Origin of the sequence: Desulfatiglans sp., assembly GCA_012513605.1 — a bacterium.
Lineage (GTDB): Bacteria > Desulfobacterota > DSM-4660 > Desulfatiglandales > HGW-15 > JAAZBV01.
This window is the reverse complement of the sequence record JAAZBV010000115.1, coordinates 1-57,671: the sequence shown is the minus strand read 5'-3', so window position 1 is coordinate 57,671 and position 57,671 is coordinate 1. Positions and strand designations below refer to the sequence as shown.

General features: G+C 44.3%; 45 protein-coding genes and 1 tRNA gene. 35 read left to right on the top strand and 11 right to left on the bottom strand.

All coding sequences use genetic code 11. The features are described from left to right. The first annotated feature begins 31 nt into the window (after window positions 1-31). The 8 genes from GX654_15370 (at window position 32) to GX654_15335 (ending at window position 8,513) form a co-directional block, all read left to right on the top strand. Window positions 32-625, top strand: a complete 594-nt coding sequence (locus tag GX654_15370) for a hypothetical protein (protein ID NLD38241.1) — start codon at window positions 32-34, stop codon at window positions 623-625. A 2-nt stretch (window positions 626-627) separates the two neighbouring features. Continuing rightward, a complete protein-coding gene (locus tag GX654_15365) occupies window positions 628-1,128 on the top strand; it encodes a DUF2764 family protein (GenBank protein NLD38240.1) in 501 nt (166 codons plus the stop codon). Beyond that, a complete protein-coding gene (locus tag GX654_15360) occupies window positions 1,125-2,867 on the top strand; it encodes a V-type ATP synthase subunit A (GenBank protein ID NLD38239.1) in 1,743 nt (580 codons plus the stop codon). The genes GX654_15365 and GX654_15360 overlap by 4 nt, the downstream gene beginning before the upstream one ends. After that, a complete protein-coding gene (locus tag GX654_15355; GenBank protein NLD38238.1) occupies window positions 2,851-4,152 on the top strand; it encodes a V-type ATP synthase subunit B in 1,302 nt (433 codons plus the stop codon). Before GX654_15360 ends, GX654_15355 begins: the two co-directional genes overlap by 17 nt. 18 nt (window positions 4,153-4,170) lie before the next feature. Beyond that, entirely contained in the window at window positions 4,171-4,785 is a 615-nt protein-coding gene (locus GX654_15350) for a V-type ATP synthase subunit D (protein NLD38237.1), read from the top strand. Then, window positions 4,782-6,548 (top strand): hypothetical protein, encoded by a 1,767-nt coding sequence (locus GX654_15345; protein ID NLD38236.1) that lies wholly within the window; start codon window positions 4,782-4,784, stop codon window positions 6,546-6,548. Before GX654_15350 ends, GX654_15345 begins: the two co-directional genes overlap by 4 nt. Window positions 6,549-6,611: 63 nt before the next feature. After that, on the top strand, window positions 6,612-7,052 hold the full coding sequence (locus tag GX654_15340) for a V-type ATP synthase subunit K (GenBank protein NLD38235.1): 441 nt from the start codon (window positions 6,612-6,614) through the stop codon (window positions 7,050-7,052). Between the two features lie 651 nt (window positions 7,053-7,703). Beyond that, complete coding sequence (locus GX654_15335; GenBank protein ID NLD38234.1) at window positions 7,704-8,513, top strand: hypothetical protein; 810 nt, start codon at window positions 7,704-7,706, stop codon at window positions 8,511-8,513. A gap of 132 nt (window positions 8,514-8,645) precedes the next feature. On the opposite strand, the gene GX654_15330 is transcribed toward GX654_15335, so the two are convergent. Beyond that, entirely contained in the window at window positions 8,646-9,713 is a 1,068-nt protein-coding gene (locus GX654_15330; protein NLD38233.1) for a hypothetical protein, read from the bottom strand. A gap of 308 nt (window positions 9,714-10,021) precedes the next feature. Here GX654_15330 and GX654_15325 point away from each other — a divergent pair, with 308 nt between their 5' ends. Together GX654_15325 and lysM are read left to right on the top strand one after the other, a co-directional pair. Further along, window positions 10,022-10,579 (top strand): DUF937 domain-containing protein, encoded by a 558-nt coding sequence (locus tag GX654_15325; protein ID NLD38232.1) that lies wholly within the window; start codon window positions 10,022-10,024, stop codon window positions 10,577-10,579. Between the two features lie 77 nt (window positions 10,580-10,656). Continuing rightward, the gene (lysM, locus tag GX654_15320; protein ID NLD38231.1) at window positions 10,657-11,148 is read left to right on the top strand and encodes a peptidoglycan-binding protein LysM; all 492 of its coding nucleotides are present in this window, start codon (window positions 10,657-10,659) and stop codon (window positions 11,146-11,148) included. A gap of 14 nt (window positions 11,149-11,162) precedes the next feature. On the opposite strand, the gene GX654_15315 is transcribed toward lysM, so the two are convergent. Then, window positions 11,163-11,260: transfer RNA gene (locus GX654_15315), tRNA-Sec, on the bottom strand. 562 nt (window positions 11,261-11,822) lie between these two features. Between GX654_15315 and GX654_15310 the strand changes: the two genes are divergently transcribed. Together GX654_15310 and GX654_15305 are read left to right on the top strand one after the other, a co-directional pair. Further along, window positions 11,823-13,913: a ribonucleoside triphosphate reductase gene (locus GX654_15310; protein NLD38230.1), complete on the top strand. Its 2,091-nt coding sequence runs from the start codon at window positions 11,823-11,825 to the stop codon at window positions 13,911-13,913. A 10-nt stretch (window positions 13,914-13,923) separates the two neighbouring features. Beyond that, window positions 13,924-14,622, top strand: a complete 699-nt coding sequence (locus GX654_15305; protein NLD38229.1) for an anaerobic ribonucleoside-triphosphate reductase activating protein — start codon at window positions 13,924-13,926, stop codon at window positions 14,620-14,622. A gap of 77 nt (window positions 14,623-14,699) precedes the next feature. On the opposite strand, the gene typA is transcribed toward GX654_15305, so the two are convergent. Both typA and GX654_15295 read right to left on the bottom strand, forming a co-directional pair. Next, window positions 14,700-16,547, bottom strand: coding sequence for a translational GTPase TypA (gene typA, locus GX654_15300; GenBank protein ID NLD38228.1), 1,848 nt, complete (start codon window positions 16,545-16,547; stop codon window positions 14,700-14,702). Window positions 16,548-16,667: 120 nt separating this feature from the next. Continuing rightward, window positions 16,668-17,126 (bottom strand): YaiI/YqxD family protein, encoded by a 459-nt coding sequence (locus tag GX654_15295; GenBank protein NLD38227.1) that lies wholly within the window; start codon window positions 17,124-17,126, stop codon window positions 16,668-16,670. 741 nt (window positions 17,127-17,867) lie between these two features. On the opposite strand from GX654_15295, the gene GX654_15290 reads away from it, so the two are divergent. The 5 genes from GX654_15290 to GX654_15270 all read left to right on the top strand — a co-directional run bounded on the left by GX654_15290 (window position 17,868) and on the right by GX654_15270 (window position 25,409). After that, complete coding sequence (locus GX654_15290) at window positions 17,868-20,696, top strand: molybdopterin-dependent oxidoreductase (protein ID NLD38226.1); 2,829 nt, start codon at window positions 17,868-17,870, stop codon at window positions 20,694-20,696. 122 nt (window positions 20,697-20,818) lie between these two features. Beyond that, entirely contained in the window at window positions 20,819-23,062 is a 2,244-nt protein-coding gene (locus GX654_15285) for an FAD-dependent oxidoreductase (GenBank protein NLD38225.1), read from the top strand. Window positions 23,063-23,066: 4 nt separating this feature from the next. After that, window positions 23,067-23,261 (top strand): DNA-binding protein, encoded by a 195-nt coding sequence (locus GX654_15280; protein NLD38224.1) that lies wholly within the window; start codon window positions 23,067-23,069, stop codon window positions 23,259-23,261. A gap of 128 nt (window positions 23,262-23,389) precedes the next feature. Next, window positions 23,390-24,094, top strand: coding sequence for a methyltransferase domain-containing protein (locus GX654_15275; GenBank protein ID NLD38223.1), 705 nt, complete (start codon window positions 23,390-23,392; stop codon window positions 24,092-24,094). 10 nt (window positions 24,095-24,104) lie between these two features. Then, the gene (locus GX654_15270) at window positions 24,105-25,409 is read left to right on the top strand and encodes a phenylacetate--CoA ligase family protein (protein ID NLD38222.1); all 1,305 of its coding nucleotides are present in this window, start codon (window positions 24,105-24,107) and stop codon (window positions 25,407-25,409) included. Here GX654_15270 and GX654_15265 read toward each other — a convergent pair. The 3 genes from GX654_15265 to GX654_15255 form a co-directional block, all read right to left on the bottom strand. Next, a complete protein-coding gene (locus GX654_15265; protein ID NLD38221.1) occupies window positions 25,378-26,196 on the bottom strand; it encodes a hypothetical protein in 819 nt (272 codons plus the stop codon). The two genes, GX654_15270 and GX654_15265, sit on opposite strands and share 32 nt — an antisense overlap. A gap of 4 nt (window positions 26,197-26,200) precedes the next feature. Beyond that, complete coding sequence (locus tag GX654_15260) at window positions 26,201-27,403, bottom strand: radical SAM protein (GenBank protein NLD38220.1); 1,203 nt, start codon at window positions 27,401-27,403, stop codon at window positions 26,201-26,203. A 120-nt stretch (window positions 27,404-27,523) separates the two neighbouring features. Next, a complete protein-coding gene (locus GX654_15255) occupies window positions 27,524-27,868 on the bottom strand; it encodes an HNH nuclease family protein (GenBank protein ID NLD38219.1) in 345 nt (114 codons plus the stop codon). A 234-nt stretch (window positions 27,869-28,102) separates the two neighbouring features. Between GX654_15255 and GX654_15250 the strand changes: the two genes are divergently transcribed. From GX654_15250 to GX654_15235, 4 genes are all read left to right on the top strand, one after another. Continuing rightward, window positions 28,103-28,366, top strand: coding sequence for a hypothetical protein (locus tag GX654_15250; protein ID NLD38218.1), 264 nt, complete (start codon window positions 28,103-28,105; stop codon window positions 28,364-28,366). Window positions 28,367-28,457: 91 nt separating this feature from the next. Then, the gene (locus GX654_15245) at window positions 28,458-31,112 is read left to right on the top strand and encodes a molybdopterin-dependent oxidoreductase (protein NLD38217.1); all 2,655 of its coding nucleotides are present in this window, start codon (window positions 28,458-28,460) and stop codon (window positions 31,110-31,112) included. 5 nt (window positions 31,113-31,117) lie between these two features. Then, the gene (locus GX654_15240; protein NLD38216.1) at window positions 31,118-31,486 is read left to right on the top strand and encodes a TusE/DsrC/DsvC family sulfur relay protein; all 369 of its coding nucleotides are present in this window, start codon (window positions 31,118-31,120) and stop codon (window positions 31,484-31,486) included. A 1-nt stretch (window position 31,487) separates the two neighbouring features. Beyond that, on the top strand, window positions 31,488-32,651 hold the full coding sequence (locus GX654_15235) for an aminotransferase class V-fold PLP-dependent enzyme (protein ID NLD38215.1): 1,164 nt from the start codon (window positions 31,488-31,490) through the stop codon (window positions 32,649-32,651). A gap of 91 nt (window positions 32,652-32,742) precedes the next feature. Here the strand turns inward: GX654_15235 and GX654_15230 are convergent, their stop codons facing one another. Together GX654_15230 and GX654_15225 are read right to left on the bottom strand one after the other, a co-directional pair. Beyond that, window positions 32,743-33,084, bottom strand: a complete 342-nt coding sequence (locus tag GX654_15230) for an oxidoreductase (protein NLD38214.1) — start codon at window positions 33,082-33,084, stop codon at window positions 32,743-32,745. A 3-nt stretch (window positions 33,085-33,087) separates the two neighbouring features. Further along, entirely contained in the window at window positions 33,088-35,526 is a 2,439-nt protein-coding gene (locus GX654_15225; GenBank protein ID NLD38213.1) for a molybdopterin-dependent oxidoreductase, read from the bottom strand. Between the two features lie 228 nt (window positions 35,527-35,754). Between GX654_15225 and GX654_15220 the strand changes: the two genes are divergently transcribed. Continuing rightward, the gene (locus tag GX654_15220; GenBank protein NLD38212.1) at window positions 35,755-37,266 is read left to right on the top strand and encodes an aldehyde dehydrogenase; all 1,512 of its coding nucleotides are present in this window, start codon (window positions 35,755-35,757) and stop codon (window positions 37,264-37,266) included. A gap of 303 nt (window positions 37,267-37,569) precedes the next feature. Here GX654_15220 and GX654_15215 read toward each other — a convergent pair whose 3' ends face one another. Continuing rightward, window positions 37,570-39,036, bottom strand: coding sequence for an aldehyde dehydrogenase (locus tag GX654_15215; GenBank protein ID NLD38211.1), 1,467 nt, complete (start codon window positions 39,034-39,036; stop codon window positions 37,570-37,572). 288 nt (window positions 39,037-39,324) lie between these two features. Between GX654_15215 and GX654_15210 the strand changes: the two genes are divergently transcribed. The 7 genes from GX654_15210 (at window position 39,325) to GX654_15180 (ending at window position 49,509) form a co-directional block, all read left to right on the top strand. Then, window positions 39,325-40,413 (top strand): hypothetical protein, encoded by a 1,089-nt coding sequence (locus GX654_15210; GenBank protein NLD38210.1) that lies wholly within the window; start codon window positions 39,325-39,327, stop codon window positions 40,411-40,413. A gap of 391 nt (window positions 40,414-40,804) precedes the next feature. Beyond that, window positions 40,805-41,527, top strand: a complete 723-nt coding sequence (locus GX654_15205; GenBank protein NLD38209.1) for a 4Fe-4S dicluster domain-containing protein — start codon at window positions 40,805-40,807, stop codon at window positions 41,525-41,527. A gap of 15 nt (window positions 41,528-41,542) precedes the next feature. Beyond that, window positions 41,543-43,570: a hypothetical protein gene (locus GX654_15200; GenBank protein ID NLD38208.1), complete on the top strand. Its 2,028-nt coding sequence runs from the start codon at window positions 41,543-41,545 to the stop codon at window positions 43,568-43,570. Window positions 43,571-43,764: 194 nt separating this feature from the next. Beyond that, entirely contained in the window at window positions 43,765-44,376 is a 612-nt protein-coding gene (locus GX654_15195; protein NLD38207.1) for a 4Fe-4S dicluster domain-containing protein, read from the top strand. 85 nt (window positions 44,377-44,461) lie between these two features. Continuing rightward, on the top strand, window positions 44,462-46,597 hold the full coding sequence (locus tag GX654_15190; protein NLD38206.1) for a hypothetical protein: 2,136 nt from the start codon (window positions 44,462-44,464) through the stop codon (window positions 46,595-46,597). 125 nt (window positions 46,598-46,722) lie between these two features. Beyond that, window positions 46,723-47,517: a TIM barrel protein gene (locus tag GX654_15185; protein ID NLD38205.1), complete on the top strand. Its 795-nt coding sequence runs from the start codon at window positions 46,723-46,725 to the stop codon at window positions 47,515-47,517. A gap of 84 nt (window positions 47,518-47,601) precedes the next feature. Continuing rightward, entirely contained in the window at window positions 47,602-49,509 is a 1,908-nt protein-coding gene (locus GX654_15180; GenBank protein NLD38204.1) for a hypothetical protein, read from the top strand. Between the two features lie 28 nt (window positions 49,510-49,537). Here GX654_15180 and GX654_15175 read toward each other — a convergent pair whose 3' ends face one another. Then, window positions 49,538-50,758, bottom strand: coding sequence for a molybdopterin molybdotransferase MoeA (locus GX654_15175; protein ID NLD38203.1), 1,221 nt, complete (start codon window positions 50,756-50,758; stop codon window positions 49,538-49,540). 120 nt (window positions 50,759-50,878) lie between these two features. On the opposite strand from GX654_15175, the gene GX654_15170 reads away from it, so the two are divergent. The 6 genes from GX654_15170 to GX654_15145 all read left to right on the top strand — a co-directional run bounded on the left by GX654_15170 (window position 50,879) and on the right by GX654_15145 (window position 57,441). Next, window positions 50,879-51,433 (top strand): radical SAM protein, encoded by a 555-nt coding sequence (locus GX654_15170; GenBank protein ID NLD38202.1) that lies wholly within the window; start codon window positions 50,879-50,881, stop codon window positions 51,431-51,433. Window positions 51,434-51,470: 37 nt separating this feature from the next. Continuing rightward, entirely contained in the window at window positions 51,471-53,351 is a 1,881-nt protein-coding gene (locus GX654_15165) for a formylglycine-generating enzyme family protein (protein NLD38201.1), read from the top strand. Between the two features lie 74 nt (window positions 53,352-53,425). After that, window positions 53,426-53,812 carry a DUF1257 domain-containing protein gene (locus tag GX654_15160; GenBank protein ID NLD38200.1) on the top strand — a complete coding sequence of 129 codons (387 nt, stop codon included), beginning with the start codon at window positions 53,426-53,428 and terminating at the stop codon, window positions 53,810-53,812. A 71-nt stretch (window positions 53,813-53,883) separates the two neighbouring features. Further along, window positions 53,884-55,458 (top strand): AAA family ATPase, encoded by a 1,575-nt coding sequence (locus tag GX654_15155; GenBank protein ID NLD38199.1) that lies wholly within the window; start codon window positions 53,884-53,886, stop codon window positions 55,456-55,458. Window position 55,459: 1 nt separating this feature from the next. Next, entirely contained in the window at window positions 55,460-55,675 is a 216-nt protein-coding gene (locus GX654_15150) for a DUF2997 domain-containing protein (protein ID NLD38198.1), read from the top strand. A gap of 179 nt (window positions 55,676-55,854) precedes the next feature. After that, window positions 55,855-57,441, top strand: a complete 1,587-nt coding sequence (locus GX654_15145) for an Hsp70 family protein (protein NLD38197.1) — start codon at window positions 55,855-55,857, stop codon at window positions 57,439-57,441. Window positions 57,442-57,671: the final 230 nt, after the last annotated feature.

The following is a 57,671-nucleotide window of genomic DNA, read 5'->3' as shown; positions in this document are numbered from 1 at the left end:
TTCCACACCGGGTTAAATGGGAGGATTTCTGATGGATGTCAAGTTGGATAGCCTTATTGAGAAGATCAGGAAAGAGGGGATAGAAGAGGCGGAAAACAGGGCCGAGCAGATTGTAAAAGAGGCAAATCAGAAGGCAGCAGGGATTATTGAGGATGCCGGCAAGGAGGCCCTGAAGGTAATTAATGAAGGACAGAGCAAGGTTGATCAATTCCGTGCAACCGCTGAGGCCGATTTAAAACAGTCTGTCCGTAATGCAGAATTACTGCTCAAGGAAAGATTCAACAGGTTGTTTGATGCGGTTTTCAAACGTGAGGTTGGTGAAAAACTCACACCAGACCTGATGAAAGAGATGATCCTTAAAATTGTTGAGACCTGGGCTAAAGACAGTGAAAAAGAGGTAATTCTGGGCGATGCTGATAAAAAGCAACTTGAAGCCCTTCTCTTTAATGGCATAAAAACCGATCTTAAAAAAGGGATCACACTCAAGGTTGGAGCCGATATTACCAGTGGTTTCCGTATAGGTTTAAAGGGGACGGATGTCTATTATGATTTTTCCGACGGGGCGATTTCCGATCTGCTGAAGTCACTCGTAAACCCTAATCTGAAATCTATACTGGATAAATAAGGATGGATAAATACTACTATTTTATAGCCCAACTGCCAACGCTGTTTTTCAGGAAAGAGCCTGAAATTACCATTGACCGCTTTATGAATGAAGCTGAAAAATGGCTTGATCCTGCTGATTTTGAAATGCTCTGTTCACTTGATCTGCAATCAGTAGCCATTAACAGGGGCGAACCGGCTGACGTGAAAAGATACAAAAACTTTGAAAATGATCTTCGCACAGACATTGCGGCATTTCGCGAGGCCCAGCATAAAGACATCGAATACAAGCCTTCCAGTTTTCCCCTGTCAGCCATCAAGGAGGGCAATCCCCTTGATGTTGAATTGCGATTCATGGATTTGCGCTGGCAGTTTCTGGATGAAATGGAGCGGGAGCATCATTTCGATTTTACAACCATAGTTATATATCTCCTGAAATTACTTCTGTTGCAAAGATATTTTACTTTTGAAAAAGAAAAAGGACTACTAAGATTCCAAATGTTATATCACGAGGTAAGATCATGAAACCCACTACCGGAAAAATTATTGGTGTCAGCGGCAATATGGTAACTGTCTCTGTTGATGGAAATATCATGCAGAATGAGGTTGCCTACATAATAAAAGGCAATGAACGATTGAAGTCAGAGATTGTTCGCATCGGTGATGGTGTTGCCTTTTTACAGGTGTTTGAAAGTACAAAGGGCCTTATCATTGGTGATGATGTAGAGTTCAGTGGTCAGCTGCTGTCGGTTCAGCTCGGGCCTGGACTGTTAAAACAGATATATGATGGCCTGCAGAACCCGCTGCCCGAGTTGGCTGAGGAGTACGGGTTTTTTCTTCCACGCGGTGTGGAATTCAAACCCCTTGATGAGGCAAAGAAATGGCAGTTTACACCTGCGGTAAAGGCAGGTGATATTGTCATTGCCGGAGACGCATTAGGCTCTGTGCCTGAAGGTATTTTTGATCATAAGATTATGGTTCCCTTCACACTCCATGGAGAGTTTATTGTTGAAGAAATAGCAAAGGCCGGTGATTACACAATAGTCGATAATATTGCCCGGATAAAGGATGAAAAGGGAAAATCTCATGAGATAACCATGAGCTTCAGGTGGCCGGTTAAAATAGCCATTGAATCCTATAAAGAAAAGATTGTTCCTGTTGATCCCCTTGTCACCCAGGCTCGTATAATAGATACCTTTTTCCCTGTTGCCAAGGGTGGCACCTTTTGTGTTCCCGGTCCATTTGGCGCAGGTAAAACAGTTCTTCAGCATGTTTTAAGCAGATACTCCCAGGTGGATATAGTTATTGTGGCAGCATGCGGAGAGCGTGCCGGTGAAGTTGTCGAGCTGCTGCGTGAATTCCCTGAACTGGAAGATCCACGTACAGGTAAAACATTGATGGATAGAACAATCATTATCTGTAATACCAGTTCGATGCCTGTTGCTGCCCGTGAGGCATCTGTTTATACAGCGGTAACTTTAGGTGAATACTATCGTCAGATGGGTCTGGATGTACTCTTGATGGCCGACTCAACATCCCGCTGGGCCCAGGCAATGAGAGAATTATCCGGCAGACTCGAGGAGATACCGGGTGAGGAGGCCTTTCCGGCCTATCTTGAATCCAGGATCGCTGAGTTCTATGAGCGTTCGGGGCTGGTGGAACTTAACAATGGTAAATCAGGAAGTCTTACAATAGGCGGTACAGTAAGCCCTGCCGGTGGAAATTTTGAAGAGCCTGTGACACAGGCAACCCTCAAGGTTGTAGGTGCATTTCTAGGTCTATCGCGTGACAGGGCAAATGCACGCCGCTTTCCATCAATCCATCCCCTTGAGAGCTGGTCAAAATACCGAAGCTTTGTTGATCCTGGTGAGATTATTGCAGCACGTGATATGTTACAGCGCGGAAATGATGTTGGCCAGATGATGATGGTTGTTGGCGAAGAGGGAACTTCAAATGATGACTTTCAGCTTTACCTGAAAGGTGAATTTCTTGACAGTGTTTACCTCCAGCAGAATTCTTTTGATAAGGTTGATGCCGGCACAAGCAAAGAGAGGCAGCAACATGTGTTTAATAAGGTAAACCGGGTTTTGAAAACAGAATTTCAATTGGATGACAAGGAAAAAGCGCGTGGTTTCTTCAACCGCCTGCGGCAGCTGTTCATCGATTGGAACTACATTGCAATGGATTCGTCCGAATTTAAGGCACAGGAAACAGCAATCGACACATTAATAAAGGAGAATTCCGGAAATGAGAAAGGTCTATAACAAGATTCTAAGCATTAGCGGTAACGTTATAACCGTTAAGGCTTCAAATGTAGGCTATGAGGAACTCGCTGAAATCACTACCCAGCGTGGCAAATCACTCGCACAGGTAATCAAACTTGATGGTGATCTTGTCTCATTGCAGGTCTTTGCCGGAAGCCGCGGGGTTTCTGTAAGTGATGAAATACGTTTTCTTGGACACCCAATGCAGGTGACATTTTCGGACAATATGCTGGGTCGTATTTTTGATGGCGCAGGTAACCCGCGTGATAAAGGGCCACAGCTTGCAGACAACATGATCGAGGTGGCAGGCCCAAGTGTTAATCCTGCCAAACGTATTATCCCAAAACGCATGATACGCACAAATATACCGATGATAGATATCTTTAACTCCCTGGTAGTCTCCCAGAAGCTGCCGATCTTTTCAGTATCAGGCGAACCATACAACGAACTGCTTGCAAGAATAGCACTGCAGGCAGAGGTTGATATGATCATCCTTGGCGGAATTGGTCTCAAATATGATGAATATATGAAATTTAAAAGTACCCTTGAGGAGGGAGGAGCGCTGTCACGCTCAATCTTCTTTATGAACACAGCATCTGATCCTATAGTTGAGAGTCTTATGGTTCCGGATCTGTCGCTCGCTGTAGCTGAAAAATTTGCACTTAAAGGTAAGGATGTGCTTGTATTGCTCTCTGACATGACGAACTTTGCTGATGCAATGAAAGAGATTGCTATAACCATGGAACAGGTGCCTTCAAACCGTGGTTATCCGGGTGACCTTTACAGCCAGCTTGCTGCCCGTTATGAAAAAGCGGTTGACTTTGAGGGTGCTGGTTCCATTACGGTTCTTGCTGTTACAACAATGCCGGGCGATGATGTTACTCACCCTGTTCCTGATAACACGGGTTATATTACTGAGGGTCAGTTCTATCTGCACCATGGCTCTATTGACCCCTTTGGATCATTGAGCCGCCTGAAACAGCAGGTTAATGACCCGAAAAGCAGCCGCAAGGATCATCGCGCAATCATGGATGGTATGATTCAGCTTTATGCACAGTATATAGAGACAGAAGAAAAGCGTTCAATGGGTTTTCGCATGAGTAACTGGGATCAGAAGCTGCTTAAATACGGTGAACAGTTCAAGGCCCAGATGATGAATCTTACAGTAAATATACCCCTTGAAAAGGCACTTGACCGAGGCTGGGAAATTTTGGCTGACTGCTTTACCTCGGATGAGACAAGGATGAGAACTGAGTTGATAACTGAGTTCTGGCCTAAAAATTAAAGGCGGGTAATCTGTCAGATGGCAAAAATAAAATATACAAAAAATGAGCTGAAGCTCCAGAAAGATAATCTCAAGCGATTTACCAGGTATCTGCCTACTCTTGAATTGAAAAAACAGCAGCTTCTTGTGGAGATTCGCACCATTCAGGGTGCAGTTGAGAAGCTGGAGGCAGAGGCAAAAGAGCTTGAGCAGGAGGTATCGAACTGGGCAGATGTGTTTGCCGAAGATATTGATCTTCACAGCATGTTCTCTGTAAAACAGGTGCTTACAGATACAGGTAACATAGCAGGCATTGATATTCCTCTGTTTAAGGATGTAATCTTTGAAGACTATGAATATGACTTTTTTACCACCCCGATCTGGGTGGATAAAGCCCTTGAGGTAACAAAGTCTCAGATCAGGCGTATAGCCGAGCTGGATATCCTGCACAGGCAGCAGGAAATAATCCGTGAAGAGTTACGTATCACAGTGCAGCGGATCAAGCTGTTTGAAGAGGTGAAGATCCCTGAGTCAAAGGAGAATATCCGGGTGATCAGGATATTCCTGGGTGATCAGATGACAGCTGCTGTTGTTCGTGGAAAAATCGCCAAGACCAAACTCGAGAGCAAGAAAAAACAGGAGGCTCACCAATGATCGTTCCCATGAAAAAGGTTACCCTGTTTTTCAGCGCCAAACATCATGATGAAGCCCTGCTTCGCCTGAGACAGCTGGGTGTTTTGCACATACAGGATGTTGAACACAGGGCGAGTGATGATATTCAACAGATTGAAACCACCCTGGAAAATATAGAGCGTATACTGAAGCTGCCTGAACTGCAACAGGATACCGGTCAGATATCGGAATATGACCCGGGAGAGATCATTCAAAAGATCCTCGGTTTGCTTCAGCAGAAAGATTCTATCCAGAGAGAATTGCACGAATTCCAGGAGCTATCAGACTGGTTTGAACGATGGGGAGATATATCCTATTCATCTGTTCAGGCATTAAAAGAGTCTGGTGTTTTTATCAGACTATACCTTACTGATAAAAGCGGTTTAACCCGTATCCCTGATGAGATGCAGGTGATGGTGGCAGGCACCTCAAATAATGTAGTACACCTTGCATTGATCTCACAATCAGAGGATGTGCATCTTGATTTTCGTCAGGATACCATCCCACAGACAGAACCGGGTGAAGTACGATTAAAGATTAATCAATTAAAACAGCTTAGTGATGAGATAAACGGGCAGCTTGGTTCAATGGTAGCTTATCGTGATATGCTTACAGATTATCGTACAAAACTTGAAAAGAATCTTGTTGTCAGCAGGGTTAAAGCAGGTATGGGTGATGTGGGTGATATATCCTATTTACAGGGTTTTTGCCCTGATGAAGCTGTTCAATCTGTACAGCGCGAGGCAGATAGCCATGGGTGGGGTTATTTTGTCGAAGAGCCCGATGACCCGGGCCAGGTGCCCACATTAACTAAAAATTCCCGATTTATTAACATGATAAACCCCCTGTTTAAGTTCATGAGTACACTCCCCGGTTATGATGAAATGGATGTCAGCATGATCTTTCTTGGCTTTTTCAGTGTATTTTTTGCCATCATAATCGGCGACGGCGGGTACGGATTGATCTTTATGCTGCTTACCATCTGGATGAGGATCAAGTTCAAGAAGGCAAACCGTGAATTTGTAAACCTGATGTTTCTTTTGAGCGGAACAACCCTGGTATGGGGTCTGCTCACAGGCACATGGTTCGGATCACAGACACTCGCCGGATTGCCATTTCTGCGCCCCTTTGTCGTTGATAAACTTGACAGTTTCAGTGAAGAATCAGAGTCATTTGTAATGCTGCTTTCTTTTATTATAGGTGCTATTCATCTCAGTGTTGCACATTTAATGGCAGCGGCCAGGAAGCATAATATTACATCACTGGGAGAGATAGGCTGGGTTTGTGAATTATGGTTTATCTTTTTTCTGGCAAAAAACCTGGTTCTCGGGATCGATATGCCAGGCTATGCAATGACACTGCTCTGGGTAGGGCTTGCAATTATAATTATTTTTAGCAATTTTCAGAGAAATATTTTTAAGGGTATCCTTGTTACATTGTCAAATCTGCCCCTGAGCGTAATAGGTTCTTTTTCTGACATTGTATCCTATATCCGCCTTTTTGCTGTCGGGTTTGCCGGGTTTATTGTATCAAGCAGTTTTAATACCATGGCAGTTGGGGCAGGGATAGATAGTGTTGTAAGCGGTATTGTAGCCGCTTTGATTATGTTTGTCGGTCATGCGCTCAATATAGCGCTCTGCACCATGTCGGTGCTGGTACATGGTGTCAGGCTTAATATGCTTGAATTTTCAGGGCATGTCGGTGTTCAGTGGACGGGTAAGCCCTATGAACCGTTCAGAGAATAACGAAATTATATGAAATAGAGATAGGATTTATTTTTCAGTACTTATTTTGAAAGGAGATTCAATATGATCGCAGGCTTAGGAGATATGAGCATTTCATTGGCAATTTCAGCTGTTGGTTCTGCTCTTGGCATTGGTATCGCAGGTATGGCAGCGGTAGGTGCGTGGAAGAGGGCATATATGAATAACAAGGCAGCCCCGTTTATCCTTATAGCGTTTGTTGGCGCCCCATTATCCCAGACTATATACGGCATGATATTGCGCAATGCTATTAAAGGAGCAAATCTTCCCCCTGAAAGTTATATTTATCAGATGCTGCTGGGTCTGTTTGCCGGTCTTGCCATTGCCATGTCAGCCTTTTTTCAGGGAAAGGTGGGAGCAAAGGCGGCTGACGCACTGGCAGAAACCGGTAAGGGGTTTGGTAACTATATCATGACAATTGGCGTTGTTGAAACGGTTGCCTTATTTGTAATGGTTTTTACCATGACAGCCTTGCCAAAGGTATAACAAAACCCGGTTAAGACAGGAGGGGGTAGCACTGTTTTTATCTCCTTTGACCCAATCAAGAGATGGGTTGATCATTGATTCATGTTAATGAGTAGGTTAAAGAGGGATAATAAAAGCTGCTTCATAATTCCTAATCGACAGGCCTGATTTTATATTGGGCCTGCCATCTTACTTTTATAACCTGTATTCCGGAGACATAAAAAACATATGAACAATTGCTTGATTAAAAAGCGAAAGGCCGGGATGAGGTGGTATCCCGGCCTTTCAATTTAAGGTTATTGGTTAAGCTTTGGTACTCACAAATTTAAACAAGAAGTCTGATTGTGTCAACTGCTCTTTGGTGAAAAAATGTAAAAAAAATGTAAAAAAATTGTAAAATCAATCTTAATGGAGACCATAAAACGCTGATTAATGAAAATAACGAACTATTTAAGCTTTTAAATGGAAATAATGAACATAAAAAGCGAAAAATGTAAGAGGTATTCATAAATATAATTCGTGCTTTAAATTATATAAAAATCAAGTGATATAAGAGGTTTTTTTACACAGGTAAGTTGTTTTTTAATCTGGAAAAGTATATGTTGTCTCTGCAATTCAGGGTATGAAATTTACAGTTTTTTATTTATATCCATACGGTTTTAAAATATCCGTATGGAATTGGCTCTTATTAATAGGGTTCTAATAAAAGGGATAATTATGACAGTCATTAGAAAAAAAACAACGTATTTTATGGTGGTTGCAGCTGTTCTTCTGATATCATTTTACTATTTAACAGGAATCGCCTTCGCACAGGCAGGAAGCGGGATAACAATAGATGAAAATCTTAAGCCCGGTATGGCCTTGAAAGATGCTATCGAACTGCTGGGTCCTCCCGAAAAGGTAAAGATCAGTGATATTGGTACGGTAATCATGTCTTATGACAACATCGGGCTTTCCCTGGAGGTATTAAGTGACAGTACTATAGTAGAGGCGATTCATCTTCAGAAAGGTTTTAAAGGTAGATTAGCATCAGACACTACAAAGAGCGAAAAAAGATTTGAAGAAAAGGTAACTGGGAATAGTGAGGCAAATGTTGCTAAAAGCATTACAGAAAAGGTAGCTGAGCAGTCTGTTGAGAAGAAAGATGATGATTATTACGATGAAGAAGAGGTGGAGGAACCAAAAGAGCCGGAGATCGATGTTTTTGTGATGTATGGTTTTAAGGTAAAACAGGAGTACAGCAGGGTTGTTGTATCAGAGGTTACACCGGGCTCTTTCGCAGAGGAAGCAGGTCTGAAGGTTGGGGAGCCGATCAGGAAAGTGTTTTATGAAAAATCCAGTGAGCGTAATATTTATGCTATATCCGGGCTCAAATCCATACTTAAAAGAGCGGTCGAAAAACGAAGGAAGTTCGTTAATATTCTTCAGAGTAAAAACTTTTACATTAAGATGAAGGTGCCGAGAGTATACACAAAGAGATGAACATAATTTCAACATGAAGAAATAATGTTATATACAGATAGGCGGGTATTTGACAGGTTGTATGGATAACGGCATGTTTGCCGTTATCCGGGGGTTCAATAGATGGTGCCAAGAGTGGGTTGCCTTAAGAGGCTACTTGGTATCAATTGTAAGATCACTCTCCTTATAACCAAATAGTTTAAGGATCTCATTACACAGGGTTATAGAAATAGCCTCCGATAAATCGGTATTGATGTATATACCAGTGCCGTCTATTTCTTTATTCATAATAAACTGATAGGGGTTGTTTGAAAAATAGTCTCTTCCTTTTATACTTATATATAATACATTTTCAAAAGATTCCCTGTGTTTTTTTACGATGGAATTGCACAGTTCCCAAGGTAATTCCTGCCATGACTTGACATTATATTCAATAGTTTCAAAATTGAATGATTTAATGGCCTTACCCTTATACCCTGCTTTTGATTTATCAGATTTTTCACCTGCGATTTTTGTGAGGTCAGTTAGTTCATAATGCTCGGATTTTTTATATCTGGTTTTACCTTCGGCCCTTACAAACTCTACAATCTTTTCCCGTTTGGGTTTATATCCGCAAAGTTCCATTGTCACCTCTGATATGATATCAACCAGATATTTTTCCGGTTCAGAAATGACCTTTTCCCATGCCTTTGGAAGATATGTATTAATCAGTACTGCTTCTTTTCTTTTATTGCAGATCTCTTCAGCAAGTTTTACTGCATTGTCTTTGATAAAACTCTCCTTTGAAAGAAAATCAAAAAATTTCCCGGCAACCAGATCCGGTTTTTCATTTCCTGTATCAATAGACCAGAACCTTTTATCATCAATATTCCCTTCGATTGTGGGCAGAAAGAACCACCATGAAAAACCATTTGTGAATATTGCAATTTTTACATCAGACTTTTCAGCGGACTCCAGTAATAATTCAATATCGGCCTTAAGATTCTCAAGACCCTTTCTGACAATTAGAAATGCTTTGACTGAATCATTTTGTTTGATTGCATAGTCAATTTTTTGCATTTTTGTTATGTGTTCTGGCTGGATTTCATTTACGTCAAAAGGGTCCCATCCCAGAAGTAACAGGGTTTTTAAAATTATTGCCTGTTTAATAGATGCTTCCTCTAAGTCTTTATATTTAGTATCTGTTTGAAGTTCCTTTAAAAATTGGGTTAATTTGTCCACAATTTTCTCCTGTTGGGTATTGAAATTTATTATGCCTCTATCTGTTTTGACTTTTAAGCTGTTAAAACTGCATATATAAATGCAAATCACATGCCACAATGCTGGTGTGAATAAACCGGTGGGATGCATAAAGATTAAAGGTGTGAATTGTGGATATCTTCATACACTTGAAGGTATACCATATCCTACCCTATTCTACCCTGTTGATATTGTTCATTGACACTTTATATTACGATAAGATATCCTTTCAACAAGTAAAGTTAACATCTCATGCTTCCTAATCCAAAACATCTTAACAAGGAGGGGCTATGGATCTATTAAACATGCTTTTAAATGCAGGTAATGGAGGGGCTGTAAAACAAATGGCCAGGAATTTTGGGCTGGATGAGAATCAGGCTGCATCAGCTATATCCAATCTTCTGCCAGCGATTGGTCAGGGACTGGCGCATAATGCCTCAAAACCAAACGGTATTGACAGTATTATGAAGGCCCTCTCATCAGGTAAACACACTCAGTATATAGATAATCTTGATACCCTGAGTGACGAGAACACAGTAACAGATGGTAACGGTATCCTGGGCCATATTCTGGGCAGCAAGGATGTCAGCAGGCAGGTTGCTGGGGCAGCTTCGGCTAAAACAGGGATAGGACAGGATGTCCTGAAAAAAATGTTGCCGGTCGTTGCGGCTATGGCAATGGGGGCATTGGGTAAACAGAGTTCCGGTTCTGCCATAAATTCACTCGGTTCAGACGGTCAATCACAGGGCGGATTGATGGGCATGCTGGGGGAGTTTCTTGACAGAGATAATGACGGTTCAATGCTTGATGATGTCCTGGGCATGGCATCAAAACTGTTTAAAAAATAACAGTGGGTGTCATACGATCTGATAAACGGCTGTGAAATGCCGGATTACGCAAAAAAAATTTTAAAAGGAGATTAGCTATGGGATTAATTGATTTTGTAAAAAACGCGGGTGCCAAGGTTATGGGTGTTGAAACCAAAGCAGTATTACAGGAGCGGGAAAAAATTGCAGAAAATGCTCTGGCAAAGGCACTGGAAAGGCATGTTCAAAAGACCGGAGTAGCTATTGAAAATCTCAAAATTGAATTTGATGATGAGGTCGCTACTGTCTACGGGACAACAAAAAGCCAGCCGGACAGGGAGAAGATTGCACTTGCTGTCGGCAATGTAAACGGGGTTTCAAAGGTGGATGATCGAATTCAGGTTGATACAAGCAAAGCAGCACCTGAACAAAAGCCAGAGCCTGAAACCAAATACTACACAGTTGCCAAGGGTGATACTCTGTCAAAAATTGCAAAGGAATTTTATGGAAATCCGATGAAATATACAGTGATTTTTGAGGCTAATAAACCAATGCTGACGAATCCTGACCTGATCTATCCTGGTCAGGTCCTTCGTATCCCTATTGAATAAGCGGTAATTATCAGTGGCGGAAGTGCATGGGAATCGAACCCACCTACCGAGGTTTTAGCCCGGTACACCGGATTTGAAGTCCGGGAGCCCCACCAGTGAGCTTTCCACTTCCGTGAATTAAGGCTTTCAGCGTTTCAAGCAGAAAGCTGAAAATACTCTGTGAGACAAGGTTTTGTAATCAATACCATAAGGTTTTTGGATTGGCAAGCGTTCTAAGGAAATTTAAAATCTGGGTTCCCGATCGGAGCGGGGTAATGACGCTTGGTTAGGTTCGCCATCCACAGTAGAGACAGGTTTCAAACCTGTCTCTTCACTGGGAGAATAGGACTTCTAGTACCACATGGTCCATGACCCACCAAAAAAATAAAGAGATGCAGCCTCTCATTTCAATCTTATTGACTATGCGGATAAAAAGGTAAATAATACCTGCATTAAACCGGTAAATAACAATATATTGGTTTTTCTGCTTGACATGCCACAATATATTGTTTATTTTCCTAGGTACTCACAAATAGTAATGATCAATCTTTCTACGGAATTTATAAATTTTTCTGGTTGTATTTTTTTTTATTGGGGAGGGCCAGATGAAGTTGCACAAACCCGGTTTTCCGGAATATTTATTTGAAAATTATTAGGACTCTGTAGAGGTATTTTGTTTTCTGGGGGTATTTTTCATGCTTGAAAAGATTAAAAAAAGGGATGGAAGGGTTGTAGAATTTGACTCATCAAAGATTACATCAGCAATTGCCAAGGCAGGAAAGGCAACGAGTGAATTTGGCGATAAAGAGGCAAAAAAACTCACTCTCCATGTGCTGACCCTTGCACATCAGATGAGGCTGGGTGAAGAAGTTGATGTTGAGGAGGTGCAGGATATAGTTGAAAGGGTGCTCCTTGACACCCCCTTTTATAAAAGCGCAAAGGCATACATACTCTACAGGGAGCAGCATGCCCAGATAAGGGCTATCACCACCAAGAGTAACATTGACCTGGTTGATCATTACATCCAGAAGCTGGACTGGAAGATAAAAGAGAACAGCAACATGTCATTCTCTCTTCAGGGGCTTAACAACTATATATCATCAGATGTAACATCTGAATACTGGCTCAACAGCATATACCCCCGTGAGATCAGGGATGCACACAAGGATGGTGATATGCATATACATGACCTGAGCCTGCTTTCAGTATACTGTGTGGGGTGGGATCTTAAAGACCTTCTTGTTAACGGCTTTAAGGGTGTAGAGGGAAAGGTAGAGAGCGGTCCGCCCAAACATTTGAGATCGGCCCTTGGTCAGATTGTGAACTTTTTCTATACGCTTCAGGGTGAGGCAGCTGGCGCGCAGGCCCTGTCCAATTTTGATACCCTGCTTGCACCCTTTATAAGGTATGACAACCTTGGCTACAAAGAGGTAAAACAGGCCATCCAGGAGTTTGTTTTTAACATAAATATCCCAACACGTGTAGGTTTCCAGACCCCATTTACCAACATTACAATGGATCTCTCTGTTCCATCCATGCTTAAGGAGAACTACGTTATTGTCGGTGGTGTAGAATGCGAACAGAAATATTCTGAGTTTCAGGCTGAAATGGATATGCTTAACAGGGCCTTTGCAGAGGTGATGATGGCCGGGGATGCAAAGGGTAGGGTATTTACGTTTCCTATCCCCACCTATAATATAACGGCTGACTTTGACTGGGATAACCCCAACATTACAAGCATATGGCAGATGACAGGGAAATACGGCATTCCCTATTTTTCAAATTTCGTAAACTCCGACATGTCCCCGGAGGATGCTAGGTCCATGTGCTGTCGGCTCAGGCTTGATAACCGTGAGCTTATGAAAAGGGGTGGAGGGCTGTTCGGGGCAAACCCTTTAACAGGCTCCATTGGTGTTGTAACTATTAACCTGCCGCGAATAGGCTATCTGGCAAAGGATGAGGCAGACTTTTTTGAAAGGCTTGAGAAACTGGTAAGTCTTGCCTCAAAAAGCCTCGATATAAAGAGAAAAATCCTTGAGAGGTTTACAGAGAACAACCTTTACCCTTACTCCCGCTTCTATTTGCGTGAAATAAAGGAAGGCTCAGGCAGATACTGGAAAAATCACTTTTCCACCATTGGTATTATAGGCATGAATGAGGCATGCCTCAACTTTATGGGCCATGACATAGCAAGTGAAGAGGGCAGGAGATTTTCGCTTAAGGTAATGGATTTTTTGCGCCACACCCTTGCTGCCATTCAGGAGAAGACCGGTGACATATACAACCTTGAGGCGACACCAGCCGAGGGTACCACATACAGGCTTGCAAAAAAGGACAAGGCAAAATATCCCGAGATTATTTGCGCCAACGAGGATTCATTCAAACATGGGGGCGAGCCCTTCTATACTAACTCTACACAGCTCCCTGTAAACTATTCTGATGACATATATGAAACGCTCACGCTTCAGGATGAGCTTCAGACCAAATATACCGGCGGAACGGTCATGCATATATTTCTTGGCGAAAACATAAGTGAGATTGAGTCTGTTAAGAGTCTTGTTAAAAAGGTGGTTACGGGTTTCAGACTCCCCTACCTCACCCTTTCACCCACATTCAGTATATGCCCGTCTCACGGCTACCTTGCAGGGAACCAGGAAAAATGCAGTGTGTGCGGTTGTGAGACTGAGGTCTATTCAAGGGTTGTAGGCTACTTAAGGCCTGTGAAACAATGGAATGATGGCAAGCAGCAGGAGTTCAGCATGCGAAAGATGTTTAAGGCAGCATAGGAATGGCAGGATGAATATAGGGGGCATACAGAAAAATTCTTTAATAGATTACCCTGGCAAGTTGAGCTGTGTAATATTTATGTCAGGGTGTAATTTTGACTGCCCATACTGCCATAATCCATCCCTTGTAAGGTGTAGTGAGGAATGTCCCGCCTCTTTTAAGGGTGATGGCCTTTATGAATTTCTTAAAAGCAGAAGAGGATTTCTCGATGGAGTTGTAATTTCCGGAGGTGAACCGACGCTGTCCAAAAAACTTGTCAAGCTCTGCGAGGCAGTAAAAGGGTTGGGTTACTCCATAAAGCTAGATACAAACGGGAGCAGGCCAAAAGATATTGATGTTCTGATTGAGCGAGGGCTTGTGGATTACATTGCAATGGATATCAAGACTGACCCCACAAGATATAATCCGCTTATTGCAAAGGGATGTAACCCTGAAGATATACTTACCAGCATAGAGACCATAATGGAGAAAGCCCCTGACTATGAGTTCCGCACCACCTGCGTGAGGGGCATTGTGGATAAGGGTGTTATCAGTAATATAGTCAAGGTAATTAAAGATGCAAAACTCTATGCCCTGCAGAATTTCCACAGGGCAGAGATACTGCACCCGGAGTATTTCAAGGATATATCACCAGAATTTTCAGATTCCGAACTGACAGAGTTTAAATCTATAGCAGCACCGTGGGTTAAAGAGTGCGTTGTGCGCTAAAAAGACGCATAGCGCATGGAGCATGGCGCATAGCGTAAAAAAACGAGCCGGTAATATTTTTCGCTTTGCTCTATGCGTTAAAGTCCCTCTCTTTCCTTGAACTTCTTTGACTGGGCCATGTGCCGTTTCTGGGATGAGAGTTCTTCTTTCCTTAAGCGAATTGATTTTGGGGTAATCTCCACCATCTCATCATCCCTGATAAATACAATAGCGCTTTCAAGGGTAAGTGGCCTAGCGGGTGAAAGGAGTATATTGTCATCCTTTCCTGCGGCGCGCATGTTGGAGAGCTTTTTTTCCTTGCAGGGGTTAACATTTATATCATTATCCCTGTTGTGCTCACCTATTACCATGCCCTCATACACCTGTTCACCTGGTACAATAAAGAGCCTCCCTCTTGGCTCCAGGTTAAAGAGTGCATAAGCAACCGACTCACCCTGACGGTCGGAAATTATTGAGCCGCTGAACCTTGATGGGAAGTCTCCCCTGTAGTCATCAAACCCTTCAAGGTATGAATTCATAATACCCGTTCCCCTGGTGGCAGTAAGAAATTCATCCCTGAACCCTATAAGCCCGCGCGACGGTACTGTAAATTCCATTCTTACCCTGCCTGTGCCACTGTTTGTCAGGTTTAACATCTTGGCTTTTCTCTGGGAGAGTTTTTCTGTAATGATTCCCATGAAGGCCTCATCAGCATCAATGTAGAGATGTTCAATCGGCTCCTGTTTTCTGCCATCCTTTTCCTTAAGGATGACCTCTGGTCTACCCACGCAGAATTCGTATCCCTCTCTGCGCATGGTTTCGATCAGTATAGCAAGCTGGAATTCACCACGCCCCTTTACATTAAAACTGTCTCTCTCTTCGGATTCATCCACCTTAATAGCAACGTTCCTCAGGGTCTCTTTAAAAAGCCTCTCCTTGATCTTGCTTGACTGCACATATTTACCCTCCTTTCCTGCAAGGGGGGAGGTGTTAATGGTAAAGCGCATGGATACAGTAGGCTCCTCTATGGTTATCCTTTTTAATGCCTTTGGGAACTCTTTGTTGCATATGGTATCACCGATCTTGACATCCTCTATACCGGAGAGCACTACAATATCGCCTGGGCCTGCCTGCTTTACCTCTTTGAGTGTTACACCTTCATACACCTGGATCTTGGTCACCTTGAGAGGTGTCTCAGCATCATCCTCTCCCAAGCACACAAGGCTGTCATTGAAATTAACATTGCCGTTTATCACCCTGCCTATGGCAAGCCTTCCCATATAGGCTGAATAGCCAAGGTCAGCAACCAGCATCTGGAAAGGCTCTTTAGGGTCATATGATGGAGGCGGGGTGTGTTTTATAATCGTCTCAAAGAGTACCTCAAGGTTGTTTGACCTGTCAGTGAGTTTTTTCTTTGCCATACCATCTCTGCCTATTGCATAAAGCAGGGGAAACTCTATCTGCTCATCATTGGCGCCAAGCTCAATAAATAGATCATATATCTCATTAAGCACCTCCTGGGGCCTGGTATCCTGCCTGTCTATCTTGTTTATAACAACAATAACCTTTAGCCCTGCCTCAAAGGTTTTTTTCAAGACAAACCTGGTCTGGGGAAGTGGGCCTTCAGATGAATCAACCAGGAGCAGGGCACCATCAGCCATTGCAAGCGCCCTCTCAACCTCGCCCCCAAAATCGGCATGGCCGGGTGTGTCTATTATGTTTATCTTTGTACCCTTCCAAACTACAGAGCAGTTCTTTGCAGCTATTGTAATGCCTCGCTCCTTTTCAAGCTCCATATTGTCCATGAGGCGTGTTTCCACCTCCTGACCCTCCCTGAAAAGGCCGCTCTGCCTGAACATGGCATCCACAAGGGTGGTTTTACCATGGTCAACATGGGCGATTATTGCTATGTTGCGTATATCTTTGTTCTGTTCTTTTTTAGTCATACCTTTTTTCCCTCTAATTAAACAGCGGCGGTAAATAATTATTCGCCCCTGTATTTTTTTATAAAGTTTTAAAAATCAGCGAAGCTGTATAGCACACTATTGTCAGGAATAGAAAGATAATTATCGTCCTGGAAACCTGCGAAGAATTGAATGTATCAGTTCATCAAGCTGCTGCAAAAAATTGGATCTATCTTTTTTTTTAAAGGGCGCAGGCCCCCCGGTAATCTCTCCAAGGTCCCTTAGATCAGCCATGAGGTTTCTGGTGGCAAGAATCTGCCCGATATTATCTTCTGTAAACAGTCTGCCGGACGGGCTTATTACGCTTGCCCCTTTTTTGAGGCTTCGACCTGCCAGGGGAATATCTGCGGTTATCACTATGTCACCCTCTCCCGCCTTTTCCGCTATCCAGTTGTCAGCCTCATCAGGCCCGCTCTCAACAATAACAAGTTTTATGCGGGGGTTTTCCGGGATCCGCATATGCATGTTTGACACGAGGGTAACACCGAGTTTAAACCTCTCTGCTACACGAAAAACCTCCTGCTTTACAGGGCAGGCATCAGCATCAATAAATATATTCAGCAAGATAAAAACCTTTATGGGAGATAATTATGATTATTTGTATTTTTGATATAATTCATTATTCAGGGTTATAAAGAATTACGCCAGGAATCTTTTCAAAATGGCAGTCAGTGGTAAAAATTTAATATTTTTTTCTATCTGCAATTACGCCTGTTATTATGTCTGAGAGAGGAATTGTTACCCTTTTTTTCTTATTAAAGCAGAGGTTTCACCAGCAAGCGGCCACATATCTTTTTGCATCTCAATAAATGATCCGTATTATATGCATATTGATGTCATATGTAAAGAATATTTCCATCTGCGTTTATTTTCTCCTAATAAAGTGAGTCATGTTATTTTTAAATAATATATAACCAAATGCATAGCAATGATCGCAGACAAAAAATAGTCTATTAACCGTAAGGGCTATTTCAATCAATCACTCCAAATGAATGAGTTCCCTTATTTAATTTAAATATAAGCAAATATTTTTTGATTTGATATGACGAACCTGATATATAGAAATATCAAAATCGATATATGCATTTTATCTAATGGATGAAAAACAGGGTAAAAAAGGAAGGGTATAAAAATAGGGGTATAAATCCATTATAGTCCCTTCATTAAAATGGGTATTCTTTTGAAAAGGTTATTTATTAACACATTTAAATACATATGATTGCACAATGAAAGGGAGAATGAATGGCCCATAACCCGAGTCGCTTTTCAGTGAGATCATATGGGATTGAAAGGATCTGATTTATGGTGACATGTATACACTTAAATATCAATGGTGTTCCCAGGTCTGTTATATGCGACCCGAATAAAGACAATCTGGCTGTTGTCCTGAGGAGAATGGGGCTGACAGGGGTAAAAATCGGATGTGGCACCGGCGTGTGTGGCGCCTGTTCCATTTTATTCAACGGTGATGTCATCCGTTCCTGCACAAAAAAGATGAAAAACGTCCCTGACTACAGCGAGATCACAACAATAGAGGGCATAGGCACCCCTCAGAACCTGCACCCGCTTCAGCAGGCGTGGATTACTTATGGCGGTGTCCAGTGCGGTTTCTGTACGCCCGGTTTTATTGTTTCATCCTATGGGCTCCTTAAAGAAAACCCGAATCCTACCCGGGAAGAGGTCCGTGAATGGTTCAGGGTACACAAGAATGTCTGCCGCTGCACAGGGTACAAACCTCTTGTTGATTCAGTTATGGCTGCTGCCAAAGTTATGCGCGGCGAGGCCACAATGAATGATATCACCTATGACTTTGATGGCGAAAAGGAGATATACGGTTCATATCGCCCGCGACCAACAGCGCTTGCCAAGGTGTGCGGACTAACCAATTACGGCGATGACATAAAACATAAAATGCCTGAAGGTACTGCGCATCTGGCCGTTGTTATCTCTCAGGTTGCACATGCCAAGATTATCAATATCGATACGGAAGAGGCTGAAAAGATGCCCGGTGTCATCAGGATTTTTACAGCCAAGGATGTCCTGGGCTCAAACAACCTTGATGCCCCTCCGCTTCTTCCGCGCGTCCTGGGCCGCGGGATTGCCCCCTTCCCGGTAATTGCCGATAAAAAGATAAATAAACGCGGCGACTGTGTGGCCCTCGTTGCCGCTGACACAGAAGAGCATGCACGTGAGGCTGCAAAGAAGGTTAAACAGAACCTTGAAGTGCTGCCCGCATATATGACATTCCCGGAGGCGGTTATGCCCAATGCCATTCAGTTGCATGAGGGCCTGCCCAATTTTTATCTGGAACAGCCGGTTTTTAAAGGCAGAGATACTGTCGAGGTCTTTGAGGAGGCAGAATTTGTTGCGGAAGGAAGCTTCCACTCACAGCACGAGCCCCATCTGCCCATAGAGCCGGATGTTGTTCAGGGGTACATCGGATTGGACGGTATGTTGACACTCCAGTGTAAATCACAGGGGATCGGTGAGGACCGTGAAAGTATATCACACGCATGTGGTATTCCTATAGAAGAGCTCCGGATCATTATGAATCCGGTTGGCGGTTCCTTTGGATATTCTGTAAGCGCTAACACCTTTGCCATCGTAGCAACCGCTGTCCAGCACCTCCGTATACCCTGCACACTTACATTGAGCTATGAGGAATTCAACCATATGACCGGTAAGCGATCCGCCACATTCAGTAACGCACGGATAGCCTGTGACAAGGATGGCAGGATCACAGCCGCAGAGTATGATATAGGTCTGGATCACGGGGCTTACGGAACCATGGGCAATAAGATATTCAACAACCTTGTTTCTGTCGGTTTCCACGGATACAATATTCCAAATTTCAAGGCCCTTGCACGAGGAGCATCTACAAACCACGCCTTCTGTGCGGCATACCGCGGTTTTGGCGCCCCGCAGGTATATACTACTACAGAGGCCCTTATTGACATGATCGCTGAAAAGATCGGAATGGACCCCTGGGAGTTCCGCTATAAAAACGCGGCCAGACCAGGTGACCTGACCATCAACAGCAGGCCATACCATGATTACCTCTATCCTGAACTGCTTAATAAGGCAAAACCCTATTATGATAAATACAAGGCCGAGGCTGAAGCAGCCAAAAAAGAGGGAAGACATGTTGGGGTCGGTATCAGTATGGGCGGTTTCATATACACTATCGGCGCTTTTGATCAGGCCGAGGTAGCTATTGAGATGAATGCTGACGGAACCTTCACCCACTTTAACACCTGGGAGGATGTTGGTCAGGGTGCAGATATTGGGGCTCTTACACACGCTGTCAAGGCCCTTGCACCGCTCGGGGTTAAACCTGATCAGATTAAACTTGTTATGAATGACAGCAAGATCTGCCCGGATACTGGCGTGGCAGCTGCCAGCCGTTCTCACTATATGGCAGGTAATGCCACCCTTGATGCTGCTGCCAGGCTCATGGACGCCATGCGTAAGGCTGATGGCACCTACAGAACATATGATGAGATGGTTGCTGAAAAAATACCAACAAAATATATCGGGCACTATGATCAATTTAACATAGGACTGCCACCCGGTCTTGATCCAAATACCGGAGAGGGTGAGAAAAACCCGGGATATATGTACTGTGTAAATGTTGCGCTGGTAGAGGTTGATATTAAAACCGGAAAATCAAAGGTGCTAAGGTACACATGTGTTTCCGATATCGGCGTAATAGGTAACAGGCTCTCTGTTGAAGGGCAGGCCTATGGCGGGTTGTCTCACAGCATCGGTTTTGCATTAAGTGAGGATTACAACGCAGAAAACAGGCATGGCAATATGGCCGGCTGTGGTATCCCCACAATCGATGTGATTCCTGATGATATCACCCTGATCTTCCAGGAGACTCCCCGTAAGGCTGGACCACACGGTTCAGGCGGTTGCTCTGAGTGCTACCAGTCTTCCGGTCATATGGCGGTCATCAACGGTATCAACAACGCCTGCGGGGTTCGCATTTATTCACTGCCTGCAACGCCTGACAAAGTCAAAGCCGGATTAGAGGCAAAACATCGCGGTGAGGATCTCACACCACCAAAGTATTACCTTGGCACTGACTTTGAGGAAGAGCTTGAAAATATCAAGGCCAATCCCATCTAAGCACCGGGGTTTAACCTTTATAAACCAACCGTTTCGTAATCCCTGCGGGGATTACGAAACATTATCTGCGCTGGAGTATCTGAAGCAGCACCTTGCTTAACCCTTTAGGATGATTAGTACACATGAAGCTTGAAGAATCAAGAGTATTTGTCAATGATTGTTTTAGCGGTGAGCCAGCCTCCTGCTCATACGCCTGCCCGTTCGGCCTTGACATCCGTTTTTTTATGGAAAGGGTGAAAAAGGGGAGGTGGATTCCGGCATATAAAACGTTCCGGGACACAGTTCTTTTTCCTGTGATCGTAAGCAGGCTATGCCCTCAGCCATGCAGGAATAACTGCCAGCGACCATCCATCGGAGACGAACCTCTGGCAGTGCGAGACCTTGAATACGCCTGTACACGGTATGCCTTAACCCGAAGGCCGGAAAATTTTGTAATACCACCAAAAAAACAGCATATAGCCATTATAGGTGGGGGGCCTGCGGGCCTGTCGTGTGCACTGAATCTCGCACAGAAAAAATTTCATGTTACAATCTTTGAAAAAGAGACAGGCTGGGGTGGCGCTTTGCGGTCCCACCCTGATTTTAAGTTGTTCGATGATGACATTACCCTGCAGTTCTCAGCTACTGATGCTCTCTTTGAATTCAACCGGGAGATCGGCTCTTTAGATACTCTTACAGGCTTTGATGCCATATATGTTGCCACTGGTAAAAACGGGGCAACATTCGGTCTTATGGATAGCCATGATTCTGATCTTATGACTACCTCCCGCACAGGGGTATTTATGGGCGGCGCTCTCTGCGGGGTTCCTCTCATGGAATCCATCGCACAGGGCTCGCTCCTTGCCAGGATCATGGAGGGATATTTTGAAACAGGTAAGGCGGCCCTACCCGATTCAGATCGGGTTACAAAAAACCGCGTACACTTTCTGAACCATAGTGGGGAAGAAAATAAGGCGCTTGTTACGATGACCTCTCCTGAGGGATATACCGAGGGTGAGGCCAAGGCAGAGGCCTCCAGATGCTTTCTATGCGACTGCAGGATATGCTGGGAAAACTGCGAGATGATCAAGTGGTTCAGGAAGATGCCTCCCAAACTTGGCGTTGAGGTATATACTGACTCTCAATCTGGCTCATCGCTTTCCAAGCGCTCTCTTACCCGTGAGACCTATTCCTGCAACATCTGTGGTAAATGTAAAAGCGTATGTCCGGTTGGTGTGGATGTTGGCGCATTGATGCAATTTTCCAGGGAAGACCGGTTACGTACCAATAAAAATATACCGGCTTTTCATGATTTCTGGATAGGCCAGTTTGATTTTCACACCTCGGAAGCCTTTTTTGTTTCGCCTTCTAAAAAGGAGGAGAGCTGTGAATATCTCTTTTTTCCGGGGTGTCAGCTTGGAGCGGCAGAACCTGACCATGTCCTCAAGCCCTACAACTATCTGCAGGAAAAGTTCAATGCCGGGATTATGGTCGGCTGTTGCGGGGCACCGGCTTACTGGGCTGGAGATAAAAAACGTCTTGCGGACAACATTGAACGCATCCGCTCTATCTGGAACAGCATGGAGAGACCCACATTAATATTTGCCTGCGCCTACTGTGAGAATATTTTCAGACTGCTCATGCCGGAAATAAAACAGGAAAGTCTCTATACACTGATGGCAAAGGATGATTCTATTGTCCCGGCCAGGCTTTTTGAGTCAGCGGCCATGTTTGACCCATGTACAGCCCGCGACGATAAGACCATGCAGGAAGGCGTACGTATCCTGGCCGGACGGGCCGGTGTAGCGATTGAAGAGCTTGATAATCCGAACAGATGCTGCGGCTATGGCGGTCATATGCGCCTTGCCAATCCCGGTCTGTATGAGGAGATCACAAAACACCGCAACGATGCCAGCGATAAACCCTATATTGTATACTGCGCCAATTGCAGGGAGGTGTTCCGGCAGAAAGGCAAGGAGTGTGCCCATATACTTGACATGGTATATGACATTGATCTGAAAAAATGTTTGCCCACCCTTAAGTCACAAAAGGAAAATGCCCTGGAGGTAAAAAAGAAACTCATGAAAAGATTAACTGGAGATGATTTCATCCCGGAGAAACATGAATGGGACAGCATCAGACTCATTATCAGCGTGGAGTTGCAGGATGAGCTTGACAGGAAACTCATTATTGAAGACGACCTGAAGGAGGCCATATGGCTGGCCAAGCAAACGGGCGAGAGGTTTCTCAGTGATGATGGTGTGATCCAGTGCAGTATGGTTAAATCTGTACTCACTTACTGGGTCCAGTATAAAGAGCTTAAAACGGGCGAGTATGAGATCCGGAGCGCCTATATCCACAGAATGAAATTCAACAGGGAGGGTTAATGCCTTGGATGCGAACAGAACCTGGAAATGCGCAAAATGTGATAAAGAGCTCGTATTGAAGAAGATGCTGTTTTCATACCTTGGACACACATTCTCCCATGAAATCATGCGGTGCCCCAAATGCGGAAACGGCCTTATTCCAAAGGAATTGGCAGAAGGCCGCATGGCAGAGGTGGAGGCGCAACTGGAAGATAAATAGAGTTCACCCAAAAACCCGTGTTTTTAGATGAAAGCGGTCAGCAGTCAGCGATCAGCCTTCAGCGAAAGGCATTTTAATCAAAGACTAAATAGAGAAGGTCATCCCTTTTGTTCCGGAAGAATAGCAGTATGAAAATAAAAATCCGACAGTCCACACACCAAACGGAAATGAATAATATCTACGAATCCGAAGAATTCTCTCTTCTGAATGATCACTCAATGCATCCCGGCGGGCTAAGGCTGACTGACAGGGCCATAAGGCTGGCCGGGCTTCATAAAGGGATGAAGGTGGCTGATATAGGCTGCGGCGCAGGGACCACAGCGGCCTATCTTACCTGGAAATACGGACTCTTAATGACCGGGCTCGATATCTCCGGGCCGCTCATCTGTATCGGACTCAGCAAAAACCCTGGCCTTAACCTCATTCATCGGGATGGGAAAAAGCTACCTTTTGAGTCGCAGAGCCTTGATGCCGCTTTATTTGAGTGTTCGCTATCGGTGATGGGCTTTAGCGAAAGATTGGTTGATGAATGTTATAGCGCGCTCAGTAGCAAGGGAAAACTTATTATATCTGACATCTTTTCAAGGCAAGAGGCACAAAATTCCTCTTTGCCCCTTTTCACATGGCTTGAATCAAGGCTCGCTGAGGCAGGGTTTAATATAGATGTAAGCGAGGATCATACCCCTGCGCTTATCACCTATGCAGCAGAGCTCTCTGAGAAATTTGGTGGTGCCTGTGATGCTAGCTGGTTCATCTGTAACAGGTTTGCAGGGGGATTCAAGATCTCTGATCACTGTTATCGCCTGATTATTGCCAGGAAAGTGGAGAGATAATCTGCTACCTATGAATATGACCCCTTTAGATAAATGGATAGCGAATAAAATCAATATCCCCGGACGACTTGATCTGAAAAGGCTGCATGAATACCAGCTTGAAAAATTACGTGAAACCCTTACTAATGTAAAAAAGAACAGCCGCTTTTATAGGAAGCATCTGGCAGAAATTAATCCCTCTGATATCCGTGATATGGCGGATATCACCCGTCTGCCATTGACAACACCTGATGATATTGCATCAGACCCAGAAGGTTTTTTGTGTGTGTCTCCCAGGGAAGTAGGACGCATCGTTACATTGGGGACATCAGGCACAACCGGGATGCCTAAACGGGTTTTTTTTACAAATGAGGATCAGGAGGTCACCATGGATTTTTTTCATCACGGCATGATGACGATGACCGATGAACACGATATTGTCATGATCTTTATGCCTGGGGGGACTGAAGGCAGTGTTGGCGACCTGCTTAAACGCGGCCTTGCCCGTTTTGGTTGTAAAAGCATCGTATACGGCCCAATAAAAGATAACACACACGCACTGGACATGATCGTTAAGGAGAAAATCACCTGCATGGTAGGGATACCCGCCCAGATTCTATCCATTGCCCGTATGAGTGAAAACAGTAACTACAGGATATCACTTAAAAGCGTCCTGCTTAGCGCGGACTATGTCCCTCTCTCTGCTGCCAGTGTGATTAAAAAGGCCTGGGGAGCAACCCTATACGAGCATTATGGTATGACTGAAATGGGCCTTGGCGGAGGTGTGGCGTGTGATGCAGGTGAGGGGTATCACCTGCGTGAGTCAGATCTCCTATTTGAGGTAATAGACCCTGTAAGCGCTTTTCAGGTACAGGAGGGCGAATATGGTGAGGTGGTGTTTTCCACGCTAACGCGGCAGGGCATGCCGCTTATAAGATACAGGACAGGAGACAGAGCAAGGTTTCTAGTTGATAAGTGTCCCTGCGGCACACTACTCAGGCGTCTGGATCGCATCACAGGCAGGTTCGCAGAACCTCTAATGCTCGCAGACGGGAACATCCTCTCTATTACCCAGCTCGATGAAATATTGTGCAAAGAACCATCAATACTGACATATGGCGCAGAGCTTCAAACTGTGAATGGACGTGACTGTCTGCGAATTATTGTTAAACCGGCAAGCGGCCCTTCTGATCCGGAGGCTCTGATTCGCAGGATAAAAATGGAGCTACCCTCTCTGTTCAAGGAAGAGGGCCTGATTTTATATGTTGAAGAAGGTGATGTCGATTATTTTACAACCGGTACACTTAAACGTAAAATTCTGGATTCCCGCCTTTAAGGGAGTCACGAATACCGGGCCACAGCGGACAATGCTCATGGATGCATTCCCTGTTTTCCTGTAACTGTTCACATTTAAAAGAATATACCGGTAAAGATTTTCCGGTTATTTCATTTATGATAGCTGAAGCCTCCTTCAATGCCAGCCATGAGTCTCTCTGGCAGCAACGCGGAGCCTTAAATGATGCTATTCTTGCAAGCACCCTCTGTGTGGCCTGCTGAACAGCCTGTCTTTTTCCTCCATCATTGGGGCTCGCTTTCAGTACTATTGATATTGCAATGCCTGCACCAATTGCAGCGCCGCATGCGCCTAAAATTGCACATGCCCCGCCGCAGACCGTCTTCCCTCTCTCAATTGCCGTCACTATATCATCATCTGTAATCTGTTCCCCTCTGTTTTTAAGGGCGGTGAGTATAACAGCCGGTACCATGGAATGGTGTTCCGGTCCGTGCATCTTGAACAGGGGGTGCGATCGTATGGCCTGCATAAGCTTTACCATGTTACTCTCCCGGCTCTGCAGGCAGACATTTTTAATGATCTCTATTACATCTGCGCTGTGGCATTTATCGCATACAAAATGACCAACAGGGCACCCGGCATTAGCCTGTAAAATTTCTCCACAAAAACAGCATCTGCTTTCTTTATTTTTCCAGTAATAGATAAGGGGCGCACCGCAAACAAGGCAGCCTGATTTATATATGCCTATAATGCTGCCTGTTTCTGTAGGACAACATTGATTATCAGCTTCAGGAGCGGTGATTTCATTTGAATGATTCTCTTTAGCCATAGCTTTATCCTTTTGTCAGGTACCTAGCACAAAAGGGAATGGTCTTACCATCTTTATAAACATGAAGGCTGCATCTGCGTAACCGCTCAATATCAAGGGTATAGGCATCCTGAAATGCCATCGCAGTAATAGTAAAACCATGGGTCTCAACCTGTTTGAGAAAAAGATCAAAGTCGCTTTTCCCATTGTTCCCGTTTTCGTCCACGATGTTTTGTGCGGCAGTGCGTTTCCACCTTCTGGAGACAAAATTCCTGTTTTTAAGATGCTCTGTCCCGTCAGAAGGGCAGCATGCATTACTGTTGCTCCTTTTCGTAAGCTTCATCAGCCCTTCGGGTAAAACCACAAAATCACCATGAAAACCGCATCTCGGATGATCGCATGCTGATGGAAGAAAATCCGTGATATTTACTACTCCCTCTGTCTGCTTCTCTATCAGGTGTAAAACCTCAGGGAGGGTGATCCTGTCTTTATCTTCAGGAGGAAGGGGGTAACGACCGAAATAACTAACAGGCTGAAAATGAACCCCTCTCACCGCAGGGGAATGGTTAAACCCAAATTTCAGTATCTCTCCTATGTTATGATCATTAATGCCTGGCACCAGTGTAGGGACAAGGGTTACGCCGATCAGTTCATTGGAACATGCCTCAATTGCCGCTTGTTTCTCGGCTAAAAGCGGCCTCCCCCTGAGCCTTTCATAAATGGCCTCTTCTGTGCCGTCAAACTGCATAAAAACAAAGGAAATGCCTGCCTTAGCAAGGGCCTTAGTAAATCCCTTATCCTGGCCAAGCCTGATCCCGTTTGAATTCAGTTGTATGTTTTCACACCCTGCATCTCTTGCTGCTGCTACAATATCCGGCAGATCATCCCTCACAGTCGGTTCACCACCGGAAATCTGCACAAAGGTGTTCCCATTTTTTACAAGCTCTTTAAACTGATCCGAAATATCTGAAATAGCAGGGTCATGGGAGAAACCACCGCTTTGAGCAAAACATATGGGGCAGTTTAGATTGCATCGATCAGTGATCTCCACCAGTGCGCAGCAGGTCTTTTGCAGATGCCCTGAACAGAGTCCGCATGATCCAGGACAATCAGAAGGATTATTTTCATGTTCCGGGGGCTTGTAATTTCCCCATTTCGTAAGCGGAATGTCGTCTCCCCGCCAGATTACAACTGAAAAATCTCCATGATCCTCACAGGATTTCTCCATGAAATAATCATTGCCATGTTTTGTTATTATTGCAGGGATTCTTTTTAGACATACCGGACAGACACTATGAGTGTTGTTAATTATATTAGTCACATTATCTCCTGCACAGCTTTTATCTTATTATTTTTTTTTAAGCAGATCTGCAAGGGCTGCAAAGGGCTTATGTGTAACAGTTTCGGATTTTACTGCCCCTGAATCAGGCATTTCACCCTGAAGGTGATCAGTGTATCTCCTGTGTTCATTATCATGACAGTATACGCACAGGTTTTCCCAGTTGCTTCCATCAGGCGGATTATTATCATGATCATGATCTCTATGGTGCACTGTCAAAAGATGAAGATTTTTCTGGGTAAATTCCATTCCGCAGCGGGCGCACACCCAGGGATGGATAGATAATGATTTCTCACGGTACCCCTTCATCTTGTCTTCCTGAGCACGGCGTGCCTTTGACACTATCTCATCCATCTCTTCACGGGTGATTTTTTTTCTTGCTGATTGATTTTTTTCACTGTTATCCAAGAGTTAACCTCGATTAAAGACAATTTCTCATATGTGTATCATCTCTGTCCCTGATTTTCATCAAATTATTACAGGTTTTTAAAAAAACATATTTATTTTGATTTGATATATCGAAACTGATATATGGAAGTATTAAAACTGATATATGGCTTTATTAATTGGATTTAAAACGAGGCGAAAATGGAAGAGTTTAAGAAGAAGGGCATAAAAGCACTGGACCTATCTGGGGAAAAGGAAGAGGAGATAATGATCCGATGCTATAGAACAGTCGAATATCTGAATGACATGGCAGGGGATATATTAACTGACTTTCTCCATAACACAACATGCCCCATATCGAGACAGGTACTCAAAAATTCTCCAGAGACATTGGTTATTAGATCATACGAAAAGGCTATTAATATCCTGGCTCATGAAATACGCCGGAATGATCTGAAGTTATAATGGATAAGAGTAAGAAGTTGGTTATCGGGAAATATCTATGATTATTAGATAGCTATATGCAAATCTTTTTAACCGAAAAGGAGGATAATTAATGCAAAAAGTATCATTAAAAATCAATGGGAGGCCGTATCAGTTTGTTGTTGAACCTGATAAGACGCTGCTTGATCTGCTTCGTGAAGACATGCATCTTACCGGTACGAAGCAGTCGTGTGACAGGAAGGTGCAGTGCGGCGCCTGCACGGTAATAGTCAACAAAAAGGCTGTGAAATCCTGTATAACAAAGGTCGCCAATCTTCAGGACGCTGATGTAATTACCATTGAAGGGCTGGGCACCCCGGACAATCCCCATCTTATCCAGGAGGCATTTGTACTTTCAGGCGCCATTCAATGCGGTTTTTGTACACCGGGAATGATCATGGCAACAAAGGTATTGCTTGATCAGAACCCTGACCCGACTGATGATGATATAAAAAAGGCCCTTGCAAGAAACCTCTGTCGCTGTACAGGGTACAGGAAGATATTTGATGCGGTAAAACTCTCTGCCAAATTTCTTAAAGGTGAGCTTACGCCTGATCAGGTTCGTCCCGACCCTGATGGCCCCAAACTGGGTGTATCTCACCCGCGCCCATCAGCAATGATAAAGGCATGCGGTGTGGCACAGTTTGGCGCAGACATCTATCCTGAAGGGGCGCTTGAGCTTGCTGTTGTAAGAAGCATTGAAGAACACGCAAAGATAATATCCATTGATACTTCTGTTGCGGATAAGATGCCAGGGGTTATCGGCACAATGACCGCAAAAGACATAAAGGGCACCAACAGATTGAGATTTATATTTAATGACCAGCCGATCCTCTGTGATAAAAAGGTCAGGACCCTTGGTGACCCGATCGTGATAGTTGCGGCTGAGACCCTGAAACAGGCACTCGCTGCAGCCGATGCAGTAAAGGTTGTATATGAGAAACTGCCTGTGCTTAAGACCGTTAAGGAGGCAATGGCAAGGGATGATGTGAGGGTGCATGATGAATTTCCTAACCTTGTTTATCAGCAACCACAGATAAGGGGCGATGCAGCAAAGGCATTTAAAGAGGCGAAAGCAGTGGTTGAATGTGATTTTTCAACCCAGATGAATCATCAGGCACCTCTTGAGCCGGAAACAACTGTAGCATGGCTTGAGGGGGATGAAGACCCGATCCTTGTTGTTTCAGGCAGAAGCATCATGATCCATACCCATATGGCGGCCCTCCAGGAGGGGCTGGGGTATGAAAACATGAGGTATGAGGAGCCATATTCAGGCGGTCAGTTCGGGATCAAGGCATCCATCACCACTGAAGGCATATCAGGCGCTGCTGCATTGCATTTCAAGAGGCCTGTAAGGTATATCCCGAGCATTCATGAATCCATGCTACTGAGCAACAAACGTCATCCATTTGAAATGAAGGTAAAGCTTGCCGCTGATAAAGATGGCCACCTCACCGCATATGCAAATGACTTCATAATTAATAACGGCGCATATATGCTACTGGGCATAATTGTTGTCGGGCGCTCTATAGAAATGTTTTCGGGGGCATACAATATCCCCAATATTGAAGCAATGGCAAAACTCGTTTACACAAACGATGCGGCAGGCGGGGCAGCGCGCGGCGCAGGGCCACCCCAGGTAAATTTTGCCCTTGAATGCGCCATGGATATGCTGGCGGAAAAGATAGGCATGGACCCGCTTGAGTTCAGGATCAAAAACTCACTCAAACCGGGTGACAGCCTTTCAACAGGCGTGGTGCTCATTGATGACTCAACATTCCCGCAGGTCTGTGAGATGATCAGACCCCACTATGAAAGGGCAAAGAAGGAGGCTGCAAAGTCAAAGACAGGTAAGATCAGGCGCGGGGTTGGTCTTGGCGCCCATTCCTTTGGTATCGGTATGCCCAGTGACAACGCCATTGCAGTAGTTGAGATGAACGAGGATAACGGCGTAACAATATACACTGCCGCTGCTGACCCCGGGGAAGGAAACGACTCCATGTTTACACAGCTTGCAGCCCATCTTCTTGATCTGCCACTCAATAAGGTAAGGCTTGTAACAAGGACAACTGAAAATACCTCTGAAACAGGCCCTGCTGCAAGCAGCCGTATCACCTACATGGTTGGCGGAGCCATGATCAATGGTATTAATGAGATGCTTACCGCCATGAAAGAGGCTAAAACCAAAACATATGAAGGTCTGAAGAAGGCGGGAAAGGCCACCAGGTATGTTGGTAAAAAGACCACCCGTGTTGCAGAACTTGATCCCAAGACAGGGCAGGGCGCCTCATATGAGACACAGGTTCACAATATCCAGATGGCAGAGGTTGAGGTCAATACAGAGACAGGTGAAGTGAAGGTAATCAGGATGACCACATCTGTTGACCCTGGCCCGGTTATCCATCCAATCAACCTGGAAGGACAGCTTGAGGGCGGTATGGATCAGGGTGTAGGCTATGCTTTAAGGGAAGAGTATATCCATGGTGAGACAAAGGACTGGGTAACCTTCAAGTTCCCGACATTTAAGACATCATTTGAGATGGAGATAATACCCCCACTTGAAACACCCCGTAAAAAGGGCGCTTTAGGTTCAATTGGTGTTGGAGAAATGACAATGGTATCAACAGCCCCGGCTGTGATCAATGCCATTCATGACGCATGCGGGGTCTGGATAACCCATCTTCCGGCAACACCGGATAAGGTAAAAAAGGCCCTGGCAGGTAAATAAGAAAAATGGTCCAGTTTGAAGGATCAAAACCGCTAACCGGCGATCTCTCCAGGGTATACAGGGAGATTGCCGGAAAAAAGATACTCTTTGATAATGAGGGTTTTATATGGCATCCTGAAGACTGGACAGAAGAGATAGCCGGGATACTTGGGGCTGAAAACGGAGTGGATAGTTTTACTGAAGTACAGTGGAAGATTATACTGTTTTTAAGAGAGTTTTATTTTTACAACGGCAGGGCGCCAATGAATCGTGATATAAAGGCCGCAACGGGGATGAGTTTTATGGAGATGGAGGGGCTCTTTCCCGGAGGCATAAAACGAGGCGCCCGCCGCTTTGCAGGTTTACCCAACCCCAAGTCATGCGCCGGTTACTAAAATGAATCCTGATATTGTTTATCTTGATAATGCGGCCACCACCTTTCCGAAACCAGTGGGTGCACTGGATCGCATGATAGAATTATACAAAAAAAAAGGGGTCTCTCCGGGCAGGGGCAGCTATGACCTTGCCTTTGAGGCAGATGATATTGTTTACGATGTAAGGACAAGGCTTGGCCGCCTGTTTAATACGCCTGATCCAAAAAGGGTAATCTTTACATCAAACGCCACAGATGCAATCAATATTGTTTTACAGGGAATGTTAAAAACGGGCGATCATGTAGTATCAACCAGGCTTGAACATAACTCTGTATTAAGACCCCTGTATCACCTGAAGAAAAACGGCATTATTACATATGATCTGGTCGGCTTTGATCCCAAGGGTTTTATTGATCTGGATGATATCTCAAAGGCAATAAGAGAGAATACCAGGCTTGTACTCATTAACCATGTATCTAATGTGCTTGGGACTATCCAGCCAATTAAAGAGATCAGTGAAATCTGTGCAAAGAGAGGTGTACCTTTTGTAATTGATGCTGCACAGAGCGCTGGGGTAATACCAATCAATATGCAGGATTGGAATATCAGCGCTGTTGCATTTACAGGGCATAAATCCCTGCTTGGGCCAACAGGCACTGGCGGTCTTGCTGTATCCCCTGATCTTATCATTGAACCCACCCGTTTTGGCGGCACAGGGGTAGACTCTGAAAGCCCTATCCATAATGAGACATACCCGCAAAGGCTTGAGGCAGGCACAATAAACCTGATCGGTATTATTGGTCTGTCAGAAGGTCTGAAATATATTGAACAAAGAGGCATGGAGGCAATTCACAAAAAAGAGATGGAGCTCTTCATAAAGTTAAGGGATGGCCTGTCAAACCTTGAAACTGTGGAGTGCTACTGTGCAGCAAATAATGAAAACCATGTTGCCCTTATCTCAGTCAATATTAAGGGGATGGACCCCGGTGATGCTGGTTCTATCCTTGATGCGGATTATAACATTGCGGTCCGTACAGGGCTTCATTGCGCGCCCCTTGTTCATGAGGGTATCGGGACATTTCCAAGGGGGACAGTAAGATTCAGTCTGGGACCGTTTAATACGGATGAACACATAGAAAAAGCGATTGAGGCAATGACTGCCATTGACCGCTATAGCAGAACTTGATAAATTTGATTCTAAAACCTGATGTTATAGAATCAAATTGTTTATAACGAGTTTGCTGAATGCTGACCGCTGATCGCTGATAGCTGTCTTTTTACCCCCTTGGCGCCCACAATACCATTCTGGGCTTGTTAATCTCTTTTGCCAGTTCCTCTATCTTTCCATACTTCATGCATGCTGCCATACAGTGATGAACGCATGCAGGCTTTTCCCCCTTCTTTGTTCTCCCTGCGCAGAGGATGCACAACTCTGTCGGTATGGGCATGAATTTTAAATAGTGTTTGTCATTGGGGAGATTTTCCACAATCTCAATAACCCTGATGCCACCCATGCCTGCCGGCCATTTATATTCCTGAGCGCATGCTACCTGACATGCAAAACACCCTGTGCAGTATTCATAATCTATCAGTAGTCCGTATTCCGGTTTTTTTGCCATTATCTATGCCTCTCCATTCACCTTGTAAACTTTACATAAAAGATGCTTTGTGATTGTACCAAGGCCATCTTTTCCGTTTGCCCCCATGGGCATTAACTGGTTGATATTGGAATCCCACATCCCATAAAGCGAAGGTTCTGCACCCTCCTTTTCAGGAAACCACCAGCCGTGTGCAGCCATTACCATCCACCTTGGTACAATAGGTGTGACCTTTGCCTTGAGCTTGCATTTGCCCATCCAGTTTTCCACCCATACCCATTCACCGTTTTCAATACCAAGGGATTTTGCAGTATCCGGGTGGATTTCCACAACAGGATCAGGATCAGCCTCCCTTAACCATGGTATGTTCCTGTGTTCCGATAGGAAAAAGACCGGTGATCTTCTACCAGTTGATAGGATAAGTGGATATTTTTCAGCCAGGTCAGGCCTGCTTATGGGTGTAAATGGGGGTTCTTCATAGCAGGGTATGGGGTCAAGGCCCCACTCCTCCCTCAGGGTTGAATAGAGTTCAACCTTGCCTGAATGGGTCTGGAACCCGGGATTTTTATCCTGCCTTAACAGGCCCCTTTCATGTCGATGATATGGCGCGCTGGGGTTTCCATCAGGGGGTATTGACCACCCCTTTTTCTGTAACTCCTTAAATGTCATACCTGACGGCGCAAGTATCTCGTCAAACAGGTCATGAATGGTTTTCCATCTGAAGTTAGGATCAAACCTCTTTGCCATCTCAAAATTTATCTCAATAAGCGACCTGCATTCATCTACTGTCATTGCCTTATTAATGGTCTGCAAAGGCACCCACCAGCTTCTGATGCTGTCCTTTTCAAGAAATGATGTTGCAGGCAGCACAATATCAGCCATCTGGCATGTGGGTGTCATGAAGATATCGGTAACAGCCACAAAATCCAGCTTTTTAAGGGCCTCTATCCATTTTTTAGGATCATACCCTGTGCCGCCTATAAGGTTGCAGCACTGGAGCCACATACCTTTAACAGGGTAGGGCTTTTCAGTAAATATCTGCTCAAACATCTTATCGGTCTGGGTTCTCCAGATGAATTCCCTGAACGGGCCATAGTCATTATAACCTATCCGCTTTTTATCCATCTCTTTGTCTTCCAGCCTGATTACCCCTTTAGCGCCGGGCAAAGCATAGGCCACTGCATTATAGGCATATCGCGCAATCGGGTTTCCACCCGGAATATCCAGGTTCCCCATAATGCTCCATAATGAGGCAATGGCTGTGGCTGTGGGTGTTACGGCAGGTGTGGAATCAATTGCAAGGCCCCACTGGATGGATGCGGGTTTGCTCTTCGCATACAGGTGTGCCGCCTCTATTATGTCCTTCTCTTTGAGCCAGGTGATTTGAGCCACCTTTTCAACCGGGTATTCCGCTGCCCTTGCGCAGAACTTTGTCCAGACGGTTGTTGTCTTTATTTCTGCACCGGAGGCAAGGGTTATATCAAACTCACCCTCAAGAGCTGCTTCACCTACCTCAGCTTTATAGCCAGCGCATCCTGAATCCCATATCACAGTTTTACATGAGGCTTTATCCCATACCACAAAGTTTTTGGTATCGCCTTTCGGGTCAATATCTATCTCCCTTAATAACTTACCTGTGTCTTGTCTGATCAGGTGTGGTGCGTTTGTCCATTTTTTTACAAAGTCTCTGTCATAAAGCCCTTCCTTTATGACAATATTCAGAAAGCCCATTGCAAGGGCGCCGTCTGTACCTGGTCTGAGCGGGAGCCATTTATCTGACCTGGATGCAAAAAAACTCAGGCGCGGGTCTATTGTGATAACCTTGGAACCCTTTTTCATCAGGTCTGTTACCCAGTGGCCAAAGATATTGTCCGGGCATGAAGCCGGAATATTATAACCCCATATGACTATGCATTCAGGGACCGTATAGCCCGGGTCGTCATGGCCCTTTGGGAACCACTGACCGCCATCAAATATGCAGTAGTCACCTATAACTATTTCTGTGGCTGCAATCCTGGGTGAATAACAGCCATTTCCGCTCATGGCAAATGAGACATTCGGGCTGCCGAAAGCATAGGCAAGCATACATATCCAGGCCCCAACATCGCGGCCTGTGCCCATTGAAAAGGTCATGCTTTCAGGGCCGTATTCCGCCTTGATCTTATTCATCTTTTCTTCAATGTAATCAAATGCCTCATCCCAGGAGATCTCCTGCCATTTGTTTTCACCTCTCTCGCCAATGCGTTTAAGGGGCTTTGTCAGCCTCTCAGAGTGATGCACAATCTGTGTCATGGCCAGACACCTGGAGCAGAGCCTGCCTCTGTTCATGGGGTGATCCGGGTCACCTTCTATCTTTACAAGCTTATTATCCTTAATGTGGGCTATAACACCGCATCCGCCGTGGCACCCAGGTCCCCCTGACCATGTAGTGGTGCGGACCTTCTTTATTCCGTCATCAGTCATTTATTATTATTTTCCTTTCTGCTTTTTTGCTTAGCCAGTGGGTTATAACATAATATTTTTATTTTACAAAAAAAATTTACTTGTTGTATCGGAATTGATATATGGGATATATCAAAAATCCCATATGCAAAGTCAATTTTGTCTTAAAGGGAAAGCATGCCCCTGCTGGATATTAAAAGACCTGCATTTTGTTAATAAATGAAAAACAATAAAAATTAAGGAGAAAAAATGGCAGAGAAATTTTTATCAGTATCGGAATATAATTTATTGCCCAGGGTTAAGGCATTCCTTTCAAAGGAAGTTAAAAACTGCATTAATGGTAAATGGCAGAGCGCGGTGGGTGGCGAGACTTTTGAAAAAAAAGACCCTGCAACAAATGAAGTTGTTGCCCATGCATCAAAAAGCGGAATAGCTGATGTTGACATGGCTGTGACAGCGGCACGCAGGGCATTTGATGACTCTCCCTGGAAAAAGATGACCGGCGCGGAACGCCAGGATATACTCCTCAGATTTGCAGATCTTATTGATAAAAACCGTGAGGAGCTCTGTCAGATTGAGTGTATGGATCTGGGCAGGCCCGCAACTGATCCTGGACACTGTATGATGGGTATCAATTTTTCCAAATATTATGCTGGTCTTGCAACCAAGATCGCGGGTGAAACCCTTGTCCCTATGACACTTTTACCCCATGTGGATCAGGTTTTTTCATATACCCTTCGTCAGCCTGTTGGTGTTGTTGCTGCGGTTATTCCATGGAACGCACCAATGCCCATGTTTGTTAGCAAGGTTGCCCCTGCGATTGCGACCGGGTGCACAATGGTCATCAAACCTGCCTCGGATACACCCCTTATAGCAGGCAGACTCATGGAACTGTTACAGGAGGCCGGGGTGCCGGACGGGGTAGTGAATCTTCTGCAGGGGCCTGGCGGGGTAGTAGGTTCAAGGCTTGTTTCTGACCCGAGGATCAATAAAATTACATTTACCGGTTCAACAGAAGTGGGTAAAAGCATTGCCAAGGCTGCAATGGAGAACCTTACACGTATCTCCCTTGAATTGGGCGGCAAATCACCGAGCATCATATTTGATGATGCAGATATGAAATCAGCCCCTTTTGAGGCATCAATGTGTGTCTATCACAACTGCGGCCAGATCTGCGTTGCAGGTTCAAGGCTCTTTATTCAGAAAAAGCGTTTTGATGAGGTGGTAAGCGCCATCCAGCACAGGGCTGAAACCATGAAGATAGGCCCTGGCATGGACCCTGAAAATGAGATGGGGCCGCTTATAAACGCATCACAGAAGGTCAAGGTGCTCCAGTATATGCAGAAGGGTATTGATTCAGGCGCAAGGCTTGTTACAGGCGGTAAAGGCATAGACAGGCCCGGCAATTTTGTAAGACCAACCATATTTGTGGATGTTGATAAAAAGGCAGCAATCTATAGAGAAGAGATATTCGGGCCTGTACTTATAGCAACGCCTTTTAATACACTTGAAGACCTTATTCCAGAAGCCAATGACACAAACTATGGTCTGGCAGCCAATATCTGGACAAAGGATCTGAATAACGCCATCAAGACCGCTGCAGCGGTTAATGCAGGAATGATAACAATAAACGGGGCAACCCTGCCACCTGATCCAAACCTTCCCTTTGGAGGGTTCAAGCAGTCAGGCATTGGAAGAGAAAATGGTAAGTCAGCGATAGATTACCATACAGAGGTGAAGACAGTCAGTATTGTGCTGTAGGTAAAACGGCCGAGGGCGCAAGGCGCAGGGAAATATTTTATTTTTAACAGAGTATATTTCCAATATTGACAACATTGTATAGAGGAAAGTTATCACGCAAAGCCGCAAAGAACACCAAGAAAAACAGTCTTATTTTAAGTGGTTACCTTTGCGACTTTGTGTCTTTGTGTGAGATTCAGCTTTTCTATGAGACTGACAATATCCGGTTATTTTTCTGGTAAGAGTTTTGATTTTTTTTTTATGGTAAGGGCGGACCTGCGTCTCCGCCCGATAAAAAAGACCACAGAGGCATGTTTGTAGAAATTAGCCCGGCATCTGCTGCATTTTCCCGCCATGCAGGTCAATCCACACAAGTTTTTCCTGTGTAAACTCATGAATGCCCTTTACCCCGCTTACCTTTCCGAATCCGCTTTCCTTATAACCGCCCCAGGGAAGATCGGTTGATGCGGTTAATCCCTCATTTATCCATACTGTCCCCGCCTGAATCTCATTGGCAAACCTGATGCCTTTAGCCGTGTCTTTAGTGAACACTGCTGCACAGAGGCCAAAGGCATTATCATTTGCAGCCCTGATAACATCATCTTCAGAAGAGAATTTCACAATACATGCAACCGGCCCAAAAATCTCTTCACGGTATATCTTCATTTCCTGCGTTACATTGCTGAACACCGTGGGCAATATATAGTAACCCTTTTCAAGTAAAGGATCAGTCGGTCTCTTTCCGCCGAGCAAAAGGGTTGCACCCTCTTCTATGCCTGACTTGATAAGCCCTTCTACCTTATCCCTGTGTTCAGCGCTTACAACCGGCCCCATGAATGTCTTTTCATCATTGGGATTGCCTGCTGTTATCTTTTTTGATTCTTCGATGAATCTATTAATAAATTCATCATATATTTTTGCATGAACATATATTCTTCCAGGAGCCGCGCATATCATCCCTGTATTTATATACTGAGACCTTACTATTTTATCCAGTGCAACATCTAAGTCAGCATCTTCAAGAACGATATAGGGGTTTTTACCACCGAGTTCCATGCCGACTTTCTTTACTGTCCTGCTCGCATTTTCAAAAATTACCTTCCCGGTTTCACAACTGCCGGTAAAGGCAACCATGTTGACATCAGGATGTGATGACAGGGCATTGCCAACCAATCCGCCTGGTCCGGTTATTATATTTACAGTTCCTGGAGGAAGATTTACTTTAGAGATAATTTCAGCAAGCTTCAGGGCCTCAAGGGAATCAATACTTGGCGGCTTTATAATACAGGTGTTGCCTGTTGCCAGGATTCCGCCGAGTTTATCACAGATCATCATTAAGGGTGCATTCCATGGGGTGATAAGCGCAACAACTCCGACAGGCTCTTTTCTGGTGTATGTGAGGGTATTACTGGACGCCGGGATCATCTCACTCATCATAGTTCTTGCTGCTTCAGCCGCAAAATCAAGACACGAAGCAGAGGCCATTGCCATGTGAAATGCCATTTTTGCCGGAGTGCCATGATCAAGGGTATCAAGTTGTGCAAGCTCGTCTGCATTTTCCCTTATGCCCGTTGCGATTTCTTTTACGAACCTGCATCTTTCGGATATAGGGACTTTTGACCATATGGGGAAGGCCGAGCCAGCCGCTTTAACTGCCATGTTAACCTCATCTATTCCCCCGAGAGGCAGATCTGTAAATGTTTCTTCATTTGCGGGATTGATGACCGGATATCTCTTACCGGATAATGCATTAACCAGTTTTCCATTTATCAGCAATTTGAATTCCTTCATTTTCCTTCTCCTTTTATGTAAGACCACTTATCCGGTCTTTTAACTATGATCTTTTTTAAAAAAATAATTAAATTGTCTTATATCGGAATTGATATAAGCGATGTTAAAAAAGAACCCGCAGCAATGCGGGTGGTTTTTAAGGATAGCCAAAATAAACCAGATGTCTTTTCCTGTCAATTATAATTTATATCAATATTGACATATGTATAAATTTTGTAATAGAAGTGATCATTCTTAATGAGATATGGATATAAGAAGAAAAACTGAAAGAGGATGCAGGGGAGCAATATGATCGGAAAACATCTGATATACGGGGCGGTCGGATTTGTCGTGGCGCTTGTAATCACGAGTACAGTGTTTTTATATGTTCACAATAAAAGAAACTATATCGAAATAATAGCCGTTACCGGGGCAACACCCCTTGCGGTAAAAGAGGATGTTGGAAAGGGCTTTTTACTTGAAGTTGCCGGAGATACGGAAAAGGTTTACCGGTTTGACAGAGGTGCTCTTAATGCCTTTGCCTCAACATATGTCCGCACTCACGAGGTTTCTTTAGAAGGGGATTTTGAGGGGACATACAGGTACACAGGAATCCCTGTGCTTCATATACTTGAAGGTGTTGCACCAAAAAAGCCTGAAGGAGCTCCTTTTGACCGACCTCTTGATGTTGTGGTCACATTTATCTCTGAAAGCGGAGAAAGTCGTCATTTCAGCTTTGGTGAACTGACTATGACCGATGATTCTGAGCCTGTAATTCTTGCTTACAAAAGAAATGAGCTGCTCCCTGCAAAATCGCAAAATGGAGAAGAATATAAATACAATATTCATAAAGAACCCCTTAATGGTCTGCGTCTAGTATGCCCTGCTGAGCCTGACACTGCAAGATATCTCGATAATGTGATAAGGATTGTTTACAGTGATCCTGTTGTTGATAATAAAGGGTTACCTGTGATGCAGCAGGGGCTGAAATGCTCTTCAGAGGCAATCAGCATTGTCAAAAACGGAGTCAGCAATCCTTTGAGCTTTGAAGGGGTTGAAACCGCATCTATCGATGGGTGGGTCAGGACCGGGCACGGAAGAGGTTTTAAAGTAATATCGTCTGCCAGGGGATACAACATGCGTTCTCTCCTCAAAAACAATTTCCCTGAGGCAGGGCCTGAGAAATTTTTTCTCTTTGTTGCATGTGATGGATACAGAACCCTATTTTCCGGCAGAGAGATATTTAAAACAGAGGCTGGCCGACGTATGATGCTGGTAAATGAGGTTGATGGAAAACCTGTAAGGGGCGGGGCCAGCCTTGGGCCGGTAAAAGATTATTATGTTGACCGGGAGACATGGGGCCTTACGCATATCATCATGCTTGATAATATTAATTAGTCTGCTCTCCGGTAGTTAATGTGCTGAAAAAAGGCGTCATCAGAAAGAGATAAACACTTTGCCGACTGTAATAGAGCCGTGGAAACTATTCACTATGAGACTGGATATAAAAGTATATTTATTAGCATTATCTATTACAAGTATGCGTTAAAAAAAGATCTTTAGATAATTTTAAAAAATTTTTATTGACAGTTATGTCTAATCCGATATAAGGAAATTCTATTAGCTTACTACTAGGTAAAAAAGCTTAATTTGGTTGTGTTCATGTTAACATATAGCTGAAATGAGCATTTTTTAAATTTTCATGATTAATTAGTGCAATCAGTTAATAAGTTGATGGTAGCTGATTAACTGAGAATAAAAAATATTTTTACCAGAAGGAGAATTACACATGGCTGAATCTGAAAAACCCGAAGGAGATAAAAAGAAATTAAACCGTCGTGAGTTCCTGGTGGGAAGCGGGGCAGCGCTTGCAGCAGGCGCTATAGTAACAGGCATTCCTGTTGCCGCACAGGCTAAAGCCAATGACTCTTATCCGAAATCCCAAGGGTATATAGTCTATGACAGCAGGGTTTGCTGGGGGTGTCAGAGTTGTATGTTCGCATGCTCTGCGGCCCATTATGGAGAGGCTAACCCGGCATTGTCGCGAATCCAGATTATACGTGATGCCCCTTCATTTACGACCTATCCTAATGATATAGTAATGGCAGTATGCAGACAGTGTGTTACGCCTGTATGCGTTTCAAACTGTCCGACAGGTGCTGCCCATATAGATACAGAGCATGGAAACGTAAGGGTTATAGATACTGACAAATGTATCGGCTGCAAAAAATGTATCCAGATGTGTCCGCAGAGACCTCACCGGACAGTGTGGAATCCGATTATTAAGAAATCTACAAAATGTGACCTGTGTTTAGATACTCCTTTCTGGAGCAAAAAGGGCGGCCCTGCTGGAGAGCCGGCATGTGTAACAATATGTCCGGCCAAGGCTCTTAAACTGGTTCATGAGACGCCATCCCAGGAGGACACCAGAGGTTATGATGTTGATCTTGCGCCACCGATACCCAAAATGCCATCTGGCCGAGGCGCAAAAAAACCGGCGCCCAAATCATAGGAAAGGAGAAATAAAATGGCTAATGGATACACAGGAAAGATAGCACGAGTCAATCTTACGACCAAGCAGATAAGCACAATTGATACTGAAAAATATGCAGAATTTGGTGGAGGATATGGTATAGGGGCCGCCCTTTTCTGGGAGCTTTCTGTTGCACCGGGAGAATGGGACCTGAAAGACCCATATGACCCCCATCATGTATTACCTATCATGGCCGGTCCTCTTGCGGCTACTGGTGTTCCCGGTGCAGGAAGAACCAGCATCTGCGGTTTGTCGCCGGAGACATATCCTACGAGTGAATTTAATCGCGGTAATTTTGGCGGTCGTTTTGCAACCATGCTTAAGCTGGCAGGGTGGGATGGTATTGTAGTGGAAGGTATGTCAGAAAACCCTGTATGGATAAACATAATCAATGATCAGATCAAGATTGAGGATGGCAAGGAGTTATGGGGGACTGATACATGGGAAACCCAGAAGAGAATATCTGACATGGTTGGAGGGCGCACCCGTTATGGTGAGGACTGGCGCCAGATAGATAAGGATTATACAACCGGGTATCCCCAGATATTATGTATAGGGCCAGTTGGTGAAACGAGATCAAGGCTTGCGGCCCTGATTACCGGCAGCGGTGTAAGCTCCCGTGTAGGGGGTTATGGTGCGGTATTTGGAGCAAAGAAGTTGAAGGCTATTAGCGTCATAGGCACAAAAGGTATCAAAATTGCGGATGCAAAAGGTATTATGGATGCAAGACTCTGGCATATGGCTAATGGCAATGTTACATCCGGATCTTTCGGTCCGGCCAAGCCAGGATCTGCCTCATGCAATCCGTGCCTGAGGGCTGACCGCCGCAGGAACAGCATCAATGGCGGTGAAACCATGTGTGTTGATCAGTTCTGGCTTGAAACAGCGGAACCCATGGAGCAGGACCTTGCAGCCGAGACACTTATGAGATACGGAGCAAGCGCATGGGCTGCCCATTTTGTAGGGCTGTTCCTGTCTGATATTCCGAATGCCCCTGAGTTTTTCAATAAGAAGGTGCCTGTTGAGACCGGCATTGGCTGGTATATAAAATACCTGTACGATATAGGTGTACTGGGCCCTGGTAAAAAGATCGATTCTGCGCCACTCCCGATGGAAGAATGGGGAAGCCTTCAGTTTCGTAAAGCCTTTCTGGATGCAGTAGCGCGGCGGGCTGGTATCGGTGATGCACTGGCAGAAGGCGCATTTCATGCTGCGGAAAAATGGGGACGGATTGAAGAGGACCTGGAAAGCGGTGCATTACGTATGCCGGCCTGGGGTGCTGTCGGTCACTGGACACTCCCGACCGCAGAGTGGGCATACAATTACCTTCTTGGTGCAGGTGACCCAAGCTGGCACGGGCTTGTGGGTGCGGTAGGCCCTTCACAGGATGGAACGCCGATTGAGAAAAAGCTTGAGGCCCTGTCAAAAAAGACTATCCCTTACACTGATGATATATTCATGTTCAATTATGCATGGAAGGGTGATGAGGCATGGAAGACGGGCCTCTATTCGTCACACAAGGCCAAAGAGGTGGCCTTTACCCGGTATTATGCATCATTCTGGAACGAATCAATGGCATTCTGCGAGATGTTCCTGCCCTCACTTATGAATATTACGCCTGAAATAGAGATGAAATATTATAAAGCAGTCACCGGCAGGAATGATTCCTTTGAGGATACAATGCGTATCGGGCAGAAGATCTGGACAATGGAACGTGCTATCAGGGTAATGCACGGAAGAAGCAGGAAGACCGAGGTGTTTGCTCCATTCATGTACAGACCGGGAGCAGGTTGTATGACATTCTTCGGTGGAGTGCCGATATATGAAGATGGTAAATGGCGCACTGATGAGGCCCCTGATATGTATCTGGACAGGCAGGGCGTAGAAGATTTTAAGACACACTTTTACAAGCTTGAAGGCTGGGATAAAGAAAACGGCTGGCCAACAAGAAAGACGCTTGAAGGCTACGGGATGAAACATGTAGCTGACACAATGGAAAAGAAAGGAAAGCTTGGTGCATGATTTCATGATGCATTAACTTTCTTTTTTTTTAGGGCAGTATCTCCAATACTTCCCTATCTCAAGTTGGCGGGAGCATTTTATATGCTCCCGCTTAAAAAGAAACTGCAATTTTATAAATATTTTGTGTCATGTAACAATTTATTTAATTTATTATTAATCTATTTTTTTAATAGAAAACCGGAGGTCATGTTTTTATGGGAAAAAAAGAGGATAAGGAAAAAGGTGTTCGAGATGACAAGTTGTCAAGGCGTGAGTTTCTTATTACAGGAAGTTCAATAGTTGCAGGCAGCATCGTTACCGCATATCCTGCAACAAAATTGATGGCGGCTGAAGATAAATCATCTGATGTCATTCCAAAGGCAAAGGGGCATGTGGAACATGATAGCAAGCTGTGTTCAGGATGCTTAAGCTGTATGATTGCCTGCTCACTTGCCCATGAAGGCAGCGTGAGCATGTCAACATCAAGAATACAGATCAGCAGGTATGTATTTGATGATTTTCCGAATGATATCATGGGTTTTACATGTCATCAATGTGATGATCCGAAATGTGTTGAGAACTGTCCTACCGAGGCATGTCATATAGATACAAAAAATGGCAATGTCAGAGTGATAGATAAAGAAAAATGCATAGGCTGTAAGACCTGTTTTGAATCCTGTATCCTTACTCCCCATCGCCCGGTATGGGATTCTACAAATGGAAAAGCAACAAAATGCGACCTCTGTACCAATGCTCCATATAATAATAAGAGTGAACCAGCTTGTGTGGCCATATGCCCACAGAAAGCCCTTAAGTTTGTAAGCTAGGCGCAAAATTGGTAAGTTATTATCAGACAATAAAATATTTAAAATATTTAATTATAAAATTTATAATTAGATAGGAGGAAACTTTATGGCATCAGCAGGATTTACAGGGAAAATATTAAAGGTTGATCTTACCAGTAAAAAGATCGTAACAATTGATACAGCTAAATATGAAGAGTTTGGAGGCGGCTATGGAACCGCTATCGCCCTGTTTTGGGATATTTGCGTAAAACCGGGAGACTGGGATCTTCAGGATGCTTATGATCCGAGAAATATTATTACTATTATGAACGGTCAGGTTTCAGGAGCAGGGATACCCTATGCCGGAAGAACAAGCATATCCGGTTTATCACCGCAGGGATGGCCCGTCAACTGGTTTACAAGAAGCAATATCGGTGGTGATTTCGGTACAATGCTGAAATTTGCAGGCTGGGACGGTATTGTAGTTCAGGGAAGATCTGATAAACCTGTCTATATAAATATAATAAATGATAAGGTTACTATTGAGGACGCTTCAAAACTCTGGGGCCTTCATACATGGGACACACAGAAAGAGATTGTAAAGCAGCAGACCGGCAGTTCGGGAGACGGTAAGAGAGACTGGAGGGAGATAGGAGATAATTATACACTTAATAAACCAGCCATTATATGCACAGGTCAGGCAGGTGAAAATTTAAGCAGGGTTGCATCATTGCAGCATGGAGGAGGCGCTGCTGCCGGTGTGGGCGGATTTGGCGGTTTATTCGGCTCCAAAAAACTAAAAGCAATATCAGTGATCGGAACAGGCGGTTTTAAGGTCGCTGACCCAAAAATAATACTTGAAACAAGGGAATGGTATACAGCGCCTGCCGCTGGAATGGGCGGGATGGGCGGATTCGGCGGGTTCGGCGGGCCTCAACTGGCAAAAAGTTCATGCATAGGCTGCGTAAGAGGCTGCCGCTCAAGAGGACAGGCAAATTCAGAGGACAGGGATCAAGACGGGTGTATGGAAACAACGTGGGCGGATATTCACAAGCCTGCAACAAAGAATGAACATGAAGCCAAGAAGGCAAACCCTCTTCTCCAGCAATACGGATTGAACGGCTTTGACACCTGTTTCGGCGGACTGGAGTTCGGTCCTTCAGGGGATGACTTTCCGCTTGGGACACCTGAGGCATCAGGTCTTGGTTATTATATTAAGCGCCTGTATGACGCAGGGGTAATAGGACCCGGCAAATCTGTGACCGTTAATGGAAAAAAGATATCAGTTGATACGGCGCCACTGCAATGGGATAAGTATGGTACTTATGAATTTGCAGAGACTTATGTAAAGGCAATTTCAAAACGCGAAGGTTTCGGTGGACTTATCGCTGACGGCGCTGTGCGTTTTGCTGAAAAGATCGGAAGGATTGATGATTTAAACGGAATCCTGCGCTGCCCGACATGGGGCCATACAGACCACTGGTCAATGGCTGAAGTAACATGGGGTTACGGTGACCTGGTTGATTCAAGGGACATTTGCGATCATGTGCTTCAGATGGTATTTATGATGTTAGGTATGGGTGGCAGCGGTTTTGGCGGCGCTAAAAAGCAACAGAATCAGGACCCTGAAGCATTTGTAATGAACCTGACCAAGGCATTTGTTCCTTATGATGATGACCCGTTTATGTTTGATTACAGCTGGGACAATGATCAGGCTTACAAAACAGGGATTTACTCTGAACATAAGGCAAAGCTCGTAGCATGGCGTATGCATTACCATACTTATTACAAGGAATCGCTCATGTTCTGCGACTGGAACTGGGCTAAACCAACAGGTATGGGCGAAAAGGGCACTCCTTTTGGAGAGCCACGTTTATATAATGCCGTTACCGGAAAAAACCAGACCTTTTTAGAAGGGATGGAAATAGGGCGTAAGGCATGGAATTTAAAAAGGGCCATTTACGCCTTGCAGGGAAGGCACAAGGATAATGAAAAATTCGCAGGATACATGTACAAGCCTGGCGCATCGGGCGCAAGTTTTACAAACACTTTACCTGTATATGATGGCACAAAATGGGCATTTGAAAACGTTGGCAAAATGTATCTGAGCGAAAAGGGTGTGGAGACCTGGAAGACCCATTATTATAACATAGAAGGCTGGGATCCAAACAGCGGGTACCCGACACAAAAGACCCTGGAAAAGCTCGGCATGAAAGATGTGGCCAGTATCCTGAAAAAGAACAATAAACTTGGAGCAGCATAACTGTTAATGATACAGGATATTAAAAAGGTAATATTTTGAATTAATGAAAAGAGGATTCATATGCAAAGATGTATGACATTGATTCCTCTTTTCTATTATAAAAGATAATTTAACAACGATAAAAAATGATACCGAAAATAGGAATTACAACACAAATTATTAGTGAAGCAAAGTGGTATAAATGTTTAAACTCTCTTGGGTATCAGACTGTTGAAATCAACAGGCTCAGTTCCAAGCTCTTTCTTGATTTGTATTTTTTGGAAAAAGTGAAACGTTATACCAGAGGGTATGACTTAAGCATCCATTCAGGAACCAGGGGAGTTTTTCATTCCAATGCCACTTTTACAAATGCCGACCTTGCAGTTCTGACCGCAGAGCTGGAAATGTGTTCTATACTTGGTATTGAGCAGTTTGTGTTTCATCTTAATTGTGAAATGCTTACTCTTGAAAATAAGAAAAGGCTTAAAGATGTGATTGATTATGCTGCGGATTTAAATGTCATGATGATGTATGAGTCTGATTCAAATTTTATAGCCCATGATACCTATGATGTACTGGAGAGTTTCAATGATCTCGGGTATGTACTGGATATAGGACACCTTAATAACAGCAGCGGGAAGAGACTTCTTGGATGTGATATGGATGATTTTGTTCGGAATGTGAAAAGCCGGGTGGTATATATTCATGCATCCAATAACTGCGGGACAAGAGATGATCATTTTGGGTTGAATAACGGTACACTTGACTGGGAGCATATCCTTGATTCTCTTGATCTTTCAAAGGTTAATAAGATTATCATCGAAGTTAGAAATACTGCCATGGTGAAGAATAGCTTTGGTGATCTTGAGTCTTATATAATGAACAGGTTTCTGCTCAATACTTCGTATAAAGAAGGTAATTATTTGATTCAAAGTATGTGAGACACTAACACTGCCAGTCTTATCCCGGATTAAAATAAACCTTTTCAGATCATTCTGTCCCAAATGCATAAAGGAGATAAATCGATGTATGGCTGGATGGGTAAGATTCTATATGTCAATCTCACTGATTCAAAGATAAAGGTTATTGACTCAAAACCATATGTTGAAAAATATTTGGGTGGTCGTGGCGTAGGCCTGGCCCTTTACTGGGAAAATGTCAAACCGGAAACAAAGGCCTTTGACCCTGAAAACTGCCTTATCTTCACCGTGGGGCCAATTGTTGCCACAAGGGCGCAGGGCGCCACCATGACCTCTGTTGTTGGCAAGTCTCCTGCTACTGTGCCGGAAGGATACTGTTACGGCAATCTGACAGGCTATATTGGCCCGGAGTTTAAAAAGGCCGGATATGACGGCCTGTTAGTCACAGGGCGCTCCGAATACCCTGTTTACCTGCTTATAGAAGATAACAGGGTTGAGATAAAAGACGCTTCCTCTATGTGGGGATTAAACGGCTACAGGACCGGAGAATTGCTGGAACAGGCCCACGGGAAGAATACACGCTGGATTGTTATCGGCGCAGCAGGAGAAAACCTGATAAAAACAGCCCTGGCGCTTGCAACCCATGACTGTACCGTGTCAGCCGGTTTCGGGGCTGTAATGGGCTCAAAAAATCTTAAGGCCATTGCTATCCGCGGCAGTGGTAAAGTAGAAGTAGCAAATCCAAAAGGATTAACCTCCTTGAACCGCTATACCTTTAAAATCAGCAAACGCATCCGGCTGACCCATGCCCCTCATATAGAAGGCACCAGATATGAAAAGGAACTTGAAGTCATAGGCAAGGGTGGCTGCTACATGTGCGGCCTGGAATGTGTTGCAGGCATCTATCGCTATGGTAAAAAATATGTGGGGCACCGCAAGTGCGAATCCGTTGAATATTATCTCCCGTGGGCTTATGGCAAGGAGAATGAGCCGATTGAAACCCTGTTCTACGCCCCGGTAAAGGCAAATGATTATGGTTTTGATTCATGGGAGATGAACAGCATCTGTGACTGGCTCTATGACTGTTACAAGGCAGGAGCACTTAGCAAAGAAGAGGCAGGGTTGCCGCTCTCTGAACTGGGCACAGGGGAATTTCTTGATAAACTTATGGATGCTATTGCCCACAGGAAGGGTATTGGTAAACTACTGGCAGAAGGGCTCTACAGGGGCAGCGACCAGGCTCCGCCCAAAGCAAAAGCCCTGTTGCGCCGCAGTGTAGCGCCTATTGGCCAGAATGATATATTTTCTCCAAGGGCCTATCCCATTATGGCCCTGTTCTATCCACTGGAACCCAGGGTGCACCATATAAATTATCATGATATAGCCTTTGTGCATATCCCGTGGTCTCATGAGCAACGCCAGCCTGGATCAACAGGCGTAAACAATGCACTGATACGTCGCATAGCAAAAGAGATATGGAACAGCGAGGCCGCTGCTGATTTCTCAGGTTACAAAGGACAGGCCATGGCCGCAAAGACCATCCAGAATCGAACCTATATCAAGGAGAGTCTTGGTCTCTGCGACTGGGCATACCCTGTTTCATATTCCTTCGGCACCCCTGACCGCTTTGGTGATCCTGAGCTGGAAGCAAAACTATTTACAGCCATCACAGGTGTTTCCAGTGATGTGTTCGAAGAAATAGGGGAACGTATTTATAACCTTCAAAGGCTTATATTGCTTCGGGAAGGCCGCAGGACACCGGAAGACGATTACCCCATGCCGCATAACTTCACGGAGCCGCTTGAAAGCCCGACTCATACCGGAATTTTGGTGCCGGGGCCAGGGGATAGTGTCATAGATACCAGGGGGAGAGTTCTTGACCGTGAAAAGTACATGGCCATGCTTAAGGAATTTTACCAGCTCCGTGGATGGGATGAGGAAACAGGCTTACCCCTTAGAGACACACTTGATAAACTGGGTATCACGGGTTTTTCTATGGATTATGTGAAATAATTTTATAGATAGTCAAAATAAAATATTTTTATAATATCTGAGCCATAACCAGGGTATCAGCATTATAAAAGTCGATTCCCTCTGGTACCTTTACCACACATTGGGCCATAGCCATTGATTGCAGGCGGCTTTCATTTTCAAGGGGGTGGAATATCAATTCACCATCATTGGCCTGTAATGTACCGAATATAAACTGTGTCCAGTCAATACTTCGTAACCTGATATCTGATGCCAGCCTGACCATTCGGCGGGGAAGTCCGGGATTCAAGTAACCTGCCATCTTCATAAGACCTGGTAAAGTTACTTGAAGAAATCCTGTCAGGTTTGAAGGTGGCCCCCCCGGTAACACGAATGCCGGTTTATTCTCTCTCATGCCCAACCCCACTGCCTTGCCAGGCCCCATTCGTATCCTGTTAAAAATAAATTTCCAGCCAAGTTGCCCGAGGATCTTGTGTACCATATCCCTGTCGCCGGTCCATGCCCCGCCGCTTGTAATTATTACATCGGCGATATTATATAATGATTCAAGCGCGGCTGATATCTCTTCTGCATCATCTTTTACCACTATGGAGTGAGTCATCATCCCATACCTGCGGCACCATGCAACAAGTGTTGCCATGTTGCTGGCATAAACCTTTCCCTCTGACATGGGATGCCCGGGTGCAATCACCTCATCTCCGGTGGAAACAACAGCCACCACAGGATTACGCACTAAAGAAACCTTACCATGTCCGCCCGCAGCGATCTGACCTATATCAGTAGGCGAAAGCGGCATCCCTTTTTTTGCAACACATTGACCTTTGTAAACATCAGTACCGCGGTCAAGAATATTTCGGCCCTTTTCAGCGTAATTGAAGACGCTGACAGCCTCGCCTTCATCCTTTGTGAACTCCTCACTGACCACTGCATCTGCACCCGGTGGTATCGCAGCGCCTGTCATTACCCTTACTGCGTGGCCTGCGGTTACATGAACATTTTCCATTGAGCCTGCCGCACGGTAACCGGCCAGTTTAAGTATAACCGGTTCTAATATTGAAGCATGGCTGATATCAGAGGCCACGACTGCATACCCATCTTTTAATGAGGCTGCTACAGAGGGTGAATCTACAAGGCTGTATATATCCGAAGAGGTCACTCTACCAACGGCCTCTGTAAGATCAACGGATTCAGAGTCAAGATGATCAAGGTTCTCAAGGGTAAGATTCAAAGCCTCATTTAAACCGATCTCAAAATTTATGTTATTTGTCATATCATCAGATATTAGAAAAAAAGACTTTTTGTCAAGAAATATTCAATACTCAGATAGAAGGTGAAAAAAGTTATCCCGTGTGATATATGGATAACTATGCACAAGGCGTATGAAAACATAATGCTAATACACAGCCGGTTAAAAAAAAGCCGGTCAAATGGCCCCGGTAATCGGGCGATTATATGGATGCAGGGCTGTCCTTTTAACTGCCCGGGCTGTTTTAATCCGGGGCTTAAGGATTATAATGGCGGTAATGATGTGCCGGTAGAAGAACTGGTTGAATGGGTTGTTTCCATTAAAGGAATAGATGGAATTTCCATAAGTGGCGGGGAGCCGACAGAGCAGCTTAAACCTCTTAACAGGTTTATAGCTGCTATAAAAGAAAAAACAAATTTATCTATATTATTGTTTTCCGGCAGGACTGAAAAAGATATTTTAAAGCTTGCAGGCGGTAGAGAGTTAATAGCCGTGTTAGATATTCTTATTGAAGGATTATACATTAGAGAACTTTCCAATTCGCCTGGCATATGGCCGTCATCTGAAAATCAGAAAATAAGGGTTATGAGTAAAAGATATACTGAAGATGATTTTTTAAATCTGCCTGAAACTGAAATAATTATTACAGAACAGGGTGAGGTTATTGAGAGCGGGCTTGGCGTTATGAATATTTATTAGCTTTGAGCTTTAAACCTTCACCTTTGAGTTTTTTATTATGCTGAACAAAATTCCATGGTATTACATAAATCCCAAAGACGGTACAGAAATGGTTCTGGTACCCGGCGGGTGGTTCTGGATGGGATCTGATAACACGGATTCTGATGCGGATTATAACGAAAAACCCCGCCACCTTCACTGGCTTGATCCATTTTACATCAGCATAGCCTGTGTTACAGTAAAGCAGTTCAATCAATTTGTAGAAAAAACGGGATATAAGGTCAAAGATTATCCAGGTTCTGGAAATAAATATGATCAGAATCTGGGAAGATATAATAGAGATACATCTGACCATCCCGTAAGAGATGTCAACTGGTATGATGCAAAGGCATATTGTGAATGGGCCAGTTTAAGGCTCCCATCTGAGGCAGAATGGGAATTATGTGCAAGGGGTTATGGTGCCTTTAAATACCCATGGGGTAATGACTGGGAAAATGGCCACAGGTTTGGCTTTGACAATATAAGAGGGCCAAATGGGGATACATCCCCGGTGTATGATCATCCGGAAGACGCAAGCGCCTTGGGTACCTTTCAGCAGAGTGGAAACATATGGGAGTGGTGTGAAGATAATTATGAAAGCGATGCTTATAAAAGATATGCTGAAGGTGATTTTAAACCTCCTTTAGAATCGGGCTGTCGGGTTCTTCGCGGAGGTTCCTGGAGCATCAATTACCCCAGGAGACTTCCGCGGCGTCAGCCGGAGTTGCCTCAGCCCGAAAGACTGGATTTCATTATAGGGTTTCGTTTAGCCTTAACAATTGGAGCACATAATGCGCCTGCACACCTGAATGGAAATGCTGTGAACCATCTTACAAAAGCGAACCCTGAATCAGAACCCGCTTTCTGTGATGACAATGTAAACCGGCAGCATGATAATCCTTCAGAGCGGGCGCTTTTTTATTTTATGGCGGATGATCTTGAGGCTTATCATGATATTGATTTTGAGCAGTCCTATCTCAGGCACTGGTATGAAAACGGATCCGATGAGCTTAAAAAGGCGATAGGTTCCAGAATAATAAAAAGCGGCGATACAAGGCTGTTGGCTGTCTTTAAAACTAACAGGGGCGGCAGAAAAGATACTTTTGATGAAAAAGATATAGATATCCAGTTTGAAGTCCTGTCAAAAAATAAGGAATATTCCCAGGTTTTTAATCTGCTGCCCCAGGCGACCTATGATCAGGGTAAACGTATTATTGACACTATAAAGCAGTCTGGCTGGGAAAATCCAAATACCATTGGAAGGGAGCTCCAGAAGCGGCTTGAAACAGTCCTTTCTGAAAAAGAGATAAACCAGGATTTACCATCGTCCTATGCTATGTCTGTTTTTAAGGATTTCAGGCCTATGTTTATGGGGTGTCAGACAGTACCCGATGATGAAGAAACGCTTATATCATGGCTCGGAGACGAATGGGATTTCCGAAAGCGCAGTGCTGCACTCATTACTTTGGTAGAAAGAGGATATAAGCAACTGTCTGAAGCTGTCAACAATGCATGTGCTGACCCGTACTGGCAGGCTCGCATGGCAGCGGCAGGGGCAGAGCTTTTAAAACCCGGGAGCCTGAGCCCTGCTAACAGAGTTTTTCTGGAACAGGATCATGTATACTGGGTGAGGGCATTGCTTAATATGCCTAAATCCGGGCGATTAGTGAACCTTGGACCTCAGGGGCTTGAAGTGTTAAAAATGGTAGGTATAAGGCGTGACCCTGAAAATAGACCGGATGGCCCGGATGATTTTATTGAGTTGATTAAAAGATTTATACCTGAGTCTGAAAAGGCGTATTTGTTGACACTGGGTGAGTTTCTTGGCACAGACAGTACATGGAGTGAGGATGAGGCCTATGATGCCGGTGACACGGATGTGGAGATTGAGTTTGAGTAGAAGAAAAAACAGAACCGCAAAGACGCAAAGGACGCTAAGAAAAACGAATACATTTTAATAACTGGAGAAAGATAGTGTCTCATTTTACAAAGATAAAAACTCGCCTGATAAAAAAGGAGCACCTTATTATGGCCTTACAGGACCTCGGCTATGAGGTTAATGAAGGCAAGGTGCAGATAAGAGGCTATGAAGGCCAGGAAACGGAAGTGGATATTATGATCCCTACTAAAAACCGAGGTTATGACCTTGGTTTTAAAAAGGAAGGCGATGCATATGAACTGGTTGCTGACTGGTATGGTATTCAGGATATAAAACCTGAGTCATTTCTTAAACATGTCCAGCAGAAATATGCATATCATGCGGTAAAAGAGCGTATGGAAGAGCAGGGGTTTGAACTGGTGGAAGAAGAAAATGAAGAGGATAATACAATTCATATGACCCTCAGGAGAGCAGTGTATTAAGTTTTTAACCTTGAACCCAAAACCCTGAACCAGGAACCGGTTTTATATGGAAAGGAGCTACCATGCAGGAAATGCTTACGCAGTTTCAACAGGAGCTTATACTGTATTTTAAGGCCAGATTTACTTTGATCTATGTTGTTACATCTGAAGAAGAACGTCTACTAAAAGAGATTGCAGGGGCATGTGAAAACCTCGGCAAACCGGCCTATTCATGGGATGTTGCAGACAGCTTTGTACCCCTCACAGAATCAGCAGACAAGGTTGACCGCCCTGCAAAAGATCCCTTAAGCGCCCTGGACATGATCCTTAAAATAGACCAGGATGCTGTTTTTGTGCTTAAGGATTTTCACGGGTTATGGGACAAGAACCATCAGATAACACGCAAAATAAAAAACCTGGCCCAGAACCTGAAGCAGACCAGGAAAAATATTATTGTTACATCCCATGTTGCCAGGGTTCCTGATGAACTGAGTGACCAGGTTTATACAATTGACTATACGCCCCCTGATTATGACGGCATTAAACAGATACTTGACGGCTTTGCAAACATACCCAATATAAAATTAAACCTTACCGACCTTGGAAAAGACCGATTGATACACAGCGCCCTTGGTCTTACGGCTAACCAGGCACAGCGGGTATTTGCAAAGGCCATTGTTAAAAAAGGGGGTTTGGATGAGCAGGATATTGATCTTGTTACCCATGAAAAAAAGGCCATTATAAGAGAAAGCGGCGCGTTAGAGTTTTATTCTGCAACAGAAAACATAAACCAGGTGGGCGGGCTCGATGTGCTTAAGGATTGGCTCAGGTCAAGGGGAAATTGTTTTTCATCAAGCGCTTCCGACTATGGGCTAACTCCCCCAAAAGGGCTTCTTTTAATAGGTGTACCAGGGACCGGAAAAAGTTTAACCGCCAAGGTGGTATCAGGCCTCTGGCATCAGCCCCTTATCCGGCTTGATATGGGGGCTGTGTTTGGAAGCCTTGTCGGACAAAGCGAAGAAAATATCAGGAAGGCCCTTAAACTGGCAGAGACTGTAAGCCCATGTGTGCTCTGGATAGATGAGGTTGAAAAGGGGCTCTCTGACTCTGGAGGTGATTCAGGAACAAGCTCAAGGGTCTTCGGTACACTGCTTTCATGGATGGTTGAAAAAAAGAAACCTGTGTTTGTTGTATGCACAGCAAATAATATCTCAAGGATTCCACCTGAATTTTCCAGGGCAGGCAGGTTTGATGCTATATTCTTTCTTGATCTTCCTACCTTTAAAGAAAGAAAAGAGATCTTTCAGGTACATCTGCTTAAAAAAAGACCAGTGATAGATCATTATGATCTGGACCAACTGGCGAGGGAAAGTGAGGGTTATGTAGGCTCAGAGATTGAGCAGGCGGTTATTGCCGCGATGGTAAGGGCCTTTAATGATGGAAAGCGTGAGTTCACTACCGAAGATATTCTGCATGTACTTAAGACAAGGGAAGAGGTTGTGCCTATAAGTATAAGCCAAAAGGATAATATCCGCCATCTCAGAAGATGGCTGGAAGAGGGGCGTGCACGATCCGCATCATTTCGTGAAACATCATCCGCGTTAAAGGAACAGGTGAAGGTGCCTGATTTTATGACTACACCTTCGATTGAAATAGAGGGTAAATAAAATGAATATTGAAGAGATTGAGGTCTTTATTGATGCGAGCGGTGAGGTTAAATATGAAGTTCGAGGCATTAAAGGAAAAAAATGCCTTGATTTAACTGAAGACCTTGAAATGGACCTTGGCGGAAACATCCTGTTAAGAGAAGAGACATCAGAAATGCATGAGCAGGAAGCCGGGCAGGAGATCAATGTTGATGAGGAAATTAAAATAAAAAATTAAAAGCCAAAAAACATATCTCTCACAGAGCCCACAAAGAACACAGAGAAAGATAAAGGCAAAAAACGATTTATTGTTTAAAAAAATAAAATATTTTCTTCGTGTCCTTCGTGTTTTTCGTGGTGAAATTTATGTTTTTACGAGTGACACAGGATATTATGAGTAGCAGTCGTTATCAAAAAATGGCAATTGATTTTGGAACCTCAAACACTGTTGTTGCGTTCTGGAATGAAGAAAAACATGATGTTGACCTCCATGCCGTTGAAGATGTATCCCTGCCTTTCTTTTTTGAACAGGATGGCCTGAACATAGAGATACCCTATATCCCTTCCATGATCTGTTACAGGGATAAAAATACAAGCTTTATAGGCGCCCAGGTTATTGATAAAATGCTTGAAAAAAGCAAGGGCTCATTCAGGTGGCTTAAGGCTTTTGTTCAGTCCAGGAGAAAAATAAATTATCCCCTTCCTGACGGGACTACAATGGATTACTTTACAGCAGGCCGTGATTTCCTTGAGAAGATACTGTTTTTTGCAGAAAAGACCGGGTGTATTGATCTGGCATCAGGTGAAGTGGTCTTTACGGTGCCAGTGGAATCCTTTGAACATTATACTGACTGGCTCTCTTCCACATGCCGTGACCTTGGAATAAAAAGATATAGGTTTCTGGATGAATCAAGCGCCTGTGTATTCGGGTACGATACGCAACTTCAAAAGGGTGACGTTTATCTTATTTTTGATTTTGGCGGCGGTACGCTGGATGTATCTGTTATAAAAATAGAAGAACAGGTTGACCTCGGTATCGGCTGCAGGGTAATGGGAAAGGCCGGGTGCAGAATCGGAGGGCGAACAATAGATGGCTGGCTCTATGGAGATATACTGAAACGCGCTGATATGAATGTACTGGATGCAAGAGAAGCAAGCGCCCTTTTTATGAGGGGTGTGGAAGAAATAAAAGAAAGCCTTACAAGAAATGACGAATACACCTATGACATAACCCACGAATTATCAGGACTCAGGCTCAAAGGAAAATACAAACGAAGCGAACTTGAAGACCTCCTTGAAGAAAACGGCCTTTACCATAATGTCCAGGAAACCGTTGACAGGGCGTTAAAGCATGCCTATGAAAAAGGGATTGAGAAGTCTTCAATAAAAGAGGTCTTGCTGGTTGGCGGAACGAGCATGATTCCAAGTATCCGCAGACAGGTCCGAACACTGTTTGGAGACAGAACAAAATATTTCAGGCCATATGATGCTGTTGCCAGAGGCGCATGCAGGTTTTTAAGCAGTGACATGGAAAATTTATATGACCATATACAGCACGATTATGCGATAAAAAGCTATAATCGAAAAACAGGAACTCACGAGTTTTTACCCTTGATACAAAGGGGAACACAGTTTCCAACTGAAGCAGAATTTAAAAAGATGACCATGAAGGCCACAAGGGATGGCCAGCGCTTTTTTGGAATAGATATCTTTGAAATAGCAGAAAAGGTCAGTACTACAAATTGTGCTGGTGAAATTGTCTATGACATGAACGGTTGCGCTGTATTTGATAATAGCAATAACAGGTCCGGCGAATCCAATGAGTTCTGGATGAATGAAAACAACCCTACCTTCATAGAGGCATCACCTCCTGGTGAAAAGGGGGTAAAAAGATTTTCTGTAGGCTTTAGAGTAGACCCTAATAAGGCCTTGAGGGTAACAGTCAGAGATATTTTTACGCAAAAACTCCTTTATGATGATTACCCGGTTGTCAGGTTGAGGTAAGATATCTTTGCCTGACCGATTATATAGGGTAGTACCTCCAATACTTCTCTATCTCAAGTTGGCAGGAGCAATAATATGTTAATGTTTTTTAATATATATTACTAATCATTGCTGTCCAAGATAAATGAAAATTTGATATTGCATCAAGTAAAAACAAGTAGTTAAGTTAACAAAACGGCGTATTCAAAAAACAGGTTATTGCCAGCAGTGCTGTCCAAGAATCAAAATGG

Bases quoted from the DNA above. Each gene is read 5' to 3' on its own strand.
- GX654_15155 (NLD38199.1), top strand. From the start codon at position 53,884: ATGCTTACGCAGTTTCAACAGGAGCTTATACTGTATTTTAAGGCCAGA.
- GX654_15170 (NLD38202.1), top strand. From the start codon at position 50,879: ATGCTAATACACAGCCGGTTAAAAAAAAGCCGGTCAAATGGCCCCGGT.
- GX654_15195 (NLD38207.1), top strand. From the start codon at position 43,765: ATGGGAAAAAAAGAGGATAAGGAAAAAGGTGTTCGAGATGACAAGTTG.
- GX654_15310 (NLD38230.1), top strand. From the start codon at position 11,823: ATGCTTGAAAAGATTAAAAAAAGGGATGGAAGGGTTGTAGAATTTGAC.
- GX654_15360 (NLD38239.1), top strand. From the start codon at position 1,125: ATGAAACCCACTACCGGAAAAATTATTGGTGTCAGCGGCAATATGGTA.
- GX654_15370 (NLD38241.1), top strand. From the start codon at position 32: ATGGATGTCAAGTTGGATAGCCTTATTGAGAAGATCAGGAAAGAGGGG.
- GX654_15285 (NLD38225.1), top strand. From the start codon at position 20,819: ATGAAGCTTGAAGAATCAAGAGTATTTGTCAATGATTGTTTTAGCGGT.
- GX654_15190 (NLD38206.1), top strand. From the start codon at position 44,462: ATGGCATCAGCAGGATTTACAGGGAAAATATTAAAGGTTGATCTTACC.
- GX654_15235 (NLD38215.1), top strand. From the start codon at position 31,488: ATGAATCCTGATATTGTTTATCTTGATAATGCGGCCACCACCTTTCCG.
- GX654_15220 (NLD38212.1), top strand. From the start codon at position 35,755: ATGGCAGAGAAATTTTTATCAGTATCGGAATATAATTTATTGCCCAGG.
- GX654_15145 (NLD38197.1), top strand. From the start codon at position 55,855: ATGGCAATTGATTTTGGAACCTCAAACACTGTTGTTGCGTTCTGGAAT.
- GX654_15260 (NLD38220.1), bottom strand. From the start codon at position 27,403: ATGGAGAAATCCTGTGAGGATCATGGAGATTTTTCAGTTGTAATCTGG.
- GX654_15250 (NLD38218.1), top strand. From the start codon at position 28,103: ATGGAAGAGTTTAAGAAGAAGGGCATAAAAGCACTGGACCTATCTGGG.
- GX654_15350 (NLD38237.1), top strand. From the start codon at position 4,171: ATGGCAAAAATAAAATATACAAAAAATGAGCTGAAGCTCCAGAAAGAT.
- GX654_15305 (NLD38229.1), top strand. From the start codon at position 13,924: ATGAATATAGGGGGCATACAGAAAAATTCTTTAATAGATTACCCTGGC.
- GX654_15340 (NLD38235.1), top strand. From the start codon at position 6,612: ATGATCGCAGGCTTAGGAGATATGAGCATTTCATTGGCAATTTCAGCT.
- GX654_15175 (NLD38203.1), bottom strand. From the start codon at position 50,758: ATGACAAATAACATAAATTTTGAGATCGGTTTAAATGAGGCTTTGAAT.
- GX654_15215 (NLD38211.1), bottom strand. From the start codon at position 39,036: ATGAAGGAATTCAAATTGCTGATAAATGGAAAACTGGTTAATGCATTA.
- GX654_15225 (NLD38213.1), bottom strand. From the start codon at position 35,526: ATGACTGATGACGGAATAAAGAAGGTCCGCACCACTACATGGTCAGGG.
- GX654_15180 (NLD38204.1), top strand. From the start codon at position 47,602: ATGTATGGCTGGATGGGTAAGATTCTATATGTCAATCTCACTGATTCA.
- GX654_15365 (NLD38240.1), top strand. From the start codon at position 628: ATGGATAAATACTACTATTTTATAGCCCAACTGCCAACGCTGTTTTTC.
- GX654_15325 (NLD38232.1), top strand. From the start codon at position 10,022: ATGGATCTATTAAACATGCTTTTAAATGCAGGTAATGGAGGGGCTGTA.
- GX654_15355 (NLD38238.1), top strand. From the start codon at position 2,851: ATGAGAAAGGTCTATAACAAGATTCTAAGCATTAGCGGTAACGTTATA.
- GX654_15210 (NLD38210.1), top strand. From the start codon at position 39,325: ATGATCGGAAAACATCTGATATACGGGGCGGTCGGATTTGTCGTGGCG.
- GX654_15205 (NLD38209.1), top strand. From the start codon at position 40,805: ATGGCTGAATCTGAAAAACCCGAAGGAGATAAAAAGAAATTAAACCGT.
- GX654_15230 (NLD38214.1), bottom strand. From the start codon at position 33,084: ATGGCAAAAAAACCGGAATACGGACTACTGATAGATTATGAATACTGC.
- GX654_15150 (NLD38198.1), top strand. From the start codon at position 55,460: ATGAATATTGAAGAGATTGAGGTCTTTATTGATGCGAGCGGTGAGGTT.
- GX654_15200 (NLD38208.1), top strand. From the start codon at position 41,543: ATGGCTAATGGATACACAGGAAAGATAGCACGAGTCAATCTTACGACC.
- GX654_15345 (NLD38236.1), top strand. From the start codon at position 4,782: ATGATCGTTCCCATGAAAAAGGTTACCCTGTTTTTCAGCGCCAAACAT.
- GX654_15165 (NLD38201.1), top strand. From the start codon at position 51,471: ATGCTGAACAAAATTCCATGGTATTACATAAATCCCAAAGACGGTACA.
- typA (NLD38228.1), bottom strand. From the start codon at position 16,547: ATGACTAAAAAAGAACAGAACAAAGATATACGCAACATAGCAATAATC.
- GX654_15185 (NLD38205.1), top strand. From the start codon at position 46,723: ATGATACCGAAAATAGGAATTACAACACAAATTATTAGTGAAGCAAAG.
- GX654_15290 (NLD38226.1), top strand. From the start codon at position 17,868: ATGGTGACATGTATACACTTAAATATCAATGGTGTTCCCAGGTCTGTT.
- GX654_15240 (NLD38216.1), top strand. From the start codon at position 31,118: ATGGTCCAGTTTGAAGGATCAAAACCGCTAACCGGCGATCTCTCCAGG.
- lysM (NLD38231.1), top strand. From the start codon at position 10,657: ATGGGATTAATTGATTTTGTAAAAAACGCGGGTGCCAAGGTTATGGGT.
- GX654_15245 (NLD38217.1), top strand. From the start codon at position 28,458: ATGCAAAAAGTATCATTAAAAATCAATGGGAGGCCGTATCAGTTTGTT.
- GX654_15265 (NLD38221.1), bottom strand. From the start codon at position 26,196: ATGGCTAAAGAGAATCATTCAAATGAAATCACCGCTCCTGAAGCTGAT.
- GX654_15275 (NLD38223.1), top strand. From the start codon at position 23,390: ATGAAAATAAAAATCCGACAGTCCACACACCAAACGGAAATGAATAAT.
- GX654_15335 (NLD38234.1), top strand. From the start codon at position 7,704: ATGGAATTGGCTCTTATTAATAGGGTTCTAATAAAAGGGATAATTATG.
- GX654_15270 (NLD38222.1), top strand. From the start codon at position 24,105: ATGAATATGACCCCTTTAGATAAATGGATAGCGAATAAAATCAATATC.
- GX654_15255 (NLD38219.1), bottom strand. From the start codon at position 27,868: ATGGATGAGATAGTGTCAAAGGCACGCCGTGCTCAGGAAGACAAGATG.